This window comes from Chryseobacterium paridis (genome assembly GCF_016595215.1).
GTDB lineage: Bacteria > Bacteroidota > Bacteroidia > Flavobacteriales > Weeksellaceae > Chryseobacterium > Chryseobacterium paridis.
Genome location: NZ_JAENHK010000010.1, coordinates 1,006,149 through 1,063,819, shown reverse-complemented (window position 1 = coordinate 1,063,819; position 57,671 = coordinate 1,006,149). Strand labels below are relative to the sequence as shown.

The following is a 57,671-nucleotide window of genomic DNA, read 5'->3' as shown; positions in this document are numbered from 1 at the left end:
CAGAGCAGGAGAATATGAATATGATATCAATATCCGTTTCGGAGATGCCAACAGACAATCTATCGATGATGTTAAAAACCTTATGTTTACAAATCCTAAGGGAGAGCAGGTTCGTTTAAGTCAGTTTGCAGAAGTGAAAATGGGATCAGGACCTAGCTTATTGGAACGTAGAGATAAATCTCCTTCTGTTAAAGTAAGATCAAAAGTTGTTGGTAGACCTGTGGGAGACGTTGCTAATGAATGGGCTGCCAAGTTCATGGATGGTAAAGATAAGCCTGCAGGAGTAGATTATATCTGGAGTGGTGATATGGAAAACCAGCAGGAAGGTTTCGGTACGTTAGGTATTGCTTTATTAGCAGCTATCGTATTGGTATATCTGGTAATGGTTTCACTGTATGACAGTTTTGTATATCCGTTTGTGGTATTGTTCTCAATTCCACTGGCAATGATCGGGGTTATGGTTATTCTTGCCTTAACAGCGAATTCATTAAACATCTTCACGATGTTAGGGATGATCATGTTGATTGGTCTTGTTGCGAAGAACGCGATCTTGATTGTCGACTTTACGAATGCGAGGAAAGCGGCTGGGTTTAATACACACGATGCATTAGTTCAAGCTAACCATGCCCGTCTTCGTCCGATCCTAATGACGACAATTGCGATGATCTTTGGTATGTTACCAATTGCATTGGCAAGTGGGGCAGGAGCAGAATTTAATAAAGGTCTTGCATGGGTAGTTATCGGTGGTTTGACATCGTCTCTATTCCTTACCTTGATTATCGTGCCTGTAGTATACTCTCTATTTGATTCAATTCTTCGTAGAACGGGTCAACATAAGAAAACAGATTATGAAGCTGAAATGAAAGCAGATTATGAGCACAGAGAACTAAGTGAAGATGGATTTACTCCGAAACACTTAGACTAAATATAACAACCTTAATTAACCGAAAAAGCGTATCAGAAATGATACGCTTTTTTGTATTCTCTTTTGATATGGTTTTTTTATAATTTTTGGCTAAAACCTTATGGAGCGTTTTGATAAGTGAATGGTCTAAAGCCCATTCCTATTGAAAAATGGGATATTAGGGGATCATGATTTTTTCTCATTTCTTATAGAGTAATGATGTACTAGAATGGAAACATCTCCAAGAATCAACATAAACATCTGTGTCATTTGTGCAATCTGTGGGAGACAAAATCAATAGAAGCGGGCTTTAGCCCGCTTATCAAGAAATATACAAATTCAATTGGCTTTAGCCGAAACAAAGAATATAGATTATTTATTATTTTATGAAATTTAAAGGTTTAGATTCCTACGGAAACTGAAAGTTCGACGAAGTCAATGACAAAGAGGGCACTTAAATTTTGTTGAAAATCTAGATAAAGATCTGAGTGATCTGCTCAATCTGCGAGAGAAAACCATCAATAGGAGCGGGCTTTAACCCGCTTATCAAGAAATATAAATTCACTCGCTTTAGCAAAAACAATCAAGATAAAAATCTTCGTTATCTGCTCAATCTGCGAGAGAAAACTATCAATAGGAGCGGGCTTTAGCCCGCTTATCAAAAAAAGCCATCCATAGGCTTTAGCCAAAACATAAAAACATCTCATTTTTCAAAATAAAAAAGGCTTCCAGAACAAACTGAAAGCCTTCGCTTATATTTTATACAGAATATTAATCTGCCATCGCCTCACCAGACTTTCTATAGATGAAATTCCCATAGATATGTCTTCTTGCAAAACGGCTTGGAGAATCAGAATTAACCATTTTGATATACGTATTTTTTGGAACACCAAGGTATTCATACATTTTCCCATTCAAATGCTGGATCTTCAAAACCTGTTTTTCTAAATAGAAATCGTGAATATTAGATTTTGTGGTTGTTTCAGTATATTCCTCTTTATATTTCTCCTGCGTTTCCGGGTTGATGCTAACCAGGAAGTGGTAGGCTTCAATCACAGATTTGCTTTTTTCTTCAGCTTCCAGTTTTCCGGCTTCGTCATTGATAAATTTATCAGGATGCGAATCTTTCATAGTATTCCTGTAAATTGTTTTTAACTCTTGTAAAGTCACTGTCTTATCAACCCCAAGAAGCTTTCTGTGTTCACCAACTCTTTTCATATTTAGATATTTATTGATTTTTATGTTATTTATAATCACCTTATTGATGAGTATTTGTTTGCACAAAACCTCCTTCCTGCGATTCTATAATCTGAATCCTTTTTTCGGGGTGCAAAATTAAGCAATTAAATCTACAAAATCATAACTTATTCATTATTAATTTATTTGGATGTTATTTCTGGTGTAAGAAGATGGAATCCAATGAGAAGTAAATAGTTTTTGAAGATACCTTAGAAGCATTTAAAGAAACAAAGTCTTATTTTTTTTATATTTGTAAAAAAGCAGATTATGCAAAAAGAAAAATTACGTGTACTACGGAAGAAAAAAGGATATACTCAACAGCAAATTGCTGATGTGATTGCTACTGATGTATCCAATTACTGTAGAAAAGAAGGCGGGGATGTGAAAATAATACATGAAGAGTGGGATAAGATTGCTAATTTTCTTGAAGTTCCGGTTGAAGAAATCTATGAAGAGGATGAAGCTGCTGTAATAATTAATAATAGTAATGCGACGTTTAATGATAGCCCGGGTTCAGGGTCGAATATCCATACTTTTAATAATGAGTTGAGCATAGAAATTATTAAAAATTTGCAAGAATATATTAGCTTGTTAAAAGAAGAAATTAAAGGGTTAAAGGGAGAATGATTTGAAAGTAGTAATTTTCCAAAAACATATAAAAAAGCACTCTTATGTAGAATGCTTTTTTATTTTTTTAATCATTATAAATTTTCTTGCATTATAGTATGCATTTAGGTTAATCTTCTATATTATTTTTTCTTTTCACATTTTACTAAATATTACTAATAGGTACATCAATTCTATCTCTTGCTACACAATATCCCTCTTTTATTATATAACACTCTACGTTATGAGGTCCTGCAAAACTGGAAGCTTCCCTTCTTTTGTTTCCTTTTTCATTACTTTCAATTAATTGTCCTCTCAACATATTTTTTCTATGTGCTAATTCCCCTTCATTTTTTACTTTCCAAACCACCTCATATGGCTCAATGACATCAGTGGTTTCGATATAAAATAATAATTTTTTATTTTTTGATAGGATACGCATACTTCTTAATAATGCTGGTCTGAATCCATCTTGTATAACTTCACAATTTATTGAAACTCTATTAGTTATGTTAACTGGGTAGACTTCTTCAATATATTCTTCTTTATCAGTATAATTATAACTAGATTCTTGTATGAATTTAGGATACGGAAATGATTTTCCAAAAACCTTTCTCCAAATTTCATAGACTGTATTATTACTTTTTTTATCAATTGCTTCTATAATGTTTTCATAGGCTCTTTTAGCCCTATTTTTAAAATTTGATTTTTTCTTATATACATGTTGATTGCTTCCAGGTGCATACCAATACTTTCTATCATCATCCATTTCTTTTAAATAAAAGAAAAAATCTCTAATAAGCAAGTCATAATTTTCCAATGAGTATTCTTTGTATTCTGGTTTACTCATGAAGAAATCATGAACAAAAGTATCAATCAGTAACCCTCCAATTTTAACTCCATTTTTATCTTTCCACGCTCTTACAATTCTGCAAAGATTTATCAAATTTCCATTACATTCAATATCTGAAGATGTTATTTTTTCCTGCTCAGGGATAGGATCGGTTTTTTTCCACATTCCTCCATTGTTTGAGTCTGGATATGTAAAGCTGTTATCAGATTCTCTAAAAGCAGGACATATCTCTATTATATCATTATTAAATTCAATTACAACAACCTGTCCATCTCCCCTTACTTTGGTTTGAGGATAAGTTTTGGCTATTGAACTTTTTATATCTTGAAGTAATTGGCTTTGTTTATTGCCTTCACGATTATTATAGCGTGTGTAAACAGAGTCTGGTAATTCAAATAACAAATCTAAATCACTGATACCCTTTATTGCTGTGTCTCGCCCATAACTTCCTACGTATAAGCCGTGGTCACTTTTCGAATCGCTATCATAAAAATCAATATTTAGTCTTCTTGTAATTAAACCAAATCTATTTTCAATATTCTCTTCATTCTGGACTTTTAAATTTTTTATAAAATCATCGAAAATTTGTGCTGTATCCATAGATTATTGAAGCTATAATTAAAATTATTATGAGTATGAAAATTACTTTTAATGAACCAGGTAATTTATCCTTAAAGAAAGTAAGATTAAGCTCCTCTTCAATCCACTTGGTTTGCATTTCATAGAAAAATTTGAAGTGAGCATACCATTGAGACATAAAGACTTGTTTGCCTATTGTGTTACTGTAAAAGTCTGCTAGGATTTGTTGGTAGCGAACATCATAAAATGAATAAGAGAAATTGTTATCTGATTTTGCTTCAAAATACAAGTCTCTAGTTTTGTTAAATAGTTCTGTTAATCTTACTCCTTCTTTTTCGAAATTTTCAACTCTATTTTTAAAAGTCTCTAAATACATAATTGAAATTCCGACAAATATTACTAGTATAGATAATTCTTTATTAAAGGGAATATCTTTATAGGCTATTTGTACAATACCAACAATAAGAGATATAAATCCAACCCAACTAGGAAGTTTATTTATAATATCAAAAGATGAGAAGTTCTTTTTTGCTCCAAAACCTATATCATAGCCTTTTTGAGCTAGTGTTTTTAAAAATTCTTTTTTTTGCACTTGTTAAATGTATATTCTAAAAATATATTATTTTTCACTTTTAAACAAACGGTTTTCCTTTTTTTGAAAATTAGTTATCCACATATTTTTAAAGCTCTGTGTTTGGATAGAAAAAAGCAGGAGCTTTCACCCCTGCCTCAAAATAAAAAATAATAATCAGTTCTATTAAACTTTCTCAGTCGCATATGCTGCTGCTACCTCTTTTGAAGCTGCTACCATAGCGATCAATGCTTTTTCAGTTTCGTCCCAATGACGGGTTTTCAGTCCACAGTCTGGATTTACCCAAAGTTGTTCTGCAGGGATTACGGCTTGTGCTTTTTTCAGCAATGCCACCATTTCCTCTTTTGATGGAACTCTTGGAGAGTGGATGTCATAAACTCCTGGGCCGATTTCGTTTGGATATTTAAAGTCTGCAAAAGCATTCAATAATTCCATTTGGCTTCTTGAGCATTCTATTGTGATTACATCAGCGTCCATATCAGCGATATTGTGGATAATATCATTAAATTCAGAATAACACATGTGCGTATGGATTTGTGTAGCATCCTCAACACCGCTTGCAGAAATTCTGAAAGCTTCTACAGCCCATTGCAGGTAATTCTGCCATTCTGCTTTACGTAAAGGAAGACCTTCTCTGATAGCTGGCTCATCGATCTGAATAATTCTGATTCCTGCTTTTTCAAGATCATTAACTTCATCTCGGATGGCCAATGCAATCTGCTTACATGTGGTAGAACGAGGTTGATCATCACGTACAAAAGACCATTGAAGAATCGTTACAGGACCTGTCAACATTCCTTTTACCCATTTTTGAGTTAATGATTGAGCATATTGTGACCAGTATACCGTCATTGGCTGAGGTCTGTGAACATCTCCATAAATTAAGGGTGGTTTTACACAACGGCTTCCATAACTCTGAACCCATCCATTTTGAGTAAACGCAAACCCTGCTAATTGCTCTCCAAAATATTCAACCATATCGTTGCGCTCAAATTCTCCATGAACCAATACATCAATTCCGATTTCCTCCTGCCAATTAATGGTTCTTTGAGTTTCTTCTTTAAGCAGGTGATCATATTCCTGAGCACTCAGATCTCCTTTTTTAAATTGAGCTCTCCAGCTTCTTACTTCTTTTGTTTGAGGGAAAGATCCAATTGTAGTTGTTGGGAATAAAGGAAGTTCCAATGCGTTCTGCTGTGTCTCTTTTCTTACATTAAATGGACTGTTTCTCTGTGCATCGCTTTCTGTAGTTACGGCAACACGGTTTTTTACATCCTGATTGTGAATGAGTGTTGAAACTTTACGGTTTTCAATGGCTTGTTTATTTTCAGCCAATTGTTGTAAGGTATTGTAATCCGGATTTTCTGAAGCTAATTTTTTTAAGGTAACAATTTCAGAAACTTTCTGTTTGGCAAATGCCAGCCATTGTTTGATTTCAGGAGAAAGTATCTTTTCATTTTTCTCCAGATCAAGATCGAAAGGAGAGTGAAGTAATGAACATGATGGTGCGATAAATACCCTTTCAGAACCTAATGCTGCAATAGCTTTTTTGATGAAAATCAAAGAATGATTGAAATCGTTTTTCCAGATGTTTCTTCCGTCTACAACTCCTAATGATAGGATCAACGTTTCAGGAATGGTAGCAAGAACTGCATCCAATTGTTCAGGAGCCCGTACAAGGTCGATATGTAGAGCATCAACAGGTAGAGTAGTGGCTAACGAAAGATTGTCTTTTAATCCATCAAAATACGTTGTAACGATGAATTTAAGATTAGGGAATTGTTGTGTGATCTGAGCATAAACAGATTGATAAACTTCTTTAGCTTTCTGATCAAGGTCTAATGCCAAAAACGGTTCATCAAACTGAATCCATTCTGCTCCGTTGTTTTCTAATTCTTTTAGTATTTCAGTATAGACAGGAAGTAAATTTTGAGCCAGATCCAATTTATCAAAACCTTCTTCTTTTTCTTTTCCTAATAGTAAATAAGTAACCAATCCAAGGATAACTGGTTTTGCATGAATTCCTGCTTCCTTTGCTTCAATAAATTCATTGACGATTTTATTGGAGAATAATTTGAATGGTTGGTCTTTCTGGAATTCAGGGACAATATAATGGTAATTGGTATCAAACCATTTCGTCATTTCCATTGCCGTGATATCTAAACCTTCTTTCTGATGACCTCTAGCCATTGCAAAATATAGATCAAGCTCATTGGAGGCAATGTCTTGATAACGGGCAGGAATGGCACCCACTGATAAAGTCATATCCAATACCTGATCGTAAAAAGAAAAGTCATTGGATGGAATAAGGTCAATCCCTGCTTCCTGTTGTAGTTTCCAGTTTTGCTTTCTGATGGTTTTTCCTACCTCTAAAAGTTCCTGTAATGATGTTTTACCTGCCCAATATTGTTCGCAGGCTTTTTTAAGTTCTCTGTTGCTACCAATTCGCGGATAGCCTAGGATGTGTGTTTGCATTTTCTTTTAAACTTTTAATTAAATTCTGGTTTTAAAAGTTCTTATAATGCTTCGTAATACGATCGGGAAGGAGTTTTTGAGAAATAGAGAAGTTACAATATGGACGTAATTCTTCCATTTAAGAAAGAGGCTAGGGAGAGAAGCTTTAGAATTTCATTAACGCAAAGTTTATTTATAATTACTCTTTATTTAAGAAGGCAAAGTAGAAATCGATTCCATCGATTTTTCGAAGCGAGCGTCTTACCAGCAGCTTCATCGGCGACATTGTCGCATTTCTTTGCTCCTTAAAACTAAGGAATCTCTATAAAAAATCTTTGCGTTTAAACTCATACACCTTTCAAGTTCAAACCAACCTAATACGTTCAAAAGTATCATCTGTATGACCAAAAGCTTCAAACCGCGAAAGCATTGTCAATTCGGAACAGGCAGGTCTCCTGACTTGTAACAGTTTTTGTCATCCTTCCCGCTTATGGCAGTGGATCTTCCGGGACAAAAACCTTTGGTGTGTTACTTACAGTTGCGCGACAGTTCGTGATTCTCACACGATTCCCTATTAATCTACCTTAAATAAAACCTTTTCCGTTTGATGAAGTATGTTAAAGAACAAAATTGGGTGTAAAGGTATTGATTTAAGGTATTTAATTGGTTAAAATTTAAAAATTAGGGATATAATTTTGTTTAAATTAAATTTATAAGTTATTTATTCTGTAAATTTGAAAAAATCAACCGAAAAAAGAATATTATCCTGTGGAAAGACTCGACGACAAAGATCTTCAACTGTTAAGGATCTTACAAAAGAATGCTAAACTGACCGTGAAAGAATTAGCAAAGGAAATCAACCTTTCTCCATCACCTGTTTTTGAACGGGTTAAAAGGCTTGAGCAGGAGGGCTATATCAAACATTATGCAGCAATTCTGGAAGCCGAAAAACTGAATCGTGGCTTTACCGTTTTCTGTCAGGTTAAATTAAAGATTCATGACAGATCTGTCGGAAATGAATTTGTACAGGAAATATTACAGATAGATGAAGTCGCGGAATGTTATAATATTTCAGGCGATTTTGATTTCCTACTCAAAGTTCAGGTACGCGATATGAAACATTACCAGGATTTTGTGTTTAATAAATTAGGTTCCGTAGATTCCATTGGAAGTACACACAGTACTTTTGTAATGGCCGAGGTAAAGAATAATCATGGAGTGACCATATAAAATAGTAAAACGGTGTTATTTCTTACCTCTTATCCGGCTCAGTGAAACAGATGTTATTCCCAAATAAGAGGCAATATAATATTGAGGAATACGACGAAAAATTTCAGGGGATTGTTTTATTAATTCAGCATATCGTTCTTCTGCGCTATCTTTTATACGTGAAATGAAGAGTTTTTGATACTTAAGCAGGCGTTCCTGCAAATAACTATAATAAAATTCCTTGATGTCTGGATTATGTTCCATTGTTTGTCTGAATTCTTCAATAGAAGTACTGTAAACTGTACAAGGTTCTATCGTTTCGATGTTATAAATACTTGGTGAATTGTGAAATAAACTTTCCCATGATGAGATAAAATTTCCTTCAAATAAAAACTGAAAAGTAATCTCTTTACCATCATTATTAAGCCAACCTCTGACCGCTCCTTTTTCAAGATAGTAAAATCTGCGGGCCATTTTACCTTCTTCAGTTAATAAAGTTTTAGGAGGTAATTCTTCTCTCTCAAAATTACCGAGTATTTCTGCTAAAATATTTTCATTAGAGGGCATCATACTCATTGAGGTATTAAATGTAATTACTTTCGATGTTTTTTAAACACAAATGGCACAAATAATTTCACAAATGACACTATTTATTTTCCGTTTATTTGTGACTATTAGTGTAAACATTAGTGGTATTTGTGGTTAAATCATTTAAAACACGAATGACACAAATCGTTTAACGAATATCACTAATTAGTTGTTTATTATTTGTTGGAAGTAGCTTAACAATTTTTAAAACATAGACTATTTTAGATTCACAAACTTTCGTGATGAATTCTTTATAACGATTTTTAAGAGTAATGTGATCCTGTATCATTTGATTTTTGAATTTTACGCTTTAGCAATACATAAATCAACGCAGATATTAGAAAAATAACTGATTGAATAATAATTACTGTCATTTCTAAATCTGGTTCAGCAAATCTAATCATAAAGCTAAAAATTGAAATGGGAAATGTTATGATCAGACCATAAATTGAATATTGAGTAAAAAATATATCCGAAGGATAACATCCAAAAAGTGACACTACTGCAATTATCTGATAAATTAAAAATAAAAAGAAGAATTTATTAAGTTGTTTAATACTTGATATTTTTAAAATCATTTGACATTACTACATTTAAAGACTTTCTAATCGACTTTCTGTTGCTGCAAATACGTCAATGTAGAATTTTTAATAAACTCATCCATAGCAGTTTCTTTACCTGCATTTTTATTGGTCAGTTCAAAAAGATATTGAATCAGATTCCCCAGTTTATTATCCTTGCAGGTCATTCTGAATCTTTTGACTTTTGGATTGGATTCTACAAAGGCTAGTTCTACTGTATTGCTTAGCTTGACATTATTGACATCGAAACCGGCACGAGGATTTTTTTGAAGGCGCAGAAATCTTTTCTGTGTTTTATCTGTACTTTCATCGATGAATTTTTCCATTTGATAATCGGTGAGGAGCTGCGGATAAATGAGTCCTTGTTGTAATATCAAACCTGTTGTCTTATCTGATTTATCATAAAAGATGGTTTTATCATCAAATTGGATTTGAGTGTCTTTAACTATAATCTTTCCTTCAAACCTTGGATAAGTTTTCTTTTTATAATCATTTTTAAATTGCTCAGTAATAGCCTTCTCTTTAATAGTTTCCTTTTTCTGGCCAAAAGTAGCTATTGATAGCGATAACAAGAGGATAAATGAAAATTGCCGTTTCATATTTTTTAAGTTTAATGTATTTCTTACCTCATTTTCAGAAGTTTTTATGCTAAGAAATCCGAAGTGAAAAATACTTATTTTATTTTAAATTGAGTTTTTATGGATATTAGTTTTTTTAGCAGCAAAGATGATGCTACAAAATATTTTTAATACGAATATGTTGAAGAAGCATGATTGTCTTTGCATCTTTTATCTCTCCGGTATCGATCATTTTTAAAGCTTCGTCGAAAGATAACTCTAAAACTTCAATGTCTTCACCCTCTTCTTCAAGCCCGCCACCATCAGCTATTTTCATATCTTTAGAGTATTCTGCAATGAAAAAATAAAGGATTTCAGTTACTGAACCTGGTGACATATAAGATTCAAAAATTTTTTCTACTTTGGAAATCTGATAGCCAGTTTCTTCCTCGGTTTCTCTTTTGATGCAGTCTTCCGGATTGTCATTGTCCAGTAATCCTGCACAGGCTTCAATAAGCATCCCTGTTGAATTCCCGTTAATGAAAGTAGGTAGCCGGAATTGTCTGGTTAAAATAACAGTTTTTGAATTTGTATTATAGAGTAGAATAGTAGCACCATTCCCTCTGTCATAGGCTTCTCTGCTTTGGGTTTCTACTGTTCCATCGGTTTTTAATTTTTCGTAAGTAACCTTGTTTAAGGTATACCAGTTGTCAGATAAAATCTCTGTTTTTACAATTTTTATTTTATTATTCTGCATTGGGGATATCTTCTATATTATAATAAATTTTTAGTCCTCTTTCTTTAGCGATTCTTACATCTTCATCTGCTCCTTTTGATGCACCTTCCAAACGTAGGATTGCATCACACTTCTCCAATAGGCGATGTGCGATAGGGTACTGGATTTCCTGCCACGCTTCATCACCTAATTGTTGAGAGCCAGCAAGATGGATTAATGGCAAAGCAACCCATTCTCCGATCATCGGAATATGTCCTTTTCTGAAAATAGGCAACGCTGCTGATTCAAGATTGTTTAAATTCTGTTGAATGAGTTGAGGATCATCATTAGTACCACTTCGGTAGGGACCTGCAATAAGTATTAGCATAGTTTTTTATTTTAATGTAAAATAAAGGAACAAATCATGTGAAAAAAATAAGGTAGTTTAAGAGGTGCTATTTTTTTGTTTATTTGTTTTGATGGTGCTTAAGAATTCCGGTGTGATCCCGAGATAAGATGCAATTTGCTTTTGTGTGATCCGCTCCACTGCCAAAGGATATTTTTGAAGAAAATTATAATATCGCTCTTCAGCCGTCAGTGAAAGGTTCTCTATGATTCTTAGCTGTTCCCTGGTGTATGCATTCTGCATCATGATCCTGAAAAATCTTTCAAACTTTGGGACTTTTAAATATAGTGCTTCCAAATCATCTTTTTTCAATTGTAAAATGGAACTGTCTTCTAATGCTTCAATATTCAGTATGGCTGGTTTTTGATTGACAAAACAGTGCATATCTGTGATCCACCAATCGGGGACTGCAAACATAATGGTGGATTCTTTTCCAGATGAGTCAACATAAAAAGCCCTTAATGTACCTGACTGAACAAAGCTTATTTCTTTGCAGCTTTGCTGCTGTTTTAGAATCAATTCCTTTTTCTTAATCCTTCTTTCTTTTAATAAGGAAATGAAATAACCGGCTTCATCATCGCTAAGCGAAATGTGTTGAGATATATTCTTTAAGATTAAGCTTTCATTCATGGTTATAGACTGCTCTTTACTTCTCTGCAATGTAACCGCTAAATTAATATTTCTTTTTCAACAAACCGTTTAAAATCCCTTTAAATTCAGAAGAATTGTAAAAAGAAAGCCTTAATTTTATTATTTACCATTCAGATGTTTCTTTAGATATTTTGAAGTTGCAGAATGGGGTGCAGATAAAAGGTTTTCTACTGTTCCTTCAAACACAATTTTACCACCCAGTTTTCCGGCTCCTGGTCCAATATCGATGATCCAGTCAGCTTGAGCTATGATATCCAGGTTATGTTCAATCACAATAAGCGTATTGCCTTTTTTTATTAATTCGTCAAAAAATGATAATAGCTTTTCATTATCGATAGGATGTAGTCCGGTGCTGGGTTCGTCTAATACAATAACCTGAGCTGTTTCATTTAATTCTTTCGTCAGTTTTAAGCGTTGTCTTTCACCACCGGAAAAACTGTCAAGCCGTTGACCTAAAGTAAGGTAATCTAATCCAAGTTTGATCAGTAGGCCAAGATCATGTCCGAATTCTGTTTTAGGGAAGAAGCTTAAAGCCTCTAAAACGGTCATGTCCATGACCTCAGCAATATTCTTTTTATGATAATGGTATTGAAGAACTTCCGGTTTGTATCCTGATCCCTGGCATACTTCACATGGTTGTTCGATATCGTCCATAAATGCAAGGTCTATTTTCTCAACACCTAAACCTTTGCAGTTGGGGCAGGCTCCTTCTCCATTACGGCTGAAAAGCTTATCTGAAACCTTATTTGCCAGTGAAAAAAGTTTTCTTACGGTATTTGAAAGGTTTAAATAAGTCAGTACATTAGAACGGCTACTGGCTGTAAAAACAGATTGATCGATAATCGTTACTTCCGGATAAAATAAGGGAAGGATCTTATTAATTAATGTGCTTTTTCCGGAACCGGCAACTCCTGTTACTACAGTCATGATCCCTTTAGGAATTTTCACACTAATATTTTTTACATTAAAGAGACTTCCATTTTCTATTTCAATATATCCTTTTGGTGACCTGGGATGTTTATTGTAATGACGCGTTTTACTGAAATAACTACCTGTCTTACTTTTAGCATTTTTTAAATTTTTAAAAGTTCCCTGATACATTATTTCTCCACCATTTTTCCCAGATTCAGGTCCCATGTCTACGATGAGGTCAGCTATTTTAATGAGATCAGGATCGTGTTCAACGATTAAAACTGTATTTCCCTTATCTCTTATTTTTTTGATAATGTCTACAATATGATCAATATCTTTAGGATGCAGACCGATACTGGGTTCATCAAAAATATAAAGTAAATCGACCAGGCTGTTTCCCAGCTGTTTTACCATTTTTATTCGTTGTGATTCACCTCCGGAAAGCGTATCGGTCTGCCTGTCCAGTGTAAGATACTGTAAACCGATATCAATAAGATTTTCAAGTTTCTTTTCCAATTCCTGTAAAACTGAAGAATAGGTTCCGGATGGAATGGATTTTATAAAAATAAGAAGATCATCGACTGACAGAGCTGTACAGTCTGCGATGTTTTGTCCTTTAATTTTGCAGGATAGGACTTTCGGGTTTAATCTTTGTCCTTCACACACAGGACATTTCTTCGTGATGATGACTTTTTTTAAGGTTTCTTTTCTGGTAATGTTTTCCTTAGAATCTTTTTTCAAAAAGGAGTTTTCAATCCGCGGAATCACTCCCTTATACTTTACCGTTTTTCCCCATTCTTTGGATGGCTTTTTAGGAGTATGTTCCTCTGCATTCAGAAGTAATTCCCATTCTTTGTTTGTATAGTCTTTCAGCTTTTTATCATTATCAAAATAACCAGAATGAATATAACGGGTCAATCTCCAGCCACCCGGTTGAAAGGTTGGAAATTGTATGGCTCCTTCATTTAATGATTTATTTTTATCGAATAAGGTACCAATATTTACAGTCTGAACAAACCCAAGGCCTTCACATTCCGGACACATTCCCTGCGGATTATTAAACGAAAATACATTAGAATAGCCTACAAAAGGTTCACCTATTCTCGAAAAAAGCAATCGGAGAGAAGCATAAATATCAGTTGCAGTCCCAACCGTTGAACGAGCGTTTCCACCCAGTCTTTTCTGATTAATGATAAAAGGGACATTAAGATTTTCAATTTTATCTACATTCGGAACCCCAAAATGCTGCAGACGGTTTCTGATAAAACTATTTTGGGTTTCATTGATCTGCCGTTGGGCTTCTGCTCCAATGGTTTCAAATACCAATGAAGATTTTCCCGAACCCGAAACACCTGTAAAAACTGTGATTTTGTTCTTGGGAATTTGCAGAGAAATATTTTTAAGATTATTCTGTCGTGCTTTGGTAACAATGATGTCTTTCATAATGTAATATTTAGAGATGAATCAAGTACTTCAATAATGAACAGATACTTTCTTAAGAGGTATCTTTTAAGAACAAACTGATAAAATTTACTTCTTCAGTAGATCCTGTAATGCATTTTTCAAATCAGGATATTGAAATTGAAAACCGGCATCCTGAATTTTTTGTGAATCGACCCGCGAACCTTCTAATAAGGCTACAGACAACTCTCCAAATAGGAGTTTTAATATAAAAGCAGGTATATTGGGCATAAACAAAGGCTTGTGTAAAACTTCTGCTATTTTTTCTGTGAAATTTTCATTGGTAGTATGTTGTGGTGAAGCGGAGTTATAAGCTCCATGCACATGCGGATTCTTTAAAGCAAATTCATAAATCCTGCACATATCTGTTAGATGGATCCACGGCATGTATTGCTTTCCTGTTCCAATTGGTGAACCGATTCCGAATTTGATAGGAACTGCCATTTTGTTTAATGCTCCTTCTTTTTCAGAAAGGACAATGGATGTTCGTATTTTGACAACTCTTTCAGCTATATTTTCTTTGAGGAATTCATCGGCAGCAGCTTCCCAGAGTCTGACTACTTTTCCCAGAAAATCATTTGCTTTTTCATCATCTTCTGCATAAATATTTTGTGAAGTCTGCGCTCCATAGATTCCAACAGCAGAAGCAGAAATAAAAGATTTTAAACGAATATTTTTCTTTTTTAAAGTATCGAGGATCAGTTTTGCTGCATCAATACGGCTGGAAATGATTTCTTTTTTTCTCTCTTCCGACCATCTTTTTTCAGAAATATTGGCTCCAGCCAAATGAATGACATGGCTTATATTTTCAAATGCAGATTCGTCGATTGTACCTTTATGAATATCCCATTCGTATTCGTTGGCTTTGTTTTTTTTCCGGGTTAGAAATCGGACAGTATAATCCTTTTCAAGGTTTTTAGATAGTTCACGGGCGACCATTCCATTAGCTCCGGTAATTAAGACAACTTCTTTCATAGGTATTAATTAGGTTGGTGTACTTACGTCTGATTTCTTACAATCAAAACATAATCATCTTCTAAAAGCTTATAACCATAGTCGTAAATAAATTTATATTCAGAACCATTTTTATAAACCTTTATGTTGGTGAAGTAATCAAAATCAAAACCCAAGCCATCTAGCTTCGATCGGACAATTTTAGTTTTACCGTCGATATTTATTTCTGTCAGGATACGGTAGTTTTTACGGAGTTTATTGTTGATATTCCGCATCAGATTATTAGAATCTTTATTCTGCTTATTGTTGTAGGCGTTGCGGCAGGCATCATTGCAGAATTTTTTGTCTGACCTTCCGATGATCTTTTCGCCACATTCGAGACAATTCATACTTTTATCTTTTCATATTGTGTTCATGTTTTTTCTTTAATAGCCTTATAAATCTGCTGTGATTAGGATAGCTCCTGTTGGAAGTAATATTATTGAAAAATAAGGCAACAAGGAGTAAGATAATGCATCCTGACAGAACAGGAGATAGGACATACCAATATCCCAATTCAGGTATTTTTCCTGAGGAAGTAACGGCAATCAGTGCTGTAGCACCTCCTGGCGGATGTAAGGTTTTGGTGTACTGCATTAAAACAATTGAAAATGCTACAGCCAATGGTGCTGATAGCCAAAGAACATCTGGAACTATTTTATAAATTGTAACACCCACCAATGCTGAAAGAACATGTCCCCCAACTAAATTCCGCGGTTGAGCCAAGGGACTTTGGATAGCTCCATAGATCAAAACACTAGAGGCTCCGAATGAACCAATCAGAAAAATATTTTCCTGCTCCAAAAGATAGTGTGACTGGATAAATGCAATGATTCCAATTCCAAAAAACGCTCCCAGAAAAGACCAGAAATGCTCTTTGTAATCTACTAGGGTTTCTTTATAAATTACATATTTTGAAACTCTGAATGTTCTTTTTATTTTCTGCTTCATGTATTCTTCTTTATAATTTTATTATTTGAATTAAATTTTCAATAAAAACCTTTGTATAAAGGCCATCTGTATCATAGTCAGGGTCTAATATAGTGATTTCAATTCCAAAACATTTGGTATTTTCAAGCAATGGAATTAAAATTTCTTTAAGATTATTGTAGTCGATTCCATCTTCCATTCTGCTGTCAACTGCAGGCATGATCTTATCATTTAAAACATCGACATCAAAATGAATAAAGAAACCATCCAGATCTTTTTCCTGAACCATTTTTAAAAAATTTTCAGATGTTTTTCTGAAGCCGTTTTCTCGCAGATTTTCCAGATCATAATAATGTACATCAGAATTGATAACCTCGCTTACATATTCCTCATCATCTGTCTCTGCATTTCCGACACAGAAAATGTTTTCTTCCAGGAAATAAGGCTTAAATCCATTAATATTGGTTAATTTTTCATGTCCCATTCCTGAAACAATGGCCAGATCCATTCCTGCAACGCCACCACTTAGAGAGAGTCGGGGTGGAATAAAATCGGAGTGTCCATCGAGATAAAACAATCCAAAATTTCCAAGCGTTTTAAGAGCAACAGCAGTTCCTATTAAAATACTGCAATCACCACCAATCATAATGTTGAAAGTATTCTGATCATAATTTTTTAAGATCAGTTCAGATTGCTTTTGGGCATATTCAATAATTTGGATAGGATTTTTGACCTGGGTTTCCTGATCAAAATTCATTGCATATTCCGGTCCCTCAAGTCTGAAAATATTCTTAGGATCAAGCTGTGAATGAAAATCAAATTTTCTTAGCCAGTCAGGAAGTTTTTTAACACCTGGTTCAATCTCATGTTTTTTTTTAGTAAGGCCTAAATTGAATGGAAACTCAAATATATTGATCTCTTTTCTCATAGATTGAATATTTATTCAAAGATACGGATTATCCGTTTGTAAACGACTACAAATGAATTTAAATAGTTTGTAACCGACTTGAGTGTTTCGGGATGACAATCTTTGCAACAGAGATTTGAGAAAGCAGTGAACGTCTCTGATCTACATTATTAATCTTAAAAATTTATAGTTATGTCACTAAGAAACAAAGTAACATTAATTGGTTACACAGGTAAAGAAGTTGAAATGGTAAACTTCGACAGTGGAAATGTAAAAGCGAGTGTGTCTTTAGCAACGAGTGATCATTACACCAACGCAAAAGGGGAGAAAGTAGAAGAAACACAATGGCATAATCTGATTGCCTTTGGAAAGGTTGCTGAGATTCTTCAGAAATATGTTCCCAAAGGAAAAGAAATTGCGATTGAAGGGAAACTGACCTGCAGATCCTACGATGATAAAGACGGAGTAAAAAGATACATTACAGAAATCAGAATTGATGAAATTCTGTTGTTAGGCGGAGGTAATAAATAATATAATAAAAACAGACATGATGAAAGTAAAAGTTTTTAAAATAAGATTGCCTGAAGAGTATCTGTATACAGATCAACAGGCACTGGACGATTTTCTCGAAAGTCATGAAATTATCAAGTCTGAAACAGCTTTTGTACATGATGAACTTTATTGGTCAGTTGTTTTATATTTTGAAGAATTAAAAGCTGTAGTGTCAAGTGTTAAAGAGGCTAAAAGTGTAAAATATTCTGCGGAAGACGATGTATTGAACACAGATGAAGAAAAGATCTTAGATGCATTGAAATTGTGGAGATCTGAAAAGGCCAGAGAACAAAACCTTCCTATCTACTTTATAGCCAGTAATAAAGAATTGGTATCTGTTGCCAAATATAAACCTGCTAAAAAAGCTGAGCTTCTGGATATCAAAGGTTTTGGAAAACATAAAATTGAGAACTATGGAGAAGAAATATTAGAAATTCTGGAGAGTATCTGATTGTTAATTGATCCGGAAAAAACCAATGATGAAAAGCTGGAGGAGATATTTTCTTCAGCTTTTATGAAATGTTCATAATTTCTGTCGGTTTGAAGTACTGGAGGAAATTAATAAGTACTAAAAAAGTTAATGATTTTTTTAATGAGGTAATTTGTAAATAAAATAAAAAAATAATAATTTGACGTAAATAAAAAAAGACAAATGAACATAATGAGTGATATCGTTCCTATTGTATTTTCAATTGTAATAGGAGGAATAATTGGACTTGAAAGAGAATATCAATTAAAATCTGCAGGATTGCGGACGATGATATTAGTTACATTAGGCTCTTGTATGTTTACGATGTTATCTCTGAGTCTTGGCGAAGTTGGAAGTCCGGACCGGATAGCAGCTAACATTATTACTGGGATAGGTTTTGTTGGTGCTGGAGTTATTTTTAAAGAGGATAATAGGGTGTCCGGACTTACTACAGCCGTCACCATTTGGATTTGTGCAGCATTGGGAATGACCATAGGAGCGGAATATTATAAAGAAGCTATTATTGGTTCTGTGTCTGTTGTTTTACTCCTCATTATTTTTAAATACATCCAGAATGTTATTGACAGAATCACTACCCGTTATACTTATCAGATTAGTCTTCCTTACGAAGATGGAGTTATTGAGAAATATGAGAATATATTCAAAGAGCATCATTTAAAATCAACCAGAGGAAAACAAACCAGAAGTGGAGAAAAATATACAGTTATATGGCGTGTGCAGGGAGCTCTGAAAAACCATGAAATTTGTACAAAAATTTTGTTTAATGATACAGCAATTGACGAATTCAAATTTTAATCTATTAATCTCTCTCTGTTTGAAATGCAAGATTGTTATCTAAGCTGAAGTGCTTATTTACGAGTGCACGCGGCTTGCTGTAGAAGAATAGTAATCACAAATTTATTTTATACAGCTTTTGTCGTGTCTTGATTTGTATTAAAAAGTCTTTTCATTTTCTTATTTTTGCATGACTTATCAATAATGATACATCATTTATCAATCATAAACAAATGAAGCCTAGTTTAGCAAAAGGAACAAGAGATTTTACCGCACAGGAAGTTTCAAGAAGAAAATATATCATCAATATCTTACAGAATAATTTCGAATTATTTGGATTCCAACCGTTGGAGACTCCAAGTTTTGAGAACCTTTCTACATTGACAGGGAAATATGGAGAAGAAGGGGATCGTTTGATTTTTAAGATCTTAAATTCCAGTATCAATGAAGCTAAAGAAGATAAGAAAACCCAAATGCTTAATGATTTTCAAAGAGCATTAGAAAAACCTTTTAGTTCAGAAAGTCTTACAGACAAAGCCCTTCGTTATGACCTTACAGTACCTTTTGCAAGATTTGTGGCTATGAATCATGGGCAATTAACCTTCCCATACAAACGTTATCAAATTCAGCCGGTTTGGAGAGCAGATCGTCCTCAAAAAGGAAGGTTCAGAGAGTTCTATCAATGTGATGCCGATGTAGTAGGAAGTGAAAGCCTTTTACAGGAAGTAGACCTGATTCAATTATATCTGAAATCGTTTGCAGATCTAAAAGTTTCTGTAACCATTCATGTTAACAATAGAAAGATTCTTTCCGGATTGACTGAATATGCAGGAATCACAGATAAATTAATTGACTTTACAGTAGCTCTGGATAAGTTAGATAAAATAGGAAAAGACGGAGTCATAAAAGAATTGTTGGAAAGAGAAATTTCTCAGGAATCAATTGATAAATTAGATTTCTTATTCTCTCAATCAAATGATGCCCTGGAAAACCTTCTTCAGTTGAAAGAAAAGTTTTTTGGAAATGAAATAGGTTTAAAAGGAGTAGAGGAGTTAGAATTTGTCCTTACACAGTCTCTAAGCCTTGGTGTAGATAGTCAGAACCTTGTTTTCGATATTACTTTAGCAAGAGGGTTGGATTATTACACAGGAGCTATTTTTGAGGTTAAAGCTGATGAAGCACAAATGGGTTCTATCGGTGGTGGTGGAAGATATGATAACTTGACAGCCGTTTTCGGGGTTAAAAACATTCCTGGAATTGGTATCTCTTTCGGACTGGATAGAATTTATTTAGTGATGGAAGAATTGGGAGTATTCCCAGCAGAAGCTACATCAAAGGTGGAGTATTTGTTTGCTAATTTCGGAGGTGAAGAAACTTTAGAAGCTTTAAAACTAATTATGCAGCTAAGAGCAAAAGGTATTTCAGCTGAACTGTATCCGGAAAGTGCAAAAATAAATAAACAGTTTACCTACGCGGAAAAGAAAGGAATCAAAAATCTTGTATTTTTAGGAGAGGAGGAGATTAAAAACAGAACAGTAACTTTTAAAGATCTTGAAGCTGGCGAACAGAAAACAGTTTCTCTGGAAGAGTTTCTGGGATAAAGAATAGCAGAACTAAAAAATAAAAAAGGCCTTCTCAATTTTGAGAAGGCCTTTTTTATGAGTTAATTTTAGCTTTTAAATCTTCATATATTTTCTGAGTAAAGGGAACTTCTATCCCCAGTTCTTTTCCATATCTTATAATGGCTCCGGCAAATAATTCCAATTCACTATTTTCCTTTCCTGAATTAATATCCAATTGTATAGAAGTTGGAGTATCAAATGGAAATGTAGACGCTTTTTCAAAAGTTTTTTTAATGAGATCTTTTGCAAGAAAAATATCTTTCTTATGAGCAATTAATTCTATTTCCTTCATTATTTCTGTAGCCTCATTTTTTTGCAAAGGATCTGTACAAACCTTACCCATAGATGAATTGTGTTTGGCTGTAACCAATCCAAAACTTGCTATGAAAGTGAATTTCGTCCAAATATCACTCGATGGATTATCTTTAAAATCAAAATCGATTCTGCTTTCATCCAGTGCACTCAATACCCAACTGACATCCTGAGAAGGGTGCAGGGGATCTTTACCAAAAATTATTTTCCCTCCTTTCCCTTTATGCTCAATAACTCCTTTTTCTTTAATATGAGAAGCAATATAAATGCATGATGGTAAAATAATAGTATCTGGAAGAACTTTTCTCATTCTTTCATAAATATCAACACCATTCATCATTGGCAGCAAAACAGTCTCTTTATTGATGACTTCTTTTAAATCGGTACAAACTCTTTCTAAATCATACTCTTTCACACAAACCAATATCAAATCAGGATGTGGTATATCTTTAATATGTTCATAAACTTCATCAGGGTGGGTTTTACTGCGACGATGTTCAGGAGAAATCAACGTTAAGCCTTCTTCTTTTAATTTTTTATAGGTTTCACCTCTTGCAACAAATGATATATTATATTGTTGAAAAGCCTCATTATTTTGAGTGATCTTAAAACCAAAATAACCACCAACACCACCGAGACCTATAATTACGATATGCTTCTTATCCATGAAATTATTTTTTTATTTTAAAATTATACTATGTTAAAGATGGTGATTAATTTTAATATTTGAGATGAATATAATCTATATTTGTTGTGAGACACAGTCAATCAATTGCTATATTTATATCCAAGTTTTAATAGCCAAATTATGAAAAACAAAGCTTCTATTGATGTAATAGAAAAATGGCTGAAAGGATGGTCGCTATCCAGAGAATTACCTTTACCCGTCCCATACAAATCTGGTTTTACAGTGGATGTTAATGCTCCTACGCAGAAAAAACGCTATTTATTTTGTGAGCCTAATGAAGATTTTATTCAATTATCCGAATCAATTAACGAGCCCTTGGTCTTTTTAAAAGTATCTTCAGCTTTTGAAACATTTAAAGATAAAATACCTTCAAGATGGGAAGTTCAAGGAGATCAATATATGATGTCATGCTTCCATACTATGCATTTTCTAGATCGTGAGCTTCCTGAAGATTATCAACTTGAATATGAACAATATAATTCCACCTATGTGGTTAATATTGTTACTAAAGAGATGGGAGAGCAAGCGGCGATAGGTAGAGTAGCTATTGTTGATGATTTGGCGGTTTACGATCAGATCATCACTGATCCTAATCATAGACGGAAAGGTTTGGGTTCTTTTGTAATGAAAGAATTAGAAAAAATTGCGCTATCAAAAGGAGCATATAACAATTTTTTGGTTGCAACGCCGGAAGGTAAATCATTATACGAATCGTTGGGATGGGAGGTTTACTGTGCCTATACCTCCATTGTAATTCCGACCAGAGAATTTCAAAATGAATAATTGCCAAAATATGATTAATATTGTCTGAGGTAAAAACACCATTACCCACAGAATTTAACCATGGAAAATTATTTAGAAATCAACAAAAACTCCTGGAATGCTAAGGTAGAGCCTCATTTGAAATCGGATTTTTATTTCGTTGAAGAGTTTTTAAAAGGGAAAACTTCTCTCAACTCAATTGAGCTTGATCTTTTGGGAGATATTGAAGGAAAGACTATCCTTCATCTTCAATGTCATTTTGGTCAGGATTCCATTTCATTATCAAGAAAGGGAGCAAAAGTTACAGGGATTGATCTATCTGATAAAGCAATCAATACGGCTAAAGATCTCGCTTTGCAGTGTAAAACAAATACCCAGTTTATCTGTTCTGACGTCTATACTCTTCCAGATATTTTAGATGAAAAATTTGATATAGTATTTACAAGCTATGGAACAATAGGCTGGCTTCCCGACTTAAATAAATGGGCAGAAGTGATTGCCCATTTCCTGAAACCAAATGGGAAATTCGTTATGGCAGAATTTCATCCGGTAGTATGGATGTTTGATGATGATTTTACTCAGGTTGCCTATAATTATTTTAATGAAAAACCGATTGTAGAAACATATGAAGGGACTTATGCTGATCCTTCAGCAAATATTGTTCAGGAATATGTGATGTGGAATCATTCACTAACAGAAGTTATTCAGAGTTTAATTAATAATAATGTTGAGATAGAAAATTTCCAGGAATTTGATTGGTCTCCTTATGCCTGTTTTAAACACACAGAAGAGTTTGAAAAAGGAAAATGGAGAATACCGCAATTTGGAAATAAAATACCTTTAGTGTTTGGGTTATCAGCACAAAAAAAGTCATCGTAATATTATACTACGATGACTTTTCTATATATGAATGTTAAAAAAACTTGTTTTAACTTAAAGAATCCTGAGCTTTTGTTTTTGCTTCATCTACTTTATCCTGGACTTGTGAAGCTACATCATTTGCCTTTGCCTTAAGATCATTACCCCATTTATTAACATTATCTTTTACATTATTGATCTTATCTTTTACTGCTTGCTGTTCTTCAGGAGTAGATTTTTTATATTTCCAATATGCTAAAGCACCTAAACCTAATAAAGCTAATAATCCGTTTGTCTTATTTCCCATGATTTCTATTTTTTTACAATTAATATTAAAATTTGTTGTTAAGTATCATGTAAAATGCGTGCCAAAAAAAATATTATAGTAATAAAAAAATGTTAAATTAATTAAAAACTTCGAAATTTTCACCATCAAAACTTGCAAAGACCATGGTAGGATAAGAGTCTTGATGATAGACATTTCCGTCTTTATCAATGGCAATAGCACCGGCAAATCCGTCAATTGTTTTTAGCTCTCCAAAAGTTTTATCGAATGCATCTTTTAAATTCATCCCATCAGTAACTCTTGTGACAATTTTTGTTGCCGTTGCATTGCTTACAATATCTTCTCCGACACCCGTACAACTTACTGCGCAGAATGAATTGGCGTAATTTCCGGCAACGGTTGCAGAATCAGAAATTCTTCCCGGAATTTCAAAACCTTTTCCTCCTGTGGAAGTTGCAACAGCTAGCTTTCCATTTTGATCAATGGCAACGCAGCCTACAGTTCCTTTTCCTCCATTGAGAAGCTTGGCTTCATATTCTTTTCTTCTTTGAGGGATTTCTGTTGAGAAATTTTCGAAACCATGTTCTGATGCATATTTTTTCGCACCGCTTCCTCCCAGAACCCGATCATCTTCTTTTATTAAGTCTTTAGCCACAAAAATAGGATTCTTTACATCCTCAATATTGATGACACCACTCAATTTTTGAGTTTCACCATCCATGATGGCGGCACTCATTCTGATGACACCATCACTTTGAATCTGAGAACCAATCCCGGCGTTGAAAAGATCATCATCCTCTAAAAGAGATACGGCATATGCAACAGTATCAAAAGCAGAATGAGACTGAAGAAAGTCAAAAGCCTTCTGTGCTATATTTTTTAATGAATTTTGTTTGGCCACTTTTACTTCATGGCTTTGATCACTTTCGGAGAAAAAACCGCCGTGTATAATTATTTTCATAGTTTGATTAATTGAAAGTTGAAAGTTATAAACTTACAACTATATGAATAATTATCCTTCAAGTTGTATTACATTTTTCAACTCTCCATTTTCAATTTTTCACTCTAAACAACTATTTGTCTTGTGGAATGGGATTAAACTGCGAATTTTCTATCGTTAATGTCTTTGTTGTAAGATCATAATGATCGTTCATGGACATTACGTGTACTGTTAAGTTATCTATTGATATAGGTTCGCCTAAATTGATATTGGTAAGGTTGGTATCTTTAATGAATCTACCATCTACTATAATCACAAGTCCTGAACCGACTGCCGTCATTACGTCATTGTGAATGAAAAGACCAGTGTCCTCTCCTAAACCAATTCCCAATGTTCTTGGATTATTGACAACAGCCTGAAAAAGTCTTCCTATTCTTCCTCTTTGTACAAAATGGGTGTCAATAATTACATTGTCAATTAGACCCAAACCTTGTGTAGTTTTGATTTCTCCTTTTAAAAGTGCTTCAGAACTACTTCCCTGATAAATCATATTTTCAGAGGCTGCAGCAGCTCCTGCTGAAGTCCCGGAATAAATAAAGTCCTGCTCCTGATATTTTAATAGAATGGTATCATGAAATCTTGTTCCACCAAGAATAGAGGTAAGTCTCAGCTGGTCACCACCGGTAAACATTACCACATCCGCTGCATTAGCTCTTGCAACCATTGCATCAGAATTGGCTTCTTCCCGATTATGAATATCAAGAATATTGACATTTTTAGCACCTAAAAACTCAAAAGCCTTTTTATATTCTGTTCCTACAATTTGTGGAATTTGTGAAGCTGTAGTTACTATTTCTATTACAGAGTTCTCTTTTAACTTAGACTCATTAATGATCTTTCTTAAAATACCTCTTTCAAAAAAATTAAGGTTCTTTTCTATATTCTGATCATAATCGGTTTCTGCAAAGCTTCCTTTATTTACAGCACCACCGATAACAATTAATTTTCCAACGGGTTTCATCATAGTATGCAAATGTAAAAAATTATTAATATTCAGAGAAATATCAAATACATATAAATTGATTTTGAGGTTTTTAAGATTGTTAATAATATTTAATTTTTTTTTGAGAAATCTTTAAATTGCCTATGGTTTTGTTTATGCTTTTACATTATCTTTGATTTTAGAAGATGTTATTATTAATCAAGAAAAATGCAAATTGACTATGAAAATTGAGAAGATACAGGCTCTGCGTGGTCCAAATATTTGGAGCATCAGAAGGAAGAAGCTGATACAGATGAGATTGGATCTTGAAGAGATGGAAAATTTTCCTACCAATAAAATAGAAGGGTTCAGAGAACGTATAGAAAAAATGATACCGTCTTTGATTACCCATCGATGTTCGGAAGGAGTAAGAGGTGGTTTTTTTCATAGAGTAGAAACAGGAACCTGGATGGGACACGTTATAGAGCATATTGCTCTGGAAATCCAAACATTAGCAGGAATGGATACCGGCTTTGGAAGAACACGTGAAACGAAAACTCCGGGAGTTTATAATGTTGTATTTGATTATATTGAAGAGAATGCAGGGATATATGCAGCTGAAGAAGCTGTGAAAATTGCTGAGGCCTTGATCGAAGGAAAAGAATATGATATTAATGAATGTGTTCATAGATTAAAAGAGATCAGAGAACGTGTTCGTTTAGGTCCATCTACAGGAAGTATTGTGGAAGAGGCTGTTTCAAGAAAAATTCCTTGGATAAGATTGGGAACTAATTCTTTAGTTCAATTGGGATATGGTATCAATCAACAAAGATTTCAGGCTACAATTACAGGGAAAACTAGTTCTATCGCAGTAGATATTGCTTGTAACAAAGAACTGACAAAAAAGATGCTTCATGATGCAGCAATTCCTGTTCCTATTGGAGATCTGGTAATTGATGAAGAAGGATTAGAAAGAGTTATTAAAAGAATTGGATATCCAATTGTTCTTAAACCTTTAGATGGAAATCATGGAAAAGGCTCATCGATTAATGTAAACGATTGGGAAGGTGCTAAAATTGGCCTGGAGCATGCCCAGAAATATTCCAAGAAGACAATTGTTGAAAAATATATTACAGGATACGACTTCAGGGTTCTTGTAATAGATAATAAAATGGTGGCTGCAGCAAGAAGAGTTCCTGCTCATATTGTAGGTGATGGAGAACTGAATATTGAAAAGCTTATTGAAAAAGAAAATAAAGATCCAAGAAGAGGGTATGGTCATGAAAATGTCTTAACTGAAATTCAGATTGATAAAGATACCCTGGAACTTCTGGAAAAACTAAATTATACATTAGAAACGATCCCTCAAAAAGGAGAGATTGTTTTTCTAAAATCAACGGCAAACCTTTCAACCGGAGGAACCTCAATTGATGTGACCGATATGGTACATCCGGAGAATATTACAATGGCTGAAAGAATTTCGAAGATCATTGGATTGGATGTTTGTGGAATTGATATCATGGCTGAAAACTTAACGCAACCCCTTAAAGAAAGTGGTGGTGCAATAATTGAAGTTAACGCAGCTCCGGGATTCAGAATGCATCTGGCGCCAAGTGAAGGACTTCCAAGAAATGTTGCTGCTCCGGTTGTAGATATGCTTTATCCACCGGGAAAACCATTTACCATTCCTATTATTGCGGTAACAGGAACCAATGGCAAAACAACTACTACAAGACTTATTTCTCATATTGTAAAGAATAACGGTTATAGAGTAGGGTTTACAACATCTGATGGTATTTATATTCAAAATACGATGCTCACAAAAGGAGATACAACAGGCCCACTTTCTGCTGAGTTTGTTTTGAAAGATCCTACTGTAGAGTTTGCTGTGTTGGAAACTGCGAGAGGTGGAATTTTACGTTCTGGTCTTGGATTTTCTCAATGTGATATTGGAGTTTTGACGAATATCAAAGAAGATCATTTGGGAATGAATGATATTCACAATTTAAAAGATCTCACAAAAGTAAAAAGAGTAGTTCTCGACAGCGTAAAGAAAAATGGCTGGAGTGTGATGAATGCTGATGATGAGTATTCAATGCGGATTATTAATGATCTGGATAGCAATATTGCTATTTTTAGTTTGGACGAAAACAATTCATACATCAAAAAATTTGCGAAAGAGGGAAAGATTACCTGTGTATATGAAGAAGGTTTTGTAACCATCAAAAAAGGAGATTGGAAGATCAGAATTGGAAAAGCAAAAGATTTCCCAATTACGATGGAAGGGAAAGCCCGATTTATGATTGCTAACGTTCTGGCAGCAAGTTTGGCATGTTATCTATATGGTTTTGGAATTGAAGATATTTCAAATTCACTAAGAACATTCATTCCAAGTGCACAGCTTACTCCGGGAAGATTGAATATATTTAAGTTTAAAAGTTTTAAAGTACTGATTGATTTTGCTCATAATCCTGATGGTTATGAAGCAATCGAAGATTATCTTAAAAATGTAGAATCTACAAAGAAGATTGGTATTATTTCTGGTGTTGGGGACAGGAGAGATGAAGATATCAGATTATGTGGAAAGATAGCTGGAAGAATGTTTGATTATATCATTATCAGAAACGAAAAGCATCTGAGAGGTAGAAAGGAAGAAGAAATTAACGGACTGATTATAGATGGAATTAACGAGGCAGGAAGAGATGTAAGCTACGAAATCATTCCCAAAGAAATTGAAGCATTGAAGCATGCGATGGGAATGGCAGAAGACGGAACTTTTATTACTGCATTAAGCGATGTGATTTCAAATGCCATAGACCTTGTACAGGAATATCAGGCAAAAGAATTACTGGAAGACGATAAACATTTATAGATATAAAAAACGCGAACTTATTAGTTCGCGTTTCTTTTTTGAATCATCAATTTTGTCCAAATTTGATCTGAAGTTTTTATGTCATATGCTTATCCAGCTCTTTTCAATTTGCCTCATTTTTATCAAATAATAGTATAAAGGGATAAGTTCTAGCCTCAATGTAAAGCTGATCGTAGAACTAACAAAAGGAATGATAACCATCATAATGGTGCAGGATGCAATACCCACTATAGCATCAATTATAGCTGCTTTCGGTGCCCATTCCTGCTCGAACCAAAGTCCGTAAGCAACAATCCCTTTAAGGATCAAAAGAGCACAAATAATAAGTCCCGGTATTGTATACGGATGATTGGCCTGTATTCCATATATCGATAAAGAAACATTGGTTAAAAAAGATCCTGAAATCAACAGTATAGCGGCAGTAGTACCACCAATTAAAAATAACCAGATGAAGATTTTAATCCATACAGGTAATAAATCCCGCCTTCTTGTAAAATTGTTTTTTAGATCAAACTCCTCAAAAGCTGATTCCTGTTCCATAGTATTTTTTGTCATAAATTTTTAATCCTCACCAAAGAAAACATTGGAACTTCCAATCCATATGGCATCTTTCTTATTAAAATCAACATTCACCATTGCAGCTTTAGTCATTCTTCCTAAATTTTCCAATAGAATAGGGCGTTCGTCATTTTCCCGCCAAATATACAATAAACGAATTTCTGCTTTTGAAAATTCACCATTAATATCTTCAAAAATAGGCTCATAGTGTACCTTTCTTTGTAGAATATAATTTTCCTTGTCTTGTATAGCATCCGTTATTTCTCTTGTAGGATTCAAGTTGACTCCACTTCCTGCAAATGAAAATAAGGGTTTTAATACATAGTTCCCAAGGTCTTCGTTTCCCGGAAATTCATGAAGGAAATAACTTTTAGGAACAAACTGATGTTTTAATAAAGGCAAAAGATATTTTGAAATTTTAAAAAACCAATTTGGATGCGTGATCCATTTTACATCAACTTCTTCACGAAAATTGAATTCTGTTTTAAGATCAGGAATCCGGTCTAATTCATCAAAAATTACCCGATTGTAAATCCTTTTGATTGGTATTAAATTACCATTATGTTCGTAGTACAAATTTTTCCCTTCTTTTTTTACTTTAGTAAGGCAAACTGTTTTTATTCCCAATAGCTTCTCCGTAAGAGCAAAATCAATTGCAGTTTTTTGCTGCTCCGGGAAAATTTCCAGCAAGATTACATTTTCAGGATTTTCATCACCTACGATCACTTCTTTTAAGTAGCTTATGAATTGATCATTAGGCATTGGATTTTTGATTTCTGAAAGAAAAGGATAAATCTCACAAAATGTATTTTCAAAAGTTTTTTGAAAAGCATATAGAGAGGGGAAAGCCTGCAATTCTATCAATTGTGGCTCTATTTCTCCATTTTCGCTTCTGCAGATTCCAAAATCAATAGTGAAAAAATGACTATGATCCGTGTCATTCGGAACATTACAATTTTCAGGAACTGCCTTTTGAAGTGTTTCAGTGGGCAAAGCTTTAATCTGATCAATAATACGCTCACTGGCATCAATAAGTTTTTTTTCGAACGTTTTGGTGAGGAACAGTGGGCTTTCAGAAATTCTAAATGCAGGTTCGATACCACTCTTTTGTTTTAATGAAGCTTTAAGTTGATTATATTTTTCGGGTGAAAATTCTTCGTTGAATTGTTTTCTGTATTTTGGGATCATATTCTTTTTCGTTGTGATTTTAAAAAATCGAGCAATTTTGCTCGATTTATATAGTTAGGTTTATTTGTTTATTCTGCTTTAAGCCATTGCACCAGCTCCTTTTAATATGTTCTTTTTTGCATGTTGCAAAAATGTGGGAAGAATTTGTGCTCTTGTCAAAACAATTTTATCCTCATCGTCAATTCTGTCCAATGTTTCAAGATATTTTTCCATTCCGAAGTTCTCAATCATAGCCTCCTTGTTTTTTTCATCTTTTAGATTTTCGATCATACTTGCAGGATCTGCTTCAGGATGAAACTGAGTGCCAAAGATCTCTTCTGAAAAACGGATAGCCATTATTGCTCTCTCCAGATTAATATGTGGGCGGAACTTCTCAATCGCAACGATTTTCATTCCTAATTCTTCAAAACGATTATGATCAGGTTCAATAAACTGATAAGCTCTTGAATCTACTCCATAAAAAGGATTTAAAAGATTCTTAAATAAGAATTCATTTTCACCATCTTCTGTTTTATGAATGGGCATCACTCCAAATGAATAGGATTTTCTTGGACACACATTTCCCAGATTCCAATGAATACTAGCTAATTGAAAAGAATGGCAAATCAGAAATAAGTATTTTTTGTCTTCTTTATGTTTGTTATGGTCATATACAGAATCTAAAAAGTCTGCATATCTCGTTTCCCATTCTAGTCCTTCTCTGTGTGGATTCCCCGGACCTCCGGATGATATAAAAATATCAAATTCTTCGATATTGGGGATTTCATCCTTGTATCTTACATCAAACACACTAATACTCACATTTTCCTCAGAATTTCGCTTAAAGGTTTCAGAGATTTCTTTAATATTTCTAAATCCTTGATTTACATGGTTGTTATTCATGTCCAGCAACGCGATTCTAATATCTTTCATACATCATATTTTTGCAAAGTTACCAAAAATATCATGAAATGGTTTCGCCGTGAGTAATGCCATATTCTGTTTCTGAAATCATATAATCTACCACTTTCGTAAGATCACCAGTCTCTCTGAAAATTTGAAGTTGTCTGTCTGCGCCAGTTCCGTTCTCCAGAATTTTCCATGCATATTCTACTTCATTTCGGCATCCCAGATCATCTACAACGTCGTCAATAAATTCAAGCAATTCTTTTAACAGATCAGGATAAGGAACAGATTCTTCCTTACCAAAATCGATCAGGTGGGCATCAATTCCACTTTTAGAGGCACGCCATTTATTTTCGTTAAGTAATAATCTTCTATAGCTTCTGAAGCTTAAGTTTTGCTGATGAAGTTTATAAATTTTTGCGACCAGACTTTGCATGATCGCTGCCAGACAAACGGTTTCATCTATTCTCAAAGGCATGTCGCAAATTCTAAACTCAATAGTAGGGTAGAATGGATGTACACGAAGATCCCACCAGATCTTTTTAGCATTATCAATTGTTCCCGTTTTTACTAGTAGATCTACATAACTATCAAATTCAGCCAGTGAGTTAAAGTAGCTTGGAATTCCGGTTCTCGGAAATTTCACAAAGATCTCTTGTCTATAAGACTTAAAACCCGTATTCCTTCCAATCCAGAAAGGAGAATTAGTAGACAACGCATAGACATGGGGAAGAAAATACCGCATCACATTTTGAATTCGTACTCCTTCCTCCCGGTTAGGAATTCCAATATGGACATGAAGCCCGAATATTAGATTTTCTCTCGCTACATCACCCATATCATCTACAATCTTTACATAGCGTTCCCCTTGGTTTATCGGATTATCTGACCAGTGTGAAAAAGGATGTGTTCCTCCTCCTGCTACACGAAGCCCTTGTTCGTGAGCAATATTGATCAGATGTCTTCTCAGATTCGTAAGTTCCGTTCTTGCATCCTGGATATTCTGACAAATGCCTGTTTCCATTTCAATCATGGACTCGTGCATTTCGTGTTTTAAATTTTCACTTAAAACAGCTTTTCCACCTTCAATAATTTTGGAAACGTGAGAGACAAGATCTCTGCTTTCAACATCAATGATCTGATATTCTTCTTCGATTCCTATAGTAAACTGGTGCATCTCCTTTCGTGTTTTTTTATTTTCTCTTTCAATGATTTATCTTACTGAATCTTTTACAAAACTTCCCCAGGAAATATTAGGTTTTCCTGGAATATATTCTTTAGCCTTTTCGATGGAAAATTTAGCTGCATGTTCTACAATCCATGCGAAATTTTCTTCTCCAACCGAATTTCTGTCAGCATCAGGAGCTGGATTACAGAAATCAATAGCATAAGGAATTCCATCTCTTACGGCGAATTCTACAGTATTAAAATCATATCCTAAAGCCTTGTTCATTGTAATGGTATAGTCATGGATGGTTTTTAACAATTTTTCTAATTCTTCTCCATCAGTCTGATGTGTGGTTGCATATCTTAAATGAGGTTCATTTCTAGGCTCATAAGGCATAATATGCACATATTTTTTTCCCAGACAATATACCCTGTAATAATCATCGAAAATAATTTCTTCCTGAACCATCATTACAAGTTGTTCTGTTTCACCCAACTTATTCCATAAGTCTTCCGGATTATCCACCCTGTATACATTTCTCCATCCGCCACCATCATGAGGTTTCATATATGCGGGAAAACCCACATAATCGAATATGTACTCCCAATCATGAGGGAATTTTAGATTTCTGAATGATGTTTCCGAAGTATTTGTCGGCCTTTCATGTGATGGTAGCAAAACCGTTTTAGGAAGAGGGATTCCCAGTTTTGTCATTAGTGCATTATTGAAGAATTTTTCGTCAGCACTCCACCAAAAAGGATTATTAATGACATAAGTTCCATTCAATGCTGCATTTTTTAGATAAGCTCTGTAAAAAGGGACATCATGAGAAATTCTGTCTATAATAACAGCATAACCATAATCAGCACCCTGTTCCAGCTTATCAATATGAACAGGTTCTGCTATAATCTCTCCACCTCCCAATTCATTTACTTTATCGATGAACGCCCAGGGAAATGTGTCTTCCATACCAAATAGAATTCCCACTTTTTTTGCCATAATTCTTGTTTTTAGTGTTTTTAAATTAATGAGTAATATCCAGAACTGATTTTCAGGAGAAAAATGAACTTATAAATGTTGGGAATACCATTCTCCACAATGCCCAATCATGATTGATCCATTTTCTTTCATCGTACCAATAATCAATACCTTTTGATTTTAAAATTTCAGCCATCTCCAGATTTTTATCTTTGCAGATATCCTGATCGGAGGTGCTTAGTACAATATGCATATGTTTGTACTTCCATGCTTCGTCATTTTTTATAAATTCTCTCGGACAGTTGTAATACACTAAGTCATCAGAATATCCATCCATGAAATTTCGAATAGTAAATGCTCCGGAAAGACAGAATAAATGCGATATTACATCAGGAAACCGGAATGCAAAATTAGCGGCATGATATCCTCCGAAACTAGCCCCCGCTATAGCCACTCTGTGTAGCTTATGAAGCTTCTGAATGTAAGGAACAAATTCCTGAATGAGAAACTGAACATACCTCTCATAATTTTTTATTCTCTGTTGTGGTGAAATTGCGTTATCATAAAAACTCCAGCTGTCAATTGTCTGAAGATTATAAAGTTTTACTTTTCCTTGTTCCACAAACCAATTGATACTTCCATTAAGATGAAAATCATGATTTTGAGTGTATAGCCCTTGGGAAGTCGGAAACATAATAATAGGATATCCGTAATGGCCTGTTACTTCCACTTTAATACTCATTCCCAATATGTGTGAGTAATAATCGGTGTGTTCTATATGTGGCATTGTAGAATAATTAAATTTATAATTGATGATCTAGCTCATTAATTTATCTTTCGGAGGTAAAATATTGAGCATATGGGTATTTATTTTCTCCGCAGCCGTATCCAACCTTTCCTGAACAACATCGGCATTTTCTGATTTGTAAACAATTCCCACATGATAGTCTATAGGAAGGTACTTTACAATTTCGTCACATTCGAAATCCCCATAATCGGGATGCTGATCCTTTATTAAGGCAATAATTAATCCTGAATAATATTCTGCAGGTCTTGCTACCGTATAATCTTTAGCTCTTAAAAGAGCATCTTCAATTTTTGCCCATTCTCTCCAAATATTGATGTTGCTGGAAGCCTCAACCAAATCAGGAATATGAGCACCACCTACTCTTGATGATGTTTCAAGGAAATACCATTTCCCATCTTCCTTATTCCTGATAAACTCAGTATGGGTGGCTCCGTTAAGTAACCCAAAGCTGGAGAGAAGCTTTGTATTTACCTCATCGAGTGCTTTAAATTCCTCTGAAAGTCTTCCAAGGGTTTTTGTTCGAAAAACACCACCTTCATGTGAAACCTGCATTGGAGGTGCCAGATATTTAGATGCTGATGTGAAAACAACCTCTTTGTTGAAAGTTAAACTATCTACATGATAAACATCTCCCGGCTTAAAGCTTTCCAGTAAAAAGAGATGGCGTTCTTCTCCTAATGCATTCAAGGCTTCCCAAAGCTGTTCTTTATTTAAGATTTTTTTGATCCCTGACGCAGAAGCTTCTGAGCGTGGTTTTAAAACCCATGGAGCAGGTACATTTTCAATAAATGTATTCACTTCATCATTATTAAAAACGGGAGTGAATTCTGGAACATTAATACCTGAATCTTTTGCTTTCTGTCTCATAGCAAGTTTATCCCTGAAATATCGATGGGTAGTCTGTCCCATTCCCGGAATACGGAACGTTTCTCTTATCAATGCTGCCTTTTCTACATCATAATCATCAAGAGCAACTACTGCATCAATCTTTCGGGTCTGCATCAAATGGGAGAAACCCTGGATCAAATGATCAAGATTCCAAACAGAAGGTTTGAGTTCGGGCATATAAAATACCTCATCAATGGCGTGCCACGGCCAGTTTTTTTCTTTGATGTTTTCGGATGTAATCAAGATTATTTTATTACCGAGCTTCTTCATTTCGTCCATGAAATCATAGCCCTTGTAATAGCACGAAATACATACTATGCTTTTCTCCTCCATACAGTGTTTTTTAAATTTTGATAGATTATCAAAAATAAAAGCAAAAATTTATTGATTAATTAATATTAAAAATAACGCATTGCTGAGATTTTGAAAATCTTAAATCAATTATACAGAGAAATTTTGTAATAAACTAATTTTTAGTGATAATTTTCGATTAAATCGGCCAGTAATTGCACTCCAAAGCCGGTTGCTGCTTTTTCTTTAGCATAGCCAACGCTTCCAAATGCTACACCTGCAATATCTAAATGGGCCCACTTAGGGTGATCTTCTATAAATTGTTCTAAAAATTTTGCAGCAATAATACAATCTCCAATCGGTTTCATAGAGATGTTTTTTAAGTCTGCTACATCAGATTGAATATCATCTTTCCAAATATCCCATAAAGGAAGATTCCATAATCTTTGGTTGGTTTTATCTCCGGTTTTTAATAGGAGATCTCTTAGATCTTTGTCATTAGAAAATAATGCCCCACAGGTATCACCAAACATCCTTACTGAACTTCCGGTTAATGTTGCCAGATCAATGAGGAGATCGGTTTTGTAGTTTTTTGCAAGATAAGAAAGGGAATCAGCTAAGATCATCCTTCCTTCTGCATCTGTATTTAATACCTCAATGGTTTTTCCGTTATAAGCAGTAATCACATCACTTGGAAGAAAAGCATTTTCAGAAATAGCATTATCTGTAATGGGTAAAATAACGATAAGGTTTACAGGAAGCTGCATTTCTGAAGCATAAATTAAGGTTCCCAAAACAGCTGTTGCTCCACCCATATCAGATTTCATATAATGCAGATTCTGGTGATCCTTTAAGGAGATTCCTCCTGTATCGAATAATACACATTTACCAATTAAACCAATGGTCTTAGCATTTTTAACGGTTGTTTTATATTCAAGAATTGTGAAAGCTGCATCATAAGCACTCCCTTGGTTAACGGATAAATACGCTCCAAGGCCTAGTTCTTCGCATTTCTTTCTGTTGAATACTGTGTATTTTAACTGATATTCTTTTGCTAGATTTTTAAGGTATGAACTTAGAGCATTCGGTTTCTTAAGATTGGCTGGTTTGTTTAGCCATTCCTGGCAGGCTGTCTGCCCATTCGTTAATGCAATCGTTCGGTGACCGATAGAATCCAGTTTTTTCTGGCCTATATTTTCGAAATGAATTTCAAACTTGGTATTCCAGAATGGATGGCTTTTATCGAAAGGATAATGGTAGGTTCCAACGAGTAGCCCTTTTACAAATTCTTCAAACTGTTTTTGATCTATAAAATCTCCTAATAGTAAAGTAGGAACAGCTTTTAGGTTTTTCTTTTGGGCTTGTGAAAACTTTACAGCAACCTGTTGGATCTCAAAATTCTGAGCGGATGATTTTCCTAAACCGATAAAGTAATGAATTCCTTCTTCTGTAGTATTAATAAAAATCTCATACTTCTTTCCCGTGAAAAAAGTCGAAATATTTTTATTGAAATTTTTACTGGTTTTAGCCCATTCTTCTTCTGTAAATAACTGGAAGATCTGAGTATAGCTTTTATTTTTTTTATTGATTAATTTCATATCCTTTACTGTTTAATACTTTTTTGTTGTGGAGTTACTTCTACCGGATTTTCTATATTGTCGTAGAACAGCCATTCAATAGCTCTTGGGAATTCCTGGGACCAGTAAAATTCACTATGGGTACCTTCGGGATTGATGTTGGTTTTAAACTCAAAATCAAAGAGGTTTTTCTTCTCCCATTTTCTTAGATACTCCTCAAAAATATGAATTCTCTTTACCATTTTGGAGCCTTCTTTTCCGCCTCCGTATAAATATATTTTTGTTTTAAAAGGGACTCTGAAGTTCATCAATGGAAAATTGTTATTGGGTTCTACCCAAAGTGAAGGAGAGAAGATCAGTAATTTAGAATATACTTCCGGATAAAGAAATCCGCTGTATATACTTATTAGAGCGCCTAAAGAACTGCCACCAATACCAGTATTTTCCCTGTCTTTTTTGGTGCGGTAATGTTCGTCGACAAATGGTTTTAATGTATCTGTGATAAACCGGATATACTTTTTCCCTTCTGAACCATTGGCAACATTATCATTATCGAATATGTATTCTTTTATTCGTTCTTTACTTCCATGCTCTATGGCAATGATAATTACATCTCCACGACCATATTCTGAAAGAATAGAAAGCTTTTTATCTATTTCCCAGTTTCCATATTCACTTCCTTCATTGAAAAGGTTTTGAGCGTCCTGTAGATACAAAACAGGATAGCTTTTGTTCGAAACATAATAATCATAGGGAAGTAATGCCCATACTTTGCGATACCTGTCCAGTTGAGGAATGTAAAATTCTTCCGAGATAATTTCAACAATAGGGAAAAATTCATCTTTAAAAGGTCCCCAGTTAAGCCTCCACTTTTTAACTACGTCAGAAACGCTAGCAACAGATTTTTCAATTTTTCTATTGGGGGTAATGTTTCCATATTGATCAAGTTCGACGTTTTCCCAGCCTCCTTTTGTGAATTTATATTCAATGCTGGTAGGAAGAATGTTATCATCAATATCGATACTGTAATTGTTAGGGTCTGTTGATGTAAGCTGATAATTACTGTCCTTAGGATTCCAATTATTAAAGTTTCCTGTTATGTATACAGTTCTGTCGTCACTTTCTTCCGTGTAAAGCTTAAACTTCATCATGTGTTTTTAAAAAATTACTGCTAAATTTATAAAAAAACTTTATATATATCCACTCAGAAATTTTAGATAAAAACAAATCTAGAGATTACTAAATTTTATATATTTGATAGTAACGTGGATGAAGTAACTTATATAACAATTATTTGAATTTTAATTAATTGTTTCTAACTGTATTTTTCGTAGTTTCAAAGAATATAAATTAAACACTAAATGAACTCTGTTAAAACATATACTCTTTTTACGGATCATGATGTTTATCTTTTTAAAGAAGGTAAGCATTATAAGCTGTACGATAAGTTCGGGGCACATTCTGTAGAAAAAGATGGGGTTCAGGGAGTTTATTTTTCGGTGTGGGCTCCCAATGCTAAAAAGGTTTCTGTGATTGGAAATTTTAATAATTGGAACCATAAAGATCATATTTTATATCCCCGTTGGGATGGATCGGGGATCTGGGAAGGCTTTATTGCTGAACTTACCTGGGGAACTTTGTACAAATATGCTATAGAAACTGCCTATGGAGAAATTCTGGAAAAAAGTGATCCATATGCCTTAAGCTGGGAACAAAACATTCAGGCTGCATCATTGGTATCTACAACATGGTACGAATGGAGTGATAAAGAGTGGATGAATAGCAGATGGGAAGTAAACCGTTTAGAATCTCCGATTTCAGTGTATGAAATACACTTAGGTTCATGGGTAAGAGAAGAAGACAGCCCGGATAAGTTTTTAAACTATCGGGATATAGCTAAAAAGCTTGTTCCGTATCTTAAAGAAATGGGTTTTACGCATGTAGAATTTATGCCCGTAATGGAATTTCCTTACGATCCCAGTTGGGGATATCAGATTACAGGTTTCTATGCTGCGACATCCAGGTTCGGTTCTCCTCAGGATCTCATGTATCTGATTGACGAGCTGCATCGAAATGGAATTGGTGTGATTTTGGATTGGGTTCCTTCACATTTTCCGGGTGATGCCAATGGCTTATATAAATTTGATGGTTCTTCCTTATACGAACATGAGGATCCTAAAAAAGGGTTCCATCCGGATTGGAAATCATATATTTTTAACTATGGACGGAATGAAGTGAAATCATTTCTGATTTCGAATGCTATGTTTTGGCTTGAAAGATACCATGCAGATGGATTGCGTGTAGATGCTGTAACCTCTATGCTTCATTTAGACTATTCGCGTAATGAGGGTGAATGGGAGCCTAATCAATATGGAGGAAATGTAAATCTTGAAGCAAAAGCTTTTTTACAGGAATTCAATACTGCAGTATATAAAGAATTTGGAAATAACATCATTACCATAGCAGAAGAGAGTTCGGATTTTCCCTTGCTCACAAAACCCGTACATAATGGGGGAGTAGGATTTGGAATGAAATGGATGATGGGCTGGATGCATGACACTTTGGATTATTTTAAACTGGATCCTATACACAGAAAAGGGAGTCATCATAAACTGACTTTTGCATCTATGTATATGTATAATGAAAATTATATGATGCCCCTCTCACATGATGAGGTCGTACATGGGAAATCGAGTCTTATTTATAAAATGCCTGGTGATGAATGGCAAAAGTTTGCCAATCTTCGTACATTGTATGTATATATGTATACCCATCCGGGAGCAAAGTTGCTTTTTATGGGTGATGAATTTGGGCAGACCAGTGAATGGAATTTTAAGCAAAGCCTGGACTGGCATTTATTACAGTATCCTGTTCATAAAGGTTTGCAGACTCTGATAAAGGATCTGAATCATATGTACAGATATGAACCTGCTTTCTATGAAAATCAGTTTAATCCTAAGGGTTTTGAATGGATAGAAGCGGACGACCAGGATAATTCGGTGTATGTATATTTAAGAAAAGGAAAAAGAAGAGATGATGTTTGTATGGTGGTTCTAAATCTTACACCCCGAATTGTAGAATATAAGATTGGCATAAATGAAGGAACGCATTGGGAAGTTGTTTTCAATTCTGATGATGAAAGGTATAGTGGAGGAGGCGTTGATCCAGAGATTCTGAAAGAAGAGCATAAAGAATGGATGAACAGGTCAAAATCAATTACATTAAAATTACCCCCATTAGCTGGATTAATTTTAAAACAGAAAAGAGATAAGAAGTATAAATTACATAGAATTAAATTACATAAAAAGTAAAATGATTGTATATCATCTTAGCACGGAATGTTATCCGATAGCAAAAGTAGGAGGCTTGGCAGATGTTGTGGGCGCATTACCTAAATATCAGAATAAAATAAAAGGAGTTGAAGCTAAAGTTGTAATGCCTTGGTACAATAAAGCTTTTGTGCATGACCATGAATTTGATATTGTTTTTGATGGTTTTATTCATCAGGGAGGTACAATGCTTCAGGTGGTGGTAATGAAAGAGAAGACTGATGTTTTGGGTTTTGAATTGTATATGGTGAAAATACCGGGACTTTTGGACCGCGATAATCCTTATGGTTATCAGGATGAAAGTTTTCAGTTTTTAGCATTTCAGCATGGGGCTTTACATTGGTTAAGTGCCATGGAAATTCGTCCTGATGTTTTACATTGTCATGATTATCATACAGGATTGGTTCCTTTTATGATCGAACATTGTCCGGAATTTAGATTCCTAAAAGGAGTGAAAACCATTGGAACCATTCATAATGGGGAATATCAGGGAATGATGAGTTGGGGAATGGCACATTATATGCCTGCATTTGATAGTTATAAATGGGGGCTTTTGGATTGGAACGGATTTATTAATCCTTTAGCAAGTATGATTAAATGTTCTACTGCTTTTACAACTGTTTCGGAAGGTTATCTGGAAGAATTGTTCATAAGCTTCCGGGGACTTGAAAGCCTTGTTCGTGAAGAATACGGAAAAGCATATGGAATAATCAATGGTATTGATACCGAAGTGTGGAACCCTGAAACAGATCCAATGCTGGATTATAATTTTAGTAGTAAAAATGCTGTTGAGCAGAAAAAGAAAAGCAAGGCAAAACTTTGTAAAGAATATAGATTAAAACCGGAGCTTCCTTTGTTTGCTTTTATAGGAAGGTTCGCAACTGAAAAAGGGGCTGACTTGCTGCCTGATGTAGTTTGGAGAAGTATAAGACAAAGCCAGGGTGCTTTAAATATTATGATCCTCGGTTCGGGAAACAGATATATCGAAGATAAATTAAAGGAATACGAATATCTCTATAGCAACTTTGCTTTGGATCTTGGATATAAAGAATATTTATCTCATAAAATCTATGCTTCAGCGGACTTTTTATTAATGCCGTCAAGAGTAGAACCTTGTGGATTGAATCAAATGTACTCCATGAGATATGGAACAGTGCCAATTGTAAGGTATACGGGAGGATTAAAAGATACTGTAGCCGATATTTCTACAGGTGGGGCCGGATTAAATTTTTCTTATCCGGGAGTAGATGATGTGATTCATGCTATGAACAGAGGATTAAACATCTATCATCAAAAAGGAGCCATGGAAGATCTTATTGCGTCAAATATGCAGTTTGATTTTGCATGGGAGAAATCGGCAGAAAAGTATATCGCATTATATAATAAGTAAAATATTGAGAGCCTTTTTTCTTTTTTTATTATTGCTCCTGGCCTTATCTTGTAAAAAAGGAAGAGAAAAAATGGCACCTACTGATGGATATTATAAGATCTTAGGATATGGTTATCCCAACATGTCAAATGTAGAAGGAAGAAATGGAATTGCAGAAAAATGGAAAATCAAATATATTGACGTAGCAGGTTGTGATGTTGATCAGAAGTTAATGGATAGTGTTGATATTGAAAACAAGAAAACTTTTGTGGCATTAGATGCGAAATATGGCAAAGACTGGAAAGCTAGGTATGATAAGGATGTCGAAAATTTCATGTTAAATAAGGTGGAAGTTATGGATGTTTTAATTACAAATAAATTGTTCAGAAAAAAGCTTAAAGATTACAATATAGAAATTGATGGTGTAGATAAAGAAGTTAAAGAATTAAATGATCAGGGTTTATATGAGGTAATTGTTTTTAACAATAATCTACAATATGAAAACAAAGAATGTTTTAGAGTACAAGTGGATACTAGGAATAGAAAAGTAAATCTAATTAAATAAAACGCAAGATATTTATGAATCGCAATGTTATTTCCATTGTTTTGGGAGGAGGTAGAGGAACGAGACTTTTTCCATTAACCTATTCAAGGTCAAAACCAGCCGTTCCAATTGCCGGAAAATACAGACTGGTAGATATCCCTATTTCCAATTGTTTGAATTCGGGATTGAATAAGATTTTGGTTTTAACTCAGTTTAATTCCGCCTCTTTAAATTCTCATATTAAAAACTCATATCATTTTGATATTTTCAGTAAAGGATTTGTAGATATTCTGGCAGCTGAGCAAAATGTTGAAAACGAAAGTTGGTATCAGGGGACAGCTGATGCTGTTCGACAGTCGATGAAACATCTTGAGAAGTATGATTATGATTATATTTTAATTCTATCGGGTGATCAGCTATACCAGATGGACTTTAGAGAGATGTTGGATTATCATATCGAAAAAGGGGGGGATGTTACCATTGCTACTATCCCGGTCAATGCTAAAGATGCAACTGGTTTTGGAATCTTAAAATCAGATGATGAAGGAAACATTACTTCTTTTGTTGAGAAACCTGGTATGGATGTTTTGGGAGATTGGAAATCTGAAGTTTCAGAACACAACAAACATGAAGGAAAAGAATATTTAGCTTCTATGGGAATTTATATATTCACAAAAAGTATTCTGAAAAAAATGTTTGATGAAGGGGCAGGAGACGATTTTGGAAAAGATATTATTCCTAATTCAATAGGAAGCTATACTACATTAAGTTATCAGTATGAAGGATATTGGACCGATATAGGAACTATCGAGTCTTTTTACGAAGCCAACCTGGATTTATGCCAGGATTTTCCACAATTTAATTTATTCTCATCATCACCTATATATACAAGAGCAAGAATGCTTCCGCCATCAAAAATTAATGGATCTTATGTAAGTAAAGCAGTCTTTGGAGATGGATGTATTATTATGGCAGATAAAATTGAAAATTCTGTGATAGGAAACAGAACGAGAATAGATAAAGGAAGTACTATTGTAAATTCTTATGTGATGGGTGCGGATTTCTATCAGAATACTACAGAAATTGTTATGAATGATAGAAAAGGCTATCCTAATATGGGAATTGGTAAGTACTGCTATATAGAAAAAGCAATTTTAGACAAGAACTGCTATATCGGAGATAATGTAAGGATCATTGGAGGTAAGCATCTACATGATGGGGATTATGAAACACATTCTGTTCAAGATGGAATTGTAGTCGTGAAAAAAGGGGCTGTTTTGCTACCAGGAACTCATATTGGATAGAATCTAATGGAATACCAACTTACATTACTTATTGAAATTCAAAAAAATCCACAACTTTGACAAGAATAATACGGAGGAGGAATCTAATACTTCTCCGTATTGCTTTAAAGATTTCAACAATGAAACGATTATTATTTCTTTTTATTCTTTTATCTGCTTTTTTTAGCTCTCAGGTTATTAAAGATTCAATTTTTGGAAAACCTAAATTTATAAAAGAATCTGTAATTTTTCTGAATGATTCTGGTCCGTTTACATTTATGAAGGGAGATGACGAATATGGGCATGCGGTAATAATGACTCCTAAAAATTTGAGAAACAGAATGAAAGATACTTGGTTCGAAACCAACTTTTGCAGGTACATAAACAATGAGGTGTATTTTGATAAAAATAGAAATATTATAAAAGAGATTTGGTATTATAAATCCGGTGAAATAGTAGATGACTATACCTATGTGTACGATGACTTAAATAGAATAATTACAGAAAGCTCTAAAAATAAATATTCAGAAAAATCTTCTCATTACTTTTATGACAAGAATAGTAAAATTGCTAAATTTAAGAAATACTATTATAAATGGGAGAATGAGCCTTTGGAAATATTTGTAAATAATCTTGAAAGCTTTAAACCTTTATTCGTTACGAAGTTTGATACTATTTCAAAGACTGATAGCATTTTTGCAATTACAAATGATATTTGGAAAAGTGTTGATGAGCGTTCCTACACAAGAGCAAAAGATTCTATTTACCATAAGAGATTGACCAGAATTAAGGTTTATGATAAACAATATCGAGTGGTGGAAGAGAAATTTTTCAATTATGAAGAAGATTTTCAAAACAAAAGAGTATCCTTAACGAGACATCTTAAATATGAATATGACAAGGTTGGAAATCTAGCAAAACAGATTGACTTTAAAGATGGAAAATTCTATTCTTATATTATGTTTGAAAATGGAAGAATAATTAGAGAAGAAAAAAATGATGATTATGGAAAAACTTCTTATACTGTTTATACTTATACCAAAGATCAAAAACTAGAGAGAAGAACAATGTACTACAATGATAAGATTTGGTATGATTTAAGATTCGTATATGATGGTAACTACATAACAAAATTGTATTATTTAGATAAATATGGAAGTGAGGATAAAGATATAGAACCGACTGTAATTACATTCAAATATACTTTTGATAAACAAAAAAACTGGAAGAAAATTATTAAAAATGTAGACGGAAAAGATTTATATATGTGGACTAGGGAAATTGAATATTATAAATAAAATAAACATACAACCAGAGTGATCAATATATTGGTCACTTTTTTTATTTGTCTTACTTTTGTGCGATGCGTTTTATTAAAATAATAAGTGTAATTGTTGTTTTGCTGGTAGGTGCTTATGCGCTTTCCATGTACTATTTTGTGGAGGACAGTAAAAACTTTAAAATAGAAAAAGAAATAGATTTTCCGGTGGATAAAGTATTTCATCAGTTTAATAATTTACAGAATTTTACCCGATGGAATAATTTCTTTACCAATTCGCAGTCGATTGATATTGATTATTATACCCCATATGAAGGGATGGGTAGTGCTATAAGCTATGTGGATCCCAAAAATGACAGAGATGGAGAAATGTTCATCCGATACGAAAATCCTAATCAGACATTGAGATATCAGCTTTTTGAAGATAAAAATGAGAATCCAACTCTTGTGGATGTAAAATTCAAAGCTGTTTCTGCTGAGAAAACAAAAATTACCTGGTTTGTGCACACTCCAAAACTCTCTGTATTGAGAAGAGTAGAAAACTTTTGGACAGAAGATCGATTTGCTGAGAATATTGATAAAAGCATGACCAATCTTAAAAATGTTTTAGGCAATAAAGTAGAGAAGGATAATCAGATGGCTGCAATCAAGTATGACAGCTTAATGGTTGAAAATGAAGAAGGAAAGTTATTATTGGGAATCAATGTAAGTACATCCAATAAAAAAGATGCATTGTATAAAAACATTGTGATGAACTATAATAAAGTTTATAATTACATCAGCATGGATTTAGGTAAAAAAGAAGATGAGTTCGGATTTCCAATGCTGATTACTGATGCTGATAATTACAAGGATAAAGAAGTTTCTTACTTTATGGGAATTCCTTTATCTAAGAAAATAGGAATTACGGATAATAACTTTAGTTTCAGATCAGTAAGCCCTACCCAGAATTATATTATTTATTATAAAGGATCTTACGCCGGAAGGGTAAAAGCAATTCAGCAATTGATCCAAAAAGCAAAGAAAGATGAAATGCGTTTTGGTGATATTTATCAGGTTTTTATAGAACGCCCTATGGAGGATCAGGATGTGAATATGAAGCTTTCATTATCAGTGTATAAGTAAATTTATACAAATTATATTTTTTATAGTTTTTTTAATAATTGTAGACTGTCCCAAGTCGGTTTTTTTTATTAAATTTGAGGATTAATTATACAAACAAAATTTAATAATAGATAAACTGTAATAATGGACAGATTTTCATTCCTAAACGCAGCTCATTCTCAGTTAATTGAGGATTTATACCAACAATACTTAAAATTCCCGGATTCTTTAGAGCCATCATGGAAAGCCTTCTTTCAAGGTTTCGATTTTGCTTTGGAGAACTACGGTGATGAAGATAACATCCAATACATTCAAGCTCCAGCTAATACTGCCCCTGCAGTACAGCAAATATCTCAGGCGGTATCAAACGGAGAGGTTCCTGAGCACATCAAGAAAGAATTTAAAGTTGTAAACCTTATTGAGGCTTACAGAACAAGAGGACATTTGTTTACAAAAACAAACCCTGTAAGAGAAAGAAGACATTATACTCCTACTTTGGATATCGAAAATTTCGGTCTTAGTAAGGAAGATTTAAATACAAAATTCAACTGTGCTGTTGAAACAGGAATGAAAGAACCTGCAACACTACAGGATATCATCACTCATTTAGAGCATATTTATTGTGATTCTATCGGTGTTGAATATACTTATATCAACAATGTTGAAGAGAAAGATTTTATCAAAAAATGGTTACAGGTAAACGAAAACCATCCAAGTCTTTCAGCTAATGAAAAAACTGAGATTTTATTAAAGTTGAATCAGGCTGTAGCTTTTGAAAACTATCTTCATACAAAATTTGTTGGTCAAAAGAGATTCTCTTTAGAAGGAGGTGAAACATTAATTCCTGCTCTTGATCAGTTAATTTCTAGATCTTCTCAACTTGGAGTTGATGAAGTTGTTTTAGGAATGGCTCACAGAGGAAGATTAAATGTATTGTCCAATATTTTCGGAAAATCTTATAAGCAGATTTTCTCTGAATTCGAAGGAAAAGAGTTTGAAGAAGATGTATTCTCTGGTGACGTTAAATATCACTTAGGATCTTCTAAAAAAATTAAAACAGCTTCAGGCGAAGAAGTTTCTATTAATTTGACTCCAAACCCATCACACTTAGAAACAGTAGCTGCCTTAGTAGAAGGAATCTGCCGTGCTAAAGTAGATGACAGATATAAAGGAGATTATTCTAAAATTTTACCAATTATTATCCACGGAGATGGAGCTATTGCAGGACAAGGAATTGTGTATGAAGTAGCACAAATGATGACTTTGGAAGGATATAAAACAGGAGGTACGGTTCATATCGTTGTCAATAACCAGGTTTCATTTACAACTAACTATGCAGATGCAAGATCATCTACATACTGTACAGATATTGCTAAGGTTACTGAATCTCCGGTAATGCATGTGAATGCAGATGATGCTGAAGCTGTAGTACACGCTATTCATTTTGCTGCTGATTTCAGAGCGAAGTTTGGAAAAGATGTTTATATCGATTTATTAGGATATAGAAAATATGGTCATAACGAAGGGGATGAACCAAGATTTACGCAGCCTAATTTATATAAGCTGATTTCTAAACACCCTAATCCAAGGGAGATCTATAAAGATAAATTGATTCAGGACAGTATCGTTTCTAATGATATCCTGAAAAAAATGGAAACTGATTTCAAAGCGCTTTTAGATAAAGACTTTGATGCTTCTAAAGAAATAGAGAAAAACGTAATGGATGTGTTTATGTCTGAGGACTGGACCAATTATCCAATTGCTACAAGAGGTGCTATGCAGTCTTCAGTGGATACTACATATGATTTAGCTAAGCTGAAAGAGCTTGCTATTAAAATGTCAACACTTCCTGCAGATAAAAAATTCATTAGTAAAATTACAAGGCTTTTCGAAAACCGTGTAAAAGCAATTGAAGGAAACTCTTTAGATTGGGCTTTAGGAGAATGGTTAGCCTATGCTACATTGCTTACTGAAGGTCATAACGTCAGAATATCAGGAGAAGATGTAGAAAGAGGTACTTTCTCTCACAGACATGCGGTTGTAAAAACTGAAGATACTGAAGAAGAATATATCCCATTAAGACATGTTTCTGAAAATAGATTTGATGTTTATAACTCTCATCTTTCAGAATATGGTGTTTTAGGATTTGATTATGGTTATGCAATGGTGTCTCCAAACACATTAACGATTTGGGAAGCACAGTTTGGGGATTTCGTAAACGGAGCTCAAATTATTGTTGACCAGTATCTTGCTGCTGCTGAAGAAAAATGGAAAATTCAAAATGGTTTAGTAATGTTATTGCCTCACGGTTCTGAAGGACAAGGAGCTGAACACTCTTCTGCAAGATTGGAGAGATTCCTTACTCTTTGTGCCAACGAGAATATGGTAGTAGCTAATGTTACATCGCCGGCTAACTATTTCCACTTACTAAGAAGACAGTTGAAATGGACATACAGAAAGCCATTGGTTGTAATGAGCCCTAAATCATTGTTGAGACATCCAAAAGTGGTTTCTCCATTAGAAGATTTTGCAACCGGAGCTTTCCAGCCTATTTTGGATGATCCTACTGCAGATCCTAAAAAAGTAGAAAAAGTGGTTCTTTGTTCAGGTAAATTCTATTTCGAATTACTGGCTAAGAAAGAAGAGCTTAATGCTGAAAATATTGCATTAGTAAGATTTGAGCAAATATATCCGCTACAGACTGATGCTATTGAGCAAATTTTCAGTAAATATGAAAACAGAAAAGAATTAATCTGGGCTCAAGAAGAACCTGAAAATATGGGGGCTTGGTCTTATATCTTAAGAAACTTCAGGGATACAGGAATTCAGGTAATTGCTGCTGTACCTAGCGCTGCTCCGGCTCCGGGAAGTCACAAGATGTTTGAAAAAAATCAGAATGCAGTAATCAACAAGGTTTTTAATACCAATGATGCTCCAACAAAAAGACCTGTAACGGTTTAATCAATTAATAATAATCAATTAAAAAATAAAAAATACGATATGTCAGTTTTAGAAATGAAAGTTCCTTCACCGGGCGAATCAATAACAGAAGTTGAAATCGCGACTTGGCTTGTGAAAGATGGTGATTATGTAGAAAAAGATCAACCAATCGCTGAGGTAGACTCAGATAAAGCAACTCTAGAACTTCCTGCTGAGCAAAGTGGTGTTATTACTTTAAAGGCAGAAGAAGGTGAAGTTGTACAAGTAGGTCAGGTAGTTTGTTTAATTGATATGGATGCTGCTAAACCAGAAGGTGCAGCTCCTGCTCCCGCTGCAGAAGCTCCTAAAAAAGAGGAGGCTCCTAAAGCTGCACCAGTTCAAGAAGCTCCAAAACCAGCTGCTCAACCTGTAGCTGCTGCTCAAACATATGCAACAGGAACTCCTTCTCCGGCTGCTAAGAAAATTCTTGACGAAAAAGGAATTGATGCAGGACAAGTTTCCGGATCTGGAAGAGATGGAAGAGTAACTAAAACTGATGCTGAATTAGCTGCTGTTCCTGCAATGGGAAGTGTATCTTCTACTAACGGATCAAGAGCTACTACTACAACTAAACTTTCAGTTCTAAGAAGAAAAATTGCTTCAAGATTAGTTTCTGTAAAGAATGAAACAGCCATGTTAACAACATTCAATGAGGTTGACATGTCTGAGATCTTCAGAATCAGAAAGCAATATAAAGATGAGTTTGCTCAAAAGCACGGAATCGGACTTGGTTTCATGTCTTTCTTTACAAAAGCAGTTACAAGAGCATTGCAAATGTATCCTGATGTAAATGCATCTATCGATGGAGATTTCAAAATAAACTATGATTTTTGTGATATTTCAATTGCGGTTTCTGGTCCTAAAGGATTAATGGTTCCTGTATTGAGAAATGCTGAAGATATGACTTTCAGAAGTATCGAAGCTAATATCAAAGATTTGGCTACTAAGGTTAGAGATGGTAAAATCAGTGTTGATGAAATGACTGGTGGTACATTTACAATTACCAATGGTGGTACTTTCGGATCTATGATGTCTACTCCAATTATCAACCCTCCTCAATCTGCAATCCTTGGAATGCACAACATTATCCAAAGACCAGTAGCGGTAGATGGACAAGTTGTAATTCGTCCAATGATGTATGTGGCTATGTCTTATGACCACAGAATTATTGACGGTAAAGAATCTGTAGGATTCCTTGTTGCTGTAAAAGAAGGTATCGACAATCCTGTTGAAATATTAATGGGTGGTAACGAACGAAAAGCATTAGAATTATAAATTTTAAGAAAATTATAATATAAATTACAATCTCGTCTTAAAAAAGGCGAGATTTTTGTATTTATTTAAACAAATATTAAGTGATGTTCTCAAAAATAACTTCCAATATCAAAGTTTCAGTTGTTCCTGAATATGATATTAAAAACAGTTACCCCTCAGAAAACCGTTATGTCTTTAAGTATAACATTACCATAGAAAACGACGGTGATTTTCCTATTAAAGTTTTGAAAAGAAAATGGCTGATCTTCGACGTAGGTTTTGGATATACAGAAATCATTGGAGATGGGGTGATAGGATTGACACCAGAGATTGCTATAGGTGAAAATTTCGGTTATTTCTCTAATGTGATGCTTCGTTCCGGAGTAGGAAATATGAGCGGGAAATACCTGGTTAAAAACATGGAGACTCAGGAAAGTTTTGAAATCGATATTCCAAAATTCAACCTGCTCTCTGAAGTTTTAAGCAATTAAAACTAAAGCTGTTTTATTTTAGCACGCAAGTAGTCATGAATTTCTTCATTACTGCTTAGAAATAATTTTTCGAAAGCTAATAACGAAATTTTAGCACAAGCTTCAGCATCATCTCCGGCTCTATGGTGATTAAAGCTGATCTGATGATACTCAGATAAGTGTTTAAGTCCATATTTAGGGAGATAATTCCAGGATTTCTTAGCCAGCTGGATACTGCACAAATAATTTAATTTGGGAGTAAATATCCCATAATGTTTAAGACAACCCCTTAACACTCCCGCATCGAAACTCGCATTATGAGCAATCATTAGTGTTCCATACATCATCTCTTCGACTTCATGCCATATCTCATCGAAAGTAGGTGAATCCTTCACATCTTCTGGTTCAATACCATGAACTGCTACATTAAACCTGCTAAAATAAGGAAAGCTTGGAGGCTTAATCAGCCAGGTTTTTGTCTCAACAATTTTAGAATCCTGAACAATACAAACCCCAAGTTCACAAGCCGAGCTTCTGTCATTGGTTGCTGTTTCGAAATCTATTGCACAAAAATCCATTTTTAAGAGTATAAGTTATAGGTTGTAAGGTAATTGGTTATTTTTTACGAGTTACGGGTTTAGAGTTTGAGGGTTTGAGGGTTTGAGGATTTAGGGTTTAGCAAAAATAATTCTTAATTCATAACTTTTAATTTCAACTTTCCACTTTCAATTTTCCACTATTAAATTATTTGTTCCCCAAAAAGTGCTTAAATATAAGCCATTTACTCTGATAAAATCCATTTTTCTGATTCTTCTGACGACGTTTCCATGTTTCCGGAAGTTGCGCATAAAAACCAAAATGTGCTCTTACAACAGCCCAAAGATGCGGGAAGCCATTTTTTAAACCAAAATATATTCCTGCAATACCATCTAAACAAAGTCTGAAAAAAATAAGCCATATCAACTTTGGGAAAGGCAAATTTTTAAGCATCATGGAAAGATTATTTCTGATATTTAAATAAGTCTTCTGTGCACTTTGTTTATTTAAAGTTCCTCCACCTACATGGTAAACAGTAGATTTTCCAGTATAATATATTTTTTTTCCTGTATTAATAAATCTCCAGCATAAGTCTATCTCTTCCTGATGGGCAAAAAACCTTTCATCAAAACCATGTTGGTTCCAAAAATCTTTTGACCGAACAAAAAAACAGCATCCTGAGGCCCAGAATATTTCTGTTTCATCGTCATATTGTCCTTTATCTTCTTCTACATCATCAAATATTCTTCCCCTGCAATAAGGATATCCTAAATTATCTATTAATCCTCCTCCTGCTCCGGCGAATTCAAAATCCCTTTTATTATTAAATGATGAAATTTTAGGTTGAATAGCTGCTATTTCAGAATTTTTCGCAAAAATATCCAATACTGGTGGAAGCCAGTTTTCAGTTACTTCTACATCCGAATTTAATAAACAATAGTATTCAGCTTGTATATCTTTTAAACCTACATTGTATCCGCCTGCAAAACCGTAGTTTTTATCATTTTTAATGATATGTACTGTTGGAAATTGAGTGTTCAGATATTCTATAGAATCATCTGTAGAAAGATTATCAATTACATAGATGTCTGCCTCAGAAGAAAAGTGTACAACACTTGGAAGAAACTTTTCCAGCCAATTTCTGCCATTCCAGTTTAAGATAACAACTGCTAATTTTTTTGACATCTGATCTATTTTTTTTCTGAATCAAAATTTTTGATAGAATCCTGATATTTCCACTTTCTATGCGACCAGAGATAATTATCAGGGTTTTTATGTAAAGTGTTTTCCAATAATTTATGAAACTTTTTCACTACTTCATGTTCAACAAACTTTTCACCATCAGGACGAATTCTATGATAATTGACCTGATAAAAGCCTCGCTTTACTTTTTTCATCTCACAATAAATAAAAGCGAGATCCATTCTTGTGGCCAGCTTATCATACCCTACAAAAACAGGAGTTCTTTGATTAAGAAACTCCAGACCATAAGTAATATGGGCAAAATGTGGAGTCTGATCGGCTACAAACATATAAGCCGAGCTTCCATCATTTTTGGATCTGAAAATGTTAAGGATGACCTCATTAGCCTCTAAAGCCTCATTTCCAAATTTATTACGGACCTTCTTCATTTGATTTTCCCAAAAGTCACTGTTTACTTTCCTGTAAACGGGATGACAATGATCCTGAGGGATAATTGTTGCCAGTGCATTGATCCATTCCCAGTTGAATACATGGCCAGCCAGCAGGATAATATTTTTTCCTTCTGCCTTCGCTTCATGGAATACCTCCTGATTGATATGCTGCATTCTGACTCTGGATTCTGTTTCAGAAATACTGAATGATTTTACCGTTTCTACTAAATAGTCTGAAAAATTAAGGTAGAATTTTTTCCTGATCTCGCCAATCTCTTGCTCTGATTTCTGAGGAAAAGATTTTCTGAGATTTTCGGTTATTACATTTTTTCTATAACCTACAATGTAATAGTTTAAAAAGAAAATAATATCCGAAAAAATATATAATATTTTTAACGGGAGCTTAGAAATCAGGTATAGTATCTTGATCAGGAAATTCATAAAACATGCAAATTTAGTGATAATAAAAATATGGTTCCCTTTTTGCTTGTAATAAGTATTATTTTTTTACTTTTATGTTATGAAAAAATTGTCAATTGCAGCTTTCCTGATAGTAAGTACTTTTGTTTTTTCTCAGGAAACAAAGAAAACTCCTGAAAGGGATTCAAGAGATAAGGCGTTGCTTGTAAAGACTGATCCTGCAGAGCTGGATGCTAAGAAAAAGGCAGCAGAAGAAAAGGCTAAACTACCGAAGCCTTATGATCCAAAAGCTGATGCACAAAAAGATATTGATAAACTGATTGCTCAGGCAAAAAAAGAAAATAAAAATATCATGATACAGGCTGGTGGAAATTGGTGTATCTGGTGTTTAAGATTTAATCAGTTTGTACAAACGACTCCTGAATTGAAAGAAATGGTAGATCAGAACTATTTGTATTACCATCTCAACTTCTCGCCAGATAATAAGAATGAGAAGATTTTTGCACAATATGGTAACCCGGGAGATAAGTATGGGTATCCGGTATTTATTATTTTAGATAAAAATGGTAAAATGATCCATGTTCAGCAGAGTGATGTCTTAGAGCAGGATAAAGGATATAGCTTAGAAAAAGTGAAAGAATTTTTTGGTCAATGGACTCCGAAATCGTAAATAATAAAAACCGAGAATTTTCTCGGTTTTTTATTTTATAAAAATTTTTTGATCCAGCTTAATTTTTTTTCAGAATAGGGTGGATATTTTATATTAGGTTCACCCCAGGTTACTCGCTCTAATATTGATTTTTGATGCGAAAATGTTTCAAAACCGTATTGGCCGTGATAATGACCTATTCCTGAATTTCCAACACCTCCAAATGGTAAATTATCATTGCTTAAGTGCATAACAACATCATTAATACACCCTCCACCAAACGATATTTTTTGTTTGAAGATTTCTTTTTCATCAGAATTGTTGCTGAATAAGTAAGCTGCAAGTGGTTTTTCCAAATCAGCAATGGTATTTATAATCTGATTAAAACTGGTAAAAGTAATAACAGGTAATAAAGGACCGAAAATTTCATCCTGCATAATGGTATCCTGCCAGGCAATATTCGTCAGGATAGTTGGTTCTATGTATAGCTGCTCTTCATTGTAAGCACCTCCAAAATATATTTTTTCTTTATCAATCAGCTGAACAAGACGCTGGAAGTTCTTTTGATTAATAATTCTTGTGTACTGATCCGAACCCGGAGTATATTTAAATTCTTTAATATATTTTCTGAGCATTTCCAGGAATTGTTCCTGAACAGACTGTTCAACGGCAAGATAATCAGGAGCTACACATGTCTGGCCTGCATTTAAAAATTTCCCCCAAACAATTCTTTTGGCTGCTACTTCAAGATTAGCCTCTTTAGTAACGACTGTGGGTGATTTTCCTCCTAATTCTAAAGTTACGGGAGTCAGATGCTCAGCGGCAGCTTTATAAATGATTTTGCCGATTTTGGTACTTCCTGTGAAAAATATTTTATCAAATTTAAATCGCAGAAGCTCTGTTGTTTCATCAATTCCTCCTTCATAAACACGAATGTACTCTGGTGGGAAATTTTCATTAATGATTTTTGCCATTGCTGACATTGTATTTCCAGCAATTTCACTTGGTTTTAAGATGCAACAGTTGCCTGCTGCTAAAGCCGCAATTAATGGAGAAAGAGATAATTGATAAGGGTAGTTCCATGCCCCGATAACGAGTACACAGCCAAGAGGTTCTGGATAGATTCTGCTTTTTCCAATCTGATTGGCAAAATTTGTAGATACCTTTTTAGGCTTTGAAAGTGTCTTTAGATGATGTAAATAGTAGTCAATATCTTTTAAAACAAAAGAAATTTCCGTCGTAAAGGTGTCAAATCTTGATTTTCCAAAATCTTTCTCTATGGCTTTGTAAAGGAGCTCTTCATTTTGATGAATGAGCTCTTTTAATTTTTCAAGATACATTTTCCTAAACTTTATACTTTTAGTTTTATGTGTTTTGAAAAATGCTTTTTGATCTGATACTATTTCCTGGATATTCATACCATAAATTTGAGGAAACAATGCAAATTTTTTGCCTAAAATATTACATAATGTTTCTGATAGCAATTTTAGCAGGATGGTATAACAATAAAAGCAATGCTGTGATAAATGCCAGCCAGAATAGCCCTGTGAATATTTCCATATTGGAAAGAAGAATCGCCTGAGAGGTAATCTTCGCTTTAAATGCTCCGGCAGTCAGTGATAAAGATTCATTGATAGGTAATTTAGAGATATGAGTTCCAAAGATTTGATTCCATTGAGAATAGAAAATAGGATTAGTATCCGTTAAATTATAGCTTAATGTATCAGAATGCTTTAATGTCAGAAACAGCATTAAATTCTGCATCAAAGCATAGCCTATCGCAGTTGTCCAGAATCGGGTAGTGGTTCCCATAGCTGTACCATTGGCTACATAATCTTCGGGAAGTCCTGCTATTAAAAAAAAGACTAGCGGAGTGAATAGTAGACCCTGGGCAATTCCCTGTAAAAATAAAGGCGGACAAATAGTAGAAAGACTGGTGTCGGGATAAAAAGTATAGGTGAACCAGGCACAATCAATGGCTAATAAAAAGAATCCGGTAAAAAAAACAATTCTGGAAGAAATGCCTTTCATTAAACAGATCCCCGATAAAAATACACCTATCAGCGTTCCTGCCACATTCCAATATTGTACATCTACAATATAATCCCACGGCCATTTCCATACAGTCGCCATTATGCTATAGACATTGTTTAGCCCTGAGCGAATAAGATAAAATACAAAAAATAAGATCATTCCTACGATTACATTTTTAGAGCTTAAAACTTCGAAATGGAAAATAGGACGTTTGGAGTTTCGTTGTTTTAAAATAAACAGTCCTCCGGATATCAGAAATGTGAACAAACATAAAACAATGATCTGAGACTCAAACCACATTAATCTTTTTCCATAGATGATAGCGTAAGCTCCCGATTGCAAACAGGCCCATAAAAGAAACCAACTTGTAATATCGAGCTGATATAAAGGTTTTTTAGGAAAAAATCTGTTTTTATTAAATAAGGCAATACCAATAATCAATACAAAAATATGAAAGTACACAATCATTAAGATCATGTGTTTAAAGTCATAATCCTGAATACTTGACTTTAATAAGGAAGTCGTAATCGTCCCACCCGTCAACATGATGGTATACATGAAAAGATAAGCAATTACTTTTGCATGTCTGGTTTTTAATTCTGCAATGATAAGGGGTAAAAAAATAGCACCCTCCAACAGTCCGAAAATTCCTTCAAGAAAACGGATAACGAGAATCACATGATAGTCATTTGTAATGGATAAAATATACAGGATAATGACCGAAACAGATGACATCAGTAAAATATAGTACTTGACGCTGAAATAGGCCATAAATCGCTGCAAAACTAAAAGGGTAACCACAAATGTCCCGTACATCAAAATCAATAAGTATTGGATATCATCCGGATCCACATCCATAAAAGAAGCTGTAAAGGCACTATTGGAATGTAGAATAGATAATAACATCAAGTGGGGAAACAACGCCAGAATAAGGAGCGGTAGTTTCAACCATTGTGGTACCCATTTATAGTAAACTGAATTGTGTTGCATGTTTTGGAAGGTAGGTATTAGGTAGCAGGTATTAGTTTTTAGGTTTGAGGGTTTGAGAGTTCGAGGGTTTTTGGGGGGTGAGAGGTGCGGGGTTCGAGATGCGAGATATGTGTTATAAGCTTATATCTAATGTACAACCAAGAACCTCGTATCCCTAACAAATTCTCCAATTTTCCACTTTCCACTTTCAATTTTCAACTTTCCATTTTCTATAATTTTCTAGCGCTTACCAGAACATTCATCCCCGAAAGAAGTTTTTCATTGTCCTGATTGTTATCCAAGATAATTTTTACTGGAAATCGCTGTTCGATCTTTACAAAGTTTCCCGTGGCATTATCAGGTTTAACCAAAGAAAATTGAGAACCAGAGGCAGGAGAAACAGAGATTATTTTTCCTTTAAACTCAATATCAGGAAAAGCATCAGCTTCAATGGTCACTTCTCGTTGCTGATCAATTTGTCCTAATTGAGTTTCTTTAAAATTAGCAATGATCCATTTTTCTTTACTAACCATCTGTACGAGAGCTTGCCCTTCTTTGATCAATTGTCCTTCCTGGATTGTTTTTTTTCCAACCCAGCCATCGTAAGGGGCTGTAACTACAGTATAAGACAGGAAAAGTTTAGCATTATTAAGACTCGCAGAACTTTGCTGGATCTGACTTTTTGCAGGAGCAATTTTGGTTTCCTGTTCATTGGCCCCAGCCCTCACTGCGTTTTTTTGTTGTTCCAATGCAAGAAGGTTAGCCTTGGCTTGGTCATAAGAAGCTTTTACATTCTCAAATTGCTGCTCTGTTGCTGCATCTTCTGCCACAAGATTCTTATATCTTTTGTAATCCTGTTCGGTTCTCCATATATCAATTTTTGCCGAAGCTATTTTAGCATCAATGATTTTCGTATCACTTTCTTTTGTACTGACACCACTTTGAATGGTTGTAATGTTTTCCGAATTAGCATGAAGATTAGCTTCAGCCATTTTTACCTGATTGATGAATTCACGGTTATCAATCACAATTAATGTATCTCCCTTACGTACAAACTGATTTTCATTGAACCGTATGGATTTGATAAAACCTGAAACTTTACTTGAAACGGGTGTAATATATTGTTCGATCTGTGCATCGTTAGTTGTTACATTTTTTCTGGAGAAAAGGTAGAAACTTACCATTCCTGTAATTCCACTTA

The 57,671-nt window shown here is 34.3% G+C and carries 53 protein-coding genes and 1 riboswitch (2 of these 54 cut by a window edge); of the genes, 20 read left to right on the top strand and 33 right to left on the bottom strand.

Annotated elements, in window-relative coordinates; genetic code table 11:
• Nucleotides 1-925: the final stretch of an efflux RND transporter permease subunit gene (locus tag JHL15_RS14315; RefSeq protein WP_200246791.1), read on the top strand. The gene continues 2,261 nt to the left of window position 1, outside the view; 925 of the gene's 3,186 nt are visible here — the last part of the coding sequence; the start codon falls outside the window, past its left edge; it ends in the stop codon at nucleotides 923-925.
• A 750-nt stretch (nucleotides 926-1,675) separates the two neighbouring features.
• On the opposite strand, the gene JHL15_RS14310 is transcribed toward JHL15_RS14315, so the two are convergent.
• Nucleotides 1,676-2,122: a KTSC domain-containing protein gene (locus JHL15_RS14310; RefSeq protein WP_200246789.1), complete on the bottom strand. Its 447-nt coding sequence runs from the start codon at nucleotides 2,120-2,122 to the stop codon at nucleotides 1,676-1,678.
• Between the two features lie 288 nt (nucleotides 2,123-2,410).
• Here JHL15_RS14310 and JHL15_RS14305 point away from each other — a divergent pair, with 288 nt between their 5' ends.
• Nucleotides 2,411-2,770 carry a helix-turn-helix transcriptional regulator gene (locus JHL15_RS14305; protein ID WP_200246788.1) on the top strand — a complete coding sequence of 120 codons (360 nt, stop codon included), beginning with the start codon at nucleotides 2,411-2,413 and terminating at the stop codon, nucleotides 2,768-2,770.
• A gap of 145 nt (nucleotides 2,771-2,915) precedes the next feature.
• On the opposite strand, the gene JHL15_RS14300 is transcribed toward JHL15_RS14305, so the two are convergent.
• The 3 genes from JHL15_RS14300 to metE form a co-directional block, all read right to left on the bottom strand.
• Nucleotides 2,916-4,202, bottom strand: a complete 1,287-nt coding sequence (locus JHL15_RS14300) for an SMODS domain-containing nucleotidyltransferase (RefSeq protein ID WP_200246787.1) — start codon at nucleotides 4,200-4,202, stop codon at nucleotides 2,916-2,918.
• Nucleotides 4,177-4,773 (bottom strand): SLATT domain-containing protein, encoded by a 597-nt coding sequence (locus JHL15_RS14295; protein WP_200246785.1) that lies wholly within the window; start codon nucleotides 4,771-4,773, stop codon nucleotides 4,177-4,179. The genes JHL15_RS14300 and JHL15_RS14295 overlap by 26 nt, the downstream gene beginning before the upstream one ends.
• 165 nt (nucleotides 4,774-4,938) lie before the next feature.
• Nucleotides 4,939-7,248, bottom strand: a complete 2,310-nt coding sequence (metE, locus tag JHL15_RS14290; protein ID WP_200246784.1) for a 5-methyltetrahydropteroyltriglutamate--homocysteine S-methyltransferase — start codon at nucleotides 7,246-7,248, stop codon at nucleotides 4,939-4,941.
• Nucleotides 7,249-7,655: 407 nt separating this feature from the next.
• Nucleotides 7,656-7,841: riboswitch (cobalamin riboswitch) on the bottom strand.
• 154 nt (nucleotides 7,842-7,995) lie between these two features.
• On the opposite strand from metE, the gene JHL15_RS14285 reads away from it, so the two are divergent.
• Nucleotides 7,996-8,457, top strand: coding sequence for an Lrp/AsnC family transcriptional regulator (locus tag JHL15_RS14285; protein ID WP_200246782.1), 462 nt, complete (start codon nucleotides 7,996-7,998; stop codon nucleotides 8,455-8,457).
• Between the two features lie 15 nt (nucleotides 8,458-8,472).
• On the opposite strand, the gene JHL15_RS14280 is transcribed toward JHL15_RS14285, so the two are convergent.
• From JHL15_RS14280 to JHL15_RS14235, 10 genes are all read right to left on the bottom strand, one after another.
• Nucleotides 8,473-9,012, bottom strand: a complete 540-nt coding sequence (locus tag JHL15_RS14280) for a Crp/Fnr family transcriptional regulator (RefSeq protein WP_200246780.1) — start codon at nucleotides 9,010-9,012, stop codon at nucleotides 8,473-8,475.
• 616 nt (nucleotides 9,013-9,628) lie between these two features.
• Nucleotides 9,629-10,204 carry a hypothetical protein gene (locus JHL15_RS14275; protein ID WP_200246778.1) on the bottom strand — a complete coding sequence of 192 codons (576 nt, stop codon included), beginning with the start codon at nucleotides 10,202-10,204 and terminating at the stop codon, nucleotides 9,629-9,631.
• 133 nt (nucleotides 10,205-10,337) lie between these two features.
• Nucleotides 10,338-10,919, bottom strand: coding sequence for a GDP-mannose pyrophosphatase NudK (gene nudK / locus JHL15_RS14270; RefSeq protein ID WP_200246776.1), 582 nt, complete (start codon nucleotides 10,917-10,919; stop codon nucleotides 10,338-10,340).
• The gene (locus tag JHL15_RS14265) at nucleotides 10,909-11,265 is read right to left on the bottom strand and encodes a DUF4406 domain-containing protein (protein ID WP_200246774.1); all 357 of its coding nucleotides are present in this window, start codon (nucleotides 11,263-11,265) and stop codon (nucleotides 10,909-10,911) included. The genes nudK and JHL15_RS14265 overlap by 11 nt, the downstream gene beginning before the upstream one ends.
• A gap of 57 nt (nucleotides 11,266-11,322) precedes the next feature.
• Complete coding sequence (locus JHL15_RS14260) at nucleotides 11,323-11,943, bottom strand: Crp/Fnr family transcriptional regulator (RefSeq protein ID WP_234047780.1); 621 nt, start codon at nucleotides 11,941-11,943, stop codon at nucleotides 11,323-11,325.
• Between the two features lie 90 nt (nucleotides 11,944-12,033).
• Nucleotides 12,034-14,289: an ATP-binding cassette domain-containing protein gene (locus JHL15_RS14255; protein ID WP_200246770.1), complete on the bottom strand. Its 2,256-nt coding sequence runs from the start codon at nucleotides 14,287-14,289 to the stop codon at nucleotides 12,034-12,036.
• Between the two features lie 87 nt (nucleotides 14,290-14,376).
• The gene (locus tag JHL15_RS14250) at nucleotides 14,377-15,282 is read right to left on the bottom strand and encodes a TIGR01777 family oxidoreductase (RefSeq protein ID WP_200246768.1); all 906 of its coding nucleotides are present in this window, start codon (nucleotides 15,280-15,282) and stop codon (nucleotides 14,377-14,379) included.
• Between the two features lie 23 nt (nucleotides 15,283-15,305).
• The gene (locus JHL15_RS14245; RefSeq protein ID WP_200246766.1) at nucleotides 15,306-15,650 is read right to left on the bottom strand and encodes a DUF2116 family Zn-ribbon domain-containing protein; all 345 of its coding nucleotides are present in this window, start codon (nucleotides 15,648-15,650) and stop codon (nucleotides 15,306-15,308) included.
• Between the two features lie 4 nt (nucleotides 15,651-15,654).
• Nucleotides 15,655-16,251 carry an HPP family protein gene (locus tag JHL15_RS14240; RefSeq protein WP_200246765.1) on the bottom strand — a complete coding sequence of 199 codons (597 nt, stop codon included), beginning with the start codon at nucleotides 16,249-16,251 and terminating at the stop codon, nucleotides 15,655-15,657.
• 10 nt (nucleotides 16,252-16,261) lie between these two features.
• Nucleotides 16,262-17,158, bottom strand: a complete 897-nt coding sequence (locus JHL15_RS14235; RefSeq protein ID WP_200246764.1) for an arginase family protein — start codon at nucleotides 17,156-17,158, stop codon at nucleotides 16,262-16,264.
• Between the two features lie 171 nt (nucleotides 17,159-17,329).
• Here JHL15_RS14235 and JHL15_RS14230 point away from each other — a divergent pair, with 171 nt between their 5' ends.
• From JHL15_RS14230 to hisS, 4 genes are all read left to right on the top strand, one after another.
• Complete coding sequence (locus tag JHL15_RS14230) at nucleotides 17,330-17,668, top strand: single-stranded DNA-binding protein (RefSeq protein ID WP_200246762.1); 339 nt, start codon at nucleotides 17,330-17,332, stop codon at nucleotides 17,666-17,668.
• Nucleotides 17,669-17,684: 16 nt separating this feature from the next.
• Nucleotides 17,685-18,140, top strand: coding sequence for an HRDC domain-containing protein (locus JHL15_RS14225; protein ID WP_234047779.1), 456 nt, complete (start codon nucleotides 17,685-17,687; stop codon nucleotides 18,138-18,140).
• 201 nt (nucleotides 18,141-18,341) lie between these two features.
• The gene (locus JHL15_RS14220) at nucleotides 18,342-18,974 is read left to right on the top strand and encodes an MgtC/SapB family protein (RefSeq protein ID WP_200246761.1); all 633 of its coding nucleotides are present in this window, start codon (nucleotides 18,342-18,344) and stop codon (nucleotides 18,972-18,974) included.
• Between the two features lie 212 nt (nucleotides 18,975-19,186).
• A complete protein-coding gene (gene hisS / locus JHL15_RS14215; RefSeq protein WP_200246759.1) occupies nucleotides 19,187-20,554 on the top strand; it encodes a histidine--tRNA ligase in 1,368 nt (455 codons plus the stop codon).
• Between the two features lie 55 nt (nucleotides 20,555-20,609).
• Here hisS and JHL15_RS14210 read toward each other — a convergent pair whose 3' ends face one another.
• On the bottom strand, nucleotides 20,610-21,554 hold the full coding sequence (locus JHL15_RS14210) for a ketopantoate reductase family protein (RefSeq protein WP_200246757.1): 945 nt from the start codon (nucleotides 21,552-21,554) through the stop codon (nucleotides 20,610-20,612).
• A gap of 141 nt (nucleotides 21,555-21,695) precedes the next feature.
• Here JHL15_RS14210 and JHL15_RS14205 point away from each other — a divergent pair, with 141 nt between their 5' ends.
• A complete protein-coding gene (locus JHL15_RS14205) occupies nucleotides 21,696-22,358 on the top strand; it encodes a GNAT family N-acetyltransferase (protein WP_200246756.1) in 663 nt (220 codons plus the stop codon).
• A gap of 60 nt (nucleotides 22,359-22,418) precedes the next feature.
• Nucleotides 22,419-23,216: a class I SAM-dependent methyltransferase gene (locus tag JHL15_RS14200; protein WP_200246754.1), complete on the top strand. Its 798-nt coding sequence runs from the start codon at nucleotides 22,419-22,421 to the stop codon at nucleotides 23,214-23,216.
• Between the two features lie 49 nt (nucleotides 23,217-23,265).
• Here JHL15_RS14200 and JHL15_RS14195 read toward each other — a convergent pair whose 3' ends face one another.
• The 3 genes from JHL15_RS14195 to JHL15_RS14185 form a co-directional block, all read right to left on the bottom strand.
• The gene (locus JHL15_RS14195; RefSeq protein ID WP_200246753.1) at nucleotides 23,266-23,502 is read right to left on the bottom strand and encodes a YtxH domain-containing protein; all 237 of its coding nucleotides are present in this window, start codon (nucleotides 23,500-23,502) and stop codon (nucleotides 23,266-23,268) included.
• 97 nt (nucleotides 23,503-23,599) lie between these two features.
• On the bottom strand, nucleotides 23,600-24,442 hold the full coding sequence (locus JHL15_RS14190; RefSeq protein WP_200246751.1) for an isoaspartyl peptidase/L-asparaginase: 843 nt from the start codon (nucleotides 24,440-24,442) through the stop codon (nucleotides 23,600-23,602).
• 112 nt (nucleotides 24,443-24,554) lie between these two features.
• Complete coding sequence (locus tag JHL15_RS14185) at nucleotides 24,555-25,442, bottom strand: cyanophycinase (RefSeq protein WP_200249176.1); 888 nt, start codon at nucleotides 25,440-25,442, stop codon at nucleotides 24,555-24,557.
• Nucleotides 25,443-25,644: 202 nt separating this feature from the next.
• Here JHL15_RS14185 and cphA point away from each other — a divergent pair, with 202 nt between their 5' ends.
• Complete coding sequence (cphA, locus tag JHL15_RS14180; RefSeq protein ID WP_200246750.1) at nucleotides 25,645-28,275, top strand: cyanophycin synthetase; 2,631 nt, start codon at nucleotides 25,645-25,647, stop codon at nucleotides 28,273-28,275.
• 81 nt (nucleotides 28,276-28,356) lie between these two features.
• Here the strand turns inward: cphA and JHL15_RS14175 are convergent, their stop codons facing one another.
• From JHL15_RS14175 to JHL15_RS14135, 9 genes are all read right to left on the bottom strand, one after another.
• A complete protein-coding gene (locus JHL15_RS14175) occupies nucleotides 28,357-28,830 on the bottom strand; it encodes a hypothetical protein (RefSeq protein WP_234047778.1) in 474 nt (157 codons plus the stop codon).
• 6 nt (nucleotides 28,831-28,836) lie between these two features.
• Nucleotides 28,837-30,021: a hypothetical protein gene (locus JHL15_RS14170; RefSeq protein WP_200246749.1), complete on the bottom strand. Its 1,185-nt coding sequence runs from the start codon at nucleotides 30,019-30,021 to the stop codon at nucleotides 28,837-28,839.
• Between the two features lie 78 nt (nucleotides 30,022-30,099).
• Nucleotides 30,100-30,933 (bottom strand): type 1 glutamine amidotransferase, encoded by an 834-nt coding sequence (locus tag JHL15_RS14165; RefSeq protein WP_200246747.1) that lies wholly within the window; start codon nucleotides 30,931-30,933, stop codon nucleotides 30,100-30,102.
• Nucleotides 30,934-30,964: 31 nt separating this feature from the next.
• On the bottom strand, nucleotides 30,965-32,083 hold the full coding sequence (locus JHL15_RS14160; RefSeq protein ID WP_200246746.1) for a carboxylate-amine ligase: 1,119 nt from the start codon (nucleotides 32,081-32,083) through the stop codon (nucleotides 30,965-30,967).
• A gap of 36 nt (nucleotides 32,084-32,119) precedes the next feature.
• Nucleotides 32,120-33,073, bottom strand: coding sequence for an ATP-grasp domain-containing protein (locus JHL15_RS14155; RefSeq protein ID WP_200246745.1), 954 nt, complete (start codon nucleotides 33,071-33,073; stop codon nucleotides 32,120-32,122).
• A 52-nt stretch (nucleotides 33,074-33,125) separates the two neighbouring features.
• Nucleotides 33,126-33,839: an alpha/beta hydrolase-fold protein gene (locus tag JHL15_RS14150; RefSeq protein WP_200246743.1), complete on the bottom strand. Its 714-nt coding sequence runs from the start codon at nucleotides 33,837-33,839 to the stop codon at nucleotides 33,126-33,128.
• A gap of 30 nt (nucleotides 33,840-33,869) precedes the next feature.
• On the bottom strand, nucleotides 33,870-35,081 hold the full coding sequence (locus tag JHL15_RS14145) for an ATP-grasp domain-containing protein (RefSeq protein WP_200246742.1): 1,212 nt from the start codon (nucleotides 35,079-35,081) through the stop codon (nucleotides 33,870-33,872).
• 140 nt (nucleotides 35,082-35,221) lie between these two features.
• Nucleotides 35,222-36,637 carry a M17 family metallopeptidase gene (locus tag JHL15_RS14140; protein WP_200246740.1) on the bottom strand — a complete coding sequence of 472 codons (1,416 nt, stop codon included), beginning with the start codon at nucleotides 36,635-36,637 and terminating at the stop codon, nucleotides 35,222-35,224.
• A 5-nt stretch (nucleotides 36,638-36,642) separates the two neighbouring features.
• Nucleotides 36,643-37,764, bottom strand: a complete 1,122-nt coding sequence (locus JHL15_RS14135; RefSeq protein ID WP_200249174.1) for an alpha/beta hydrolase-fold protein — start codon at nucleotides 37,762-37,764, stop codon at nucleotides 36,643-36,645.
• Between the two features lie 213 nt (nucleotides 37,765-37,977).
• Between JHL15_RS14135 and glgB the strand changes: the two genes are divergently transcribed.
• The 9 genes from glgB to apaG all read left to right on the top strand — a co-directional run bounded on the left by glgB (nucleotide 37,978) and on the right by apaG (nucleotide 50,248).
• A complete protein-coding gene (gene glgB / locus JHL15_RS14130; protein ID WP_200246738.1) occupies nucleotides 37,978-39,927 on the top strand; it encodes a 1,4-alpha-glucan branching protein GlgB in 1,950 nt (649 codons plus the stop codon).
• A gap of 1 nt (nucleotide 39,928) precedes the next feature.
• Entirely contained in the window at nucleotides 39,929-41,335 is a 1,407-nt protein-coding gene (locus tag JHL15_RS14125; protein WP_200246736.1) for a glycogen synthase, read from the top strand.
• 70 nt (nucleotides 41,336-41,405) lie between these two features.
• Complete coding sequence (locus JHL15_RS14120) at nucleotides 41,406-41,879, top strand: FEKKY domain-containing protein (protein ID WP_200246735.1); 474 nt, start codon at nucleotides 41,406-41,408, stop codon at nucleotides 41,877-41,879.
• A 14-nt stretch (nucleotides 41,880-41,893) separates the two neighbouring features.
• Complete coding sequence (locus JHL15_RS14115) at nucleotides 41,894-43,162, top strand: glucose-1-phosphate adenylyltransferase (RefSeq protein ID WP_200246733.1); 1,269 nt, start codon at nucleotides 41,894-41,896, stop codon at nucleotides 43,160-43,162.
• Between the two features lie 119 nt (nucleotides 43,163-43,281).
• Complete coding sequence (locus JHL15_RS14110) at nucleotides 43,282-44,439, top strand: hypothetical protein (protein WP_200246731.1); 1,158 nt, start codon at nucleotides 43,282-43,284, stop codon at nucleotides 44,437-44,439.
• Between the two features lie 65 nt (nucleotides 44,440-44,504).
• Complete coding sequence (locus JHL15_RS14105) at nucleotides 44,505-45,545, top strand: SRPBCC domain-containing protein (RefSeq protein WP_200246729.1); 1,041 nt, start codon at nucleotides 44,505-44,507, stop codon at nucleotides 45,543-45,545.
• Between the two features lie 123 nt (nucleotides 45,546-45,668).
• Nucleotides 45,669-48,485 (top strand): 2-oxoglutarate dehydrogenase E1 component, encoded by a 2,817-nt coding sequence (locus JHL15_RS14100; protein WP_200246727.1) that lies wholly within the window; start codon nucleotides 45,669-45,671, stop codon nucleotides 48,483-48,485.
• Between the two features lie 39 nt (nucleotides 48,486-48,524).
• Nucleotides 48,525-49,778: a 2-oxoglutarate dehydrogenase complex dihydrolipoyllysine-residue succinyltransferase gene (odhB, locus tag JHL15_RS14095; RefSeq protein ID WP_200246725.1), complete on the top strand. Its 1,254-nt coding sequence runs from the start codon at nucleotides 48,525-48,527 to the stop codon at nucleotides 49,776-49,778.
• A gap of 83 nt (nucleotides 49,779-49,861) precedes the next feature.
• On the top strand, nucleotides 49,862-50,248 hold the full coding sequence (gene apaG, locus JHL15_RS14090) for a Co2+/Mg2+ efflux protein ApaG (protein ID WP_234047777.1): 387 nt from the start codon (nucleotides 49,862-49,864) through the stop codon (nucleotides 50,246-50,248).
• A gap of 2 nt (nucleotides 50,249-50,250) precedes the next feature.
• Here apaG and JHL15_RS14085 read toward each other — a convergent pair whose 3' ends face one another.
• The 3 genes from JHL15_RS14085 to JHL15_RS14075 form a co-directional block, all read right to left on the bottom strand.
• Nucleotides 50,251-50,805, bottom strand: coding sequence for a 3'-5' exonuclease (locus JHL15_RS14085; RefSeq protein WP_200246721.1), 555 nt, complete (start codon nucleotides 50,803-50,805; stop codon nucleotides 50,251-50,253).
• Between the two features lie 166 nt (nucleotides 50,806-50,971).
• On the bottom strand, nucleotides 50,972-51,949 hold the full coding sequence (locus tag JHL15_RS14080; protein ID WP_200246719.1) for a glycosyltransferase family 2 protein: 978 nt from the start codon (nucleotides 51,947-51,949) through the stop codon (nucleotides 50,972-50,974).
• A gap of 5 nt (nucleotides 51,950-51,954) precedes the next feature.
• Complete coding sequence (locus tag JHL15_RS14075) at nucleotides 51,955-52,839, bottom strand: lysophospholipid acyltransferase family protein (RefSeq protein WP_200246717.1); 885 nt, start codon at nucleotides 52,837-52,839, stop codon at nucleotides 51,955-51,957.
• Nucleotides 52,840-52,918: 79 nt separating this feature from the next.
• Between JHL15_RS14075 and JHL15_RS14070 the strand changes: the two genes are divergently transcribed.
• Complete coding sequence (locus JHL15_RS14070) at nucleotides 52,919-53,488, top strand: thioredoxin family protein (protein WP_200246715.1); 570 nt, start codon at nucleotides 52,919-52,921, stop codon at nucleotides 53,486-53,488.
• A gap of 35 nt (nucleotides 53,489-53,523) precedes the next feature.
• Here the strand turns inward: JHL15_RS14070 and JHL15_RS14065 are convergent, their stop codons facing one another.
• The 3 genes from JHL15_RS14065 to JHL15_RS14055 all read right to left on the bottom strand — a co-directional run.
• A complete protein-coding gene (locus JHL15_RS14065) occupies nucleotides 53,524-54,927 on the bottom strand; it encodes an aldehyde dehydrogenase (RefSeq protein ID WP_317193065.1) in 1,404 nt (467 codons plus the stop codon).
• A gap of 1 nt (nucleotide 54,928) precedes the next feature.
• Complete coding sequence (locus JHL15_RS14060) at nucleotides 54,929-56,491, bottom strand: MFS transporter (protein ID WP_200246711.1); 1,563 nt, start codon at nucleotides 56,489-56,491, stop codon at nucleotides 54,929-54,931.
• A gap of 209 nt (nucleotides 56,492-56,700) precedes the next feature.
• Nucleotides 56,701-57,671, bottom strand: the 3' portion of a protein-coding gene (locus JHL15_RS14055; protein WP_200246709.1) for an HlyD family secretion protein. Its footprint extends 76 nt past the window's final position; 971 of the gene's 1,047 nt are visible here — the last part of the coding sequence; the start codon falls outside the window, past its right edge; it ends in the stop codon at nucleotides 56,701-56,703.

Bases quoted from the DNA above. Each gene is read 5' to 3' on its own strand.
- JHL15_RS14310 (WP_200246789.1), bottom strand. From the start codon at position 2,122: ATGAAAAGAGTTGGTGAACACAGAAAGCTTCTTGGGGTTGATAAGACA.
- JHL15_RS14305 (WP_200246788.1), top strand. From the start codon at position 2,411: ATGCAAAAAGAAAAATTACGTGTACTACGGAAGAAAAAAGGATATACT.
- JHL15_RS14300 (WP_200246787.1), bottom strand. From the start codon at position 4,202: ATGGATACAGCACAAATTTTCGATGATTTTATAAAAAATTTAAAAGTC.
- metE (WP_200246784.1), bottom strand. From the start codon at position 7,248: ATGCAAACACACATCCTAGGCTATCCGCGAATTGGTAGCAACAGAGAA.
- JHL15_RS14280 (WP_200246780.1), bottom strand. From the start codon at position 9,012: ATGAGTATGATGCCCTCTAATGAAAATATTTTAGCAGAAATACTCGGT.
- JHL15_RS14275 (WP_200246778.1), bottom strand. From the start codon at position 10,204: ATGAAACGGCAATTTTCATTTATCCTCTTGTTATCGCTATCAATAGCT.
- nudK (WP_200246776.1), bottom strand. From the start codon at position 10,919: ATGCAGAATAATAAAATAAAAATTGTAAAAACAGAGATTTTATCTGAC.
- JHL15_RS14265 (WP_200246774.1), bottom strand. From the start codon at position 11,265: ATGCTAATACTTATTGCAGGTCCCTACCGAAGTGGTACTAATGATGAT.
- JHL15_RS14255 (WP_200246770.1), bottom strand. From the start codon at position 14,289: ATGAAAGACATCATTGTTACCAAAGCACGACAGAATAATCTTAAAAAT.
- JHL15_RS14250 (WP_200246768.1), bottom strand. From the start codon at position 15,282: ATGAAAGAAGTTGTCTTAATTACCGGAGCTAATGGAATGGTCGCCCGT.
- JHL15_RS14245 (WP_200246766.1), bottom strand. From the start codon at position 15,650: ATGAATTGTCTCGAATGTGGCGAAAAGATCATCGGAAGGTCAGACAAA.
- JHL15_RS14240 (WP_200246765.1), bottom strand. From the start codon at position 16,251: ATGAAGCAGAAAATAAAAAGAACATTCAGAGTTTCAAAATATGTAATT.
- JHL15_RS14235 (WP_200246764.1), bottom strand. From the start codon at position 17,158: ATGAGAAAAGAGATCAATATATTTGAGTTTCCATTCAATTTAGGCCTT.
- JHL15_RS14230 (WP_200246762.1), top strand. From the start codon at position 17,330: ATGTCACTAAGAAACAAAGTAACATTAATTGGTTACACAGGTAAAGAA.
- JHL15_RS14225 (WP_234047779.1), top strand. From the start codon at position 17,685: ATGATGAAAGTAAAAGTTTTTAAAATAAGATTGCCTGAAGAGTATCTG.
- JHL15_RS14220 (WP_200246761.1), top strand. From the start codon at position 18,342: ATGAACATAATGAGTGATATCGTTCCTATTGTATTTTCAATTGTAATA.
- hisS (WP_200246759.1), top strand. From the start codon at position 19,187: ATGAAGCCTAGTTTAGCAAAAGGAACAAGAGATTTTACCGCACAGGAA.
- JHL15_RS14210 (WP_200246757.1), bottom strand. From the start codon at position 21,554: ATGGATAAGAAGCATATCGTAATTATAGGTCTCGGTGGTGTTGGTGGT.
- JHL15_RS14205 (WP_200246756.1), top strand. From the start codon at position 21,696: ATGAAAAACAAAGCTTCTATTGATGTAATAGAAAAATGGCTGAAAGGA.
- JHL15_RS14200 (WP_200246754.1), top strand. From the start codon at position 22,419: ATGGAAAATTATTTAGAAATCAACAAAAACTCCTGGAATGCTAAGGTA.
- JHL15_RS14195 (WP_200246753.1), bottom strand. From the start codon at position 23,502: ATGGGAAATAAGACAAACGGATTATTAGCTTTATTAGGTTTAGGTGCT.
- JHL15_RS14190 (WP_200246751.1), bottom strand. From the start codon at position 24,442: ATGAAAATAATTATACACGGCGGTTTTTTCTCCGAAAGTGATCAAAGC.
- JHL15_RS14185 (WP_200249176.1), bottom strand. From the start codon at position 25,442: ATGAAACCCGTTGGAAAATTAATTGTTATCGGTGGTGCTGTAAATAAA.
- cphA (WP_200246750.1), top strand. From the start codon at position 25,645: ATGAAAATTGAGAAGATACAGGCTCTGCGTGGTCCAAATATTTGGAGC.
- JHL15_RS14175 (WP_234047778.1), bottom strand. From the start codon at position 28,830: ATGACAAAAAATACTATGGAACAGGAATCAGCTTTTGAGGAGTTTGAT.
- JHL15_RS14170 (WP_200246749.1), bottom strand. From the start codon at position 30,021: ATGATCCCAAAATACAGAAAACAATTCAACGAAGAATTTTCACCCGAA.
- JHL15_RS14165 (WP_200246747.1), bottom strand. From the start codon at position 30,933: ATGAAAGATATTAGAATCGCGTTGCTGGACATGAATAACAACCATGTA.
- JHL15_RS14160 (WP_200246746.1), bottom strand. From the start codon at position 32,083: ATGCACCAGTTTACTATAGGAATCGAAGAAGAATATCAGATCATTGAT.
- JHL15_RS14155 (WP_200246745.1), bottom strand. From the start codon at position 33,073: ATGGCAAAAAAAGTGGGAATTCTATTTGGTATGGAAGACACATTTCCC.
- JHL15_RS14150 (WP_200246743.1), bottom strand. From the start codon at position 33,839: ATGCCACATATAGAACACACCGATTATTACTCACACATATTGGGAATG.
- JHL15_RS14145 (WP_200246742.1), bottom strand. From the start codon at position 35,081: ATGGAGGAGAAAAGCATAGTATGTATTTCGTGCTATTACAAGGGCTAT.
- JHL15_RS14140 (WP_200246740.1), bottom strand. From the start codon at position 36,637: ATGAAATTAATCAATAAAAAAAATAAAAGCTATACTCAGATCTTCCAG.
- JHL15_RS14135 (WP_200249174.1), bottom strand. From the start codon at position 37,764: ATGAAGTTTAAGCTTTACACGGAAGAAAGTGACGACAGAACTGTATAC.
- glgB (WP_200246738.1), top strand. From the start codon at position 37,978: ATGAACTCTGTTAAAACATATACTCTTTTTACGGATCATGATGTTTAT.
- JHL15_RS14125 (WP_200246736.1), top strand. From the start codon at position 39,929: ATGATTGTATATCATCTTAGCACGGAATGTTATCCGATAGCAAAAGTA.
- JHL15_RS14120 (WP_200246735.1), top strand. From the start codon at position 41,406: ATGGCACCTACTGATGGATATTATAAGATCTTAGGATATGGTTATCCC.
- JHL15_RS14115 (WP_200246733.1), top strand. From the start codon at position 41,894: ATGAATCGCAATGTTATTTCCATTGTTTTGGGAGGAGGTAGAGGAACG.
- JHL15_RS14110 (WP_200246731.1), top strand. From the start codon at position 43,282: ATGAAACGATTATTATTTCTTTTTATTCTTTTATCTGCTTTTTTTAGC.
- JHL15_RS14105 (WP_200246729.1), top strand. From the start codon at position 44,505: ATGCGTTTTATTAAAATAATAAGTGTAATTGTTGTTTTGCTGGTAGGT.
- JHL15_RS14100 (WP_200246727.1), top strand. From the start codon at position 45,669: ATGGACAGATTTTCATTCCTAAACGCAGCTCATTCTCAGTTAATTGAG.
- odhB (WP_200246725.1), top strand. From the start codon at position 48,525: ATGTCAGTTTTAGAAATGAAAGTTCCTTCACCGGGCGAATCAATAACA.
- apaG (WP_234047777.1), top strand. From the start codon at position 49,862: ATGTTCTCAAAAATAACTTCCAATATCAAAGTTTCAGTTGTTCCTGAA.
- JHL15_RS14085 (WP_200246721.1), bottom strand. From the start codon at position 50,805: ATGGATTTTTGTGCAATAGATTTCGAAACAGCAACCAATGACAGAAGC.
- JHL15_RS14080 (WP_200246719.1), bottom strand. From the start codon at position 51,949: ATGTCAAAAAAATTAGCAGTTGTTATCTTAAACTGGAATGGCAGAAAT.
- JHL15_RS14075 (WP_200246717.1), bottom strand. From the start codon at position 52,839: ATGAATTTCCTGATCAAGATACTATACCTGATTTCTAAGCTCCCGTTA.
- JHL15_RS14070 (WP_200246715.1), top strand. From the start codon at position 52,919: ATGAAAAAATTGTCAATTGCAGCTTTCCTGATAGTAAGTACTTTTGTT.
- JHL15_RS14060 (WP_200246711.1), bottom strand. From the start codon at position 56,491: ATGCAACACAATTCAGTTTACTATAAATGGGTACCACAATGGTTGAAA.